We start from the raw sequence: 57671 nt of genomic DNA on the forward strand, positions 1-57671 counted from the left end.
CGTCAGTGAGCGCGATATACCGTGGCCCGACGCTTAAGGGCGCCTGGTGCGGGGTGAACACCGTGACCTCGTGCCCACGCGCGTGCAGCTCGTCGCTCAACCGGATCACCGCCGTCTCGGTGCCGCCGAGCGGCCGTTCGCTCAGGCTGGCTGCGTGAAACGGAACGCACTGGTTAGCGACGAACGTGATTCTCATGCACGATGGCTCAACGGGATCTGCGCGTCGGGCGGCATTGGGCCGTCACGGTCCAACTGAAACAGGTCGGTGGTCGGGCTCGGCACGATCTTGTTGAGATTGAAGCGGTCTTCGCCGCGCACCAGCACGCAGGCAAGCGGCTCGCCCGCAATCATCTCCGACTCGTCGTAACCGTAGTTGCGACATGCAATGTCGGGTCGGGCGTAACGGACGATGACATTGGTCCGCCATTCGGGCGTTTCATTGCGGCCGACGAAGTGCCACATGCCTTCCGCCATCAGGAAATACTGGCCGCGCCGCATGGTCATCGGCCGGACCTGATGCGGTGCATTGTGCGGCGCCACGCGGTCGGCATAGGCGACGACGCTTTCGGTGTTCATGCGGTCGATCAACCCGATCCGTTCTGCCGCGGTAAGACTGGCTCTGTGATGGTGCGATCCCGGGATGAGGCGGAGGCAGCCATTCTCCTCGCGGTTGTCCGCCAAGGCGATCGATACGTGGACGCCGCGGATGAACTTGTTGTCGGCGTCGATATGCCAGCGATGCCCCTCGTCATCGGGCCAACGCGGCGCGACATGGCCGACCCACAGCAGGATGTCGGGTCCGAGGATCGAGGAAAGCCGCGAGAGAAGACCCTCCTCGCTCGCGAGCGCACAGAGGCTTTCAGAGAAAAGATGCTGGTTGCGCAGACGATCCGAGAAGGGGTTGGCCCCTGCCTCGATTTCAGCGACCAGATGATCGACGACGCTCTTGGCAAATACCGGCGTGCAGTAAGGCTGCACAAACGATTCGGGCAGGTCGAACGGCCCCGCATAACCGTCCCGCTGGAACGCCAGGATTTCCTCACGATCAAGCATCGCCATCTGCCTTTGCCGTGTCTGCTAGAACATCGAAGTCGAACAAGATGTCGGATCCTTCCTGAAACACCGACCAACATAGCAAGGGATCGGTCGCATAGACGTTCATCTCGGGCCACCTGTCGATCATGAACCAATCGATCGACCGCTCGAAGCCGTCCCGCTCGACCATTTGGCACAGCTTTTCCGCGCCGCGCCGACTGATCACGTACGAATAGGTGCAGAACTGGCTTTGCTTCGGCATAACCAGTGCCTCGTTCAGCCGCCTCTCCAGATATAGTTCGGGCGCGGTGAACAGGTGCCCGTCATGCTTCTGCATGAGCTCGTCCATTTCGCGGATCGTTGCCGGACCGAGCAGCCCGCCCAGATAAATCAGATCGAAATCGACCGGAATGTGCTTCGCGATCCTTTCATTCCAAAGCGTTGTGAACCGGCTGGAGAACCACGCATCGTCCTCGAAAACAGCGGTGCGGTCATAGGGATAGTCTCGACCGGCCAGCAGCCGCCATAGCCCGAGATGGCTGAGGCTGCAGCCGAGGATGTTGCGACGAAACTGAAAGTCGTTGTGCGCGAACAGCGCGCGGATCTCGGCCGTCATCGACAATTCGCGACCGTCGACCGCGGGGCGGCGTTCAATCACGCCGTTCAGCGTCGCGGGAAGGCGCGCGCGGAACGCCGCCCAGCGGTCCGGCCGACGATCAAGATTGATGCAGAAGCCGTGATCGATGCCGGTCAAGCCCACAGGATCGGGCATCGTTATGATCCTTGCGCCAGAGCGTGCCGAACATGGTCGACGATACCGGGAACCAAGGGCGTGTCCATCAGGAGCCTGGGCGGCAGCAACACGCCGAAGCGCTTGCGGACGCGGTGCTGCACGCGCAGGGCAATCAGGCTGTTTCCGCCGAGATCAACGAACATATCCGTGGTCCGGATGTGATCCACGCCAAGACTGCTTTTCAGTAGCTCGACGACCTCAGCCTGTAGGTCGCTTGACTGAGAGGGCGGCATGGGCCCGGCGGCGTTCGACGACGCCGGCGGTTCACACCGAGCCCTGTGGCGCGCCCAAGTTTCAAACGCCAGAGTCAGCGATGTCGGATGCACAGCAACATGCGGCACCGTCGACCGCGTAATGATCATGTCGAGAACTCTGCAACCTTCCGCGCTATCGATGACCGTCTGATCGTCGAGGATCGCGGCTACTTCGTCCCCGCCCGCACGCGCGTCCGCATCGGCAGGCTTGAGCACCCGCCACCCTGGCCAGTTGATACAGAGCCAGCGCGGGGTAAGCGGGCTCCCCTCTGTCACCGCCGCATCGAGCGCCGCGTTACTGGCTGCATAAGCACCGAATCCGAAACCGCCCAGGATCGCTGAGTTTGAGGAAAAAACGACGCCAAAGTCGATCTTACGGTGCCTGAAGACCTGTTCGAGCACGCGGAAGCCAGAGAGCTTTGGCGCAAGCTGATTTGAAAGATCGCTCGCCGACAGCTCCTGCCACGGCCGGTTTCCCGATCCGTCCTGCGCCATGGCGAGGTGAAACACGCCGGCTATTCGCCCAAAGACCTCTTCGACTTGCTCGACCGCCTCAGCCATCTCGCGCTTCGAGCCGACATCCGCCGCCACGGTGAACACCGTTCCGCCGGCGCGCTCGATCTCGCTCAGTACAGCCAGCGTCCGACAGTGCGGGTGAACGCCTTGCGCAATAAGGTCCGGCCATTCCTGGCGCGGAGGCAGCCGCGTTCTGCTAACGAGCGCGACCCGCGCCTGATGGTTCGCCGAGAGGTGCCTTGCCAAAGCAAGACCGATCGCCCCGAGGCCGCCAACGATCAGGTACACTCCGTCAGTCTGAAGCGAGCGAACCGGCGTCTCGTCCAGCCTGACGGGCTCCCATGCGGTCCTGAGGCGGCGATTGCCCCGGTACGCAAATGTCATGTCCTGACTGGGCCAGACCAGCTCCGCGACGATCCAGTCGGCATAGCGACCGTCAGCGTCGCCGCCGTCGTCCAGAGGTACATCCAGCACATTGAGCCGCAGCTCCGGCTCTTCCTGCGAAATGACCTGGCACAAGGACGCCAGCGAGGCCGCACGCGAGCCGCCAGCGCCCTGGCCGAACGGAGCCGCGTAAAGACCCGTGGTCAGTGCCAGGAGAGCCTTTGGACGCTCCCCCTCGCGCGCGTGCCACGCCTGAAGCAAAAGCAGCACGCTGACCCAGCCGGCGCCCTGCTCCGCCAGGAACGGGTCGCCGCCTATCGTGCCGGCCTCGTCGAGGCTCCAGGCGTGGATAATGCCATCCGGCATGAGACCAGCGGAAGACAAGTCGTCAAACAGCCGACAATAGTCCTCAGCACTCTCGGTCCTGAGCTCGTATCGATCCTCGTCTCGGCGAAAGGCAGCGCCAGGCGCCACCACGACAACCTTGCCACCAAGGACCCGGATCCGGTCCACCACCTCTTCTAGACGGCCAGGCCCCGCAAGAACGAGAATTACCTTACCCTCGACATTCGCGCCGGGCGGTCCCGGCGCGGCGGTGGCTGCGCAACTCGGTATGTACAACCAGTCCTCGGGTGCACCGCGCTCGTCGGGTTTTGCCTGTGCCCCCATCGCCGTTGAGGGGGTCGGCATCGCGGCCGGAATCGGGCAGCGCTCCCGCTCGAAGCGATACGTGGGCAGGACGACGCGCAGTGGCGCGCTATCGACGTGAAGCTTGCGCCAGTCGAGATCGGCACCGGCGCACCACAAGCTGGCGAGTAGCTCCAGCAGCTCGGCGTGATCGAGCGGGCAGCCGTCAGCCGGCGCGCGTAGCGCAGCGTTGCCGGCCAGCATGCCTGCGGCCTTGACGCGCTGGGCTAGCCCCGCATCTGGCAGTACCTCGAGCACGTATTGCGCCGGTGCGCCGAGGAGATCGGCGCTGGGGCCGGTCGCCGGGACGAGCAGCTCGCGGCTCCACTGCGCGAGGTCGATGCGCGCATCGAGCCGGCCACGGCCGATCCCGAAACACGCAATGCCTAGACCCTCGTCGCCCTGCATCACATCGGCATCCGCCTGTCGAGCGGCGACGGCATCGGTCCGGCCCAATGCTCCGGCAAGGACGGCCACGGCGCGATCGAAAGGGACGATGCCAGCGACGCAGGCTGCTGCCAGCTCACCGACACCTTCACCGACACAGGCATCAGGCCGCAAACCCCAACTGAGCCAGAGCTTGCCGAGGCAATATTCCAACGCGAACAACGCTGCGGGAACGTGCTCGTCCGCCACGACACCATCGCACAACGTAGCCCGTACGTCGTAACCCAACCGCTGCTCCAACGCCTGTGCGCAGCGATCCAGATCATCTCGGAAACGCGGTAGCTCGGTGCAAAGCCGATGCGCCGCCCCGATCAGATTGCGGGTGCGCGACGGGAACAGAAGCACCATCTGGCCGCTCGCTTCGGTCGGCGCTTCGGCGGCCAAGTTGAGCAACCGGTGCGACAGGTGCTCGCGTTCGCCGGCAATCACCGCGCCGCGATACGCCATCGCCTTGCGACCGATCTGCAAGGTGAAAGCGATATCGGCGAGCGCCTCGTCGCTGCTGGCGACGGCAGCCGCGAGCGCGCGCGCATTTCGCTGAAACGCACCGGCGCTCGCTGCCGAGACCGGAAAGATCTGCAGTCCGCGCGAGATTCTAGGCTCGCGCGCGGGCGGCTCTTCCAACACGGCGTGCGCGTTAGTGCCGCCGATGCCCAAAGAACTGACCCCGGCACGGCGAGGTCGGCCCGGCGACTTTGGCCAAGGCGTTTCTCGCGCCGGTATGAAAAACGGCGACTCCGGAGATTGCAATACGTCGTTTGGCTGCGTGACGTGCAAGCTGGGGACGAAGGTGCCATGCTTGAGGCAGAGTGTCGCCTTAATCAGTCCGGTCACGCCGGAAGCGGTGTCGAGATGGCCGATGTTGCTCTTGATCGAGCCTAGCGCGCAGGATCGCGTGCGTCCGGACCCGCCGAACACGTCATGCAACGCCGTGAGCTCGATCATGTCGCCGAGCTTCGTGCCCGTGCCATGGCCTTCGATCAGTCCGATGTCCTCCGGATCGAGTCCCGCAACCGCGAGCGCCGTCGCGATCAACCGGATTTGCGAGTTCAGCCCCGGCGCGGTGAAGCCGACCTTGTCCGATCCGTCGTTATTGATCGCGGTCGCGCGAATGACGGCGTGGATCGGCGCTCCCTCGGCAATCGCGTCTTCCAATCGTTTGAGCGCCACCACCCCGGCGCCACTACCGAGGGCCATGCCGGTCGCCTGGGCGTCGTACGCGCGGCAATGACCATCGGCCGAAACGATTCCGTTCGGGATGTAAAGATGCCCCTGCCCGCTCTGTTCCTTGAGCGACACGCCGCCGGCAAGCGCGGTATCGCATTCGAAAGCGAGCAGGCTCTGCACCGCCATGTGGACCGCGACGAGCGACGTCGAGCAAGCCGTCTGCACGCACACGCTGGGGCCGGTAAGCCCCATTTTGTAAGATACTCGGGTGGTCAGGAAATCTTTGTCGGAGTCGATCACCGAGTTGAACAGGGCGGCCTCGCCGTCCTGGCTGCTCGCCAGCAGCCGCCAGAGATGGAAACTGGTGCCGGAGCCGGCAAACACGCCGATCGAGCCGTCATGATGGTCGGTGCAGTAGCCGGCGCTCTCCAACGCCTCCCATGCGCATTCAAGGAACATGCGCTGTTGCGGATCGATCAAGCTCGCCTGATGCGGATTGTAGCCGAAGAATCCGGCATCGAAGACCTCGGCAGCCGGCCCAACCATCTCTGCCTTCACGTAGTCGGGGTCGGCGATCAGGTCCTCGCTCACCCCGGCATCGCGCAACGCCTGGTCAGACAACGGGCGGTACGCCTCCCTTCCTTCGCGGAGCAGCGACCATAGTTCGTCGATGTCGCCGGCGGCGGGAAACCGGCCGGCCATCCCGATGATGGCGATCGCCTGAGCGTCGGAGGACTCGGACGTGCCCGTCATCGGACGCCCCGCACCCGCGTCGCGCGGCCCCGAAGACGCCGCGCTCCATCCGCTTTCGCCTCGGCGACCAGTGCGCTGGCGTCCCCCGGCTGGCGTTCCAGAACCGCGGCAAGTTCGCGGACGGTTGGGTGTCTGAAGAAGTCGGCGACGGCGATCGAGCGCCCGAGCCGCTTGGCGACCCGCGCCACCACCCGCAGCAGCAGCAACGAATCCGCGCCGACGTCGAACGGATTCTGGTCGATGCCCAGTCGCGTCAGCCCGAGCACGTCGGACCACGTCTCCACCAGCACGCGCTCTATCTCCGTACGCGCGCCTGCGGAGGCAGCCGATTCCGGAAACTCGGCCTCGGCTTCCTCCGAGAGAGCCGGAAGCGCCGCCCGATCTATCTTGCCATTGGGCGTCAACGGCATCGCCGGCAGAAGCATGATCCGTTGCGGTATCATGTAAGCGGGCAATCTCGCCCGCAGCGCCGCGCGCAGCGCGGTCAAGCTGAAGTCCATCGTGCCGGCGGCGGGGACGACGTAGCCCACCAGTCTCTTGTCGCCTCCGGTGGCGCCACAAGCGATCACGGCAGCCTCGCCGACCCCCGCCTGCGCCAGCAGTTCTGCTTCGACATCGGCAAGCTCGATGCGGAAGCCCCGGACCTTCACCTGCCGGTCGGCCCGGTCGACGAAATCGAGATTGCCGTCGCCGCGCCAGCGTCCGAGGTCGCCGGTTCGGTACATCCGGGCGTGCGGTTCGCCGGCGAAAGGATCGGCAAGGAAGCGCTCGCGGGTGAGTTCCGGCCGACCGAGATAGCCTCGGCCGACGCAGATGCCGCCAATGAAAATCTCGCCGACCGCGCCGATCGGCACCGGCTCTCCCCGAGGGTCGAGGACATAGCAACGCGTATTCGCGATGGGACGTCCGATCGGCACCGGCATACGCGCGTCTTCGCTCCAGCCATCCTCCAGCGTGTGAACGGTGACGAGGTCGCTGCACTCGGTGGGTCCGTAGCCGTTGGCCAGCGCCAAGTGTGGGTAACGACGGCCGAGCGGACGCAATCGTTCGAGGTTAAGGACTTCGCCGCCGACGAGCACATAGCGCAGACTCGACACGTCAATGCCGCCCTCGATCGCGGCGTCCGCGATGACGTAGAGGGCGCTGGGCGTGAGGTTCAGCACCGTCACACCGCTGCGTGCGATCTGATGGCAGATCTCGACAGGGTCGAAGGGCTCGGCCGCGAGCTCGACGCAGCCGCCGGCCGTGAGCGGAGCCACCAGACTGACCTGGGTGAGGTCGAAGGCGCTCGAGGTCACCACCAAGTTCCTGCCGCCGGTCCCCATCTGTGCGGCCTCGACATACCAGCGGGCAAGATTGGCGACGCCGGCCTGATTCACGCCCGCTCCTTTGGGTGTGCCGGTCGAGCCGGACGTGTAGATCACGTAGGCGAGGTGGTCCGGTCCGACAGCCGGGGCGATGCTGTCAGGGGGATCGGCGCGATCGTTGGGCCGCAGGCCGAGATCGTCGATTGATACGATCGGAATGCCGGCCTCGAGCGCGCCCTCCGGTGCCACCATCGCGCGCGGCCCGGCTTCCTTGAGGACGATCAAGGTTCGCTCACTGAACAAGGAGGGATCGAGCGGCAGATAGGCGCATCCGGCTTTGAGCACGCCGACGATCGCGACCACCAGATCGATGCCGCGCTTCAGATAGATCGCAACCAGATCGTCCGGCTGCAGCCCGAGCCGGATCAGCCGCTGCGCCAACAGATCGGACCGCCTGTCCAGTTCGGCATAGTCGATCGAACCCTGCCCGTCGGCTACGGCGGTCGCGGTGGGCGTACGCGCCGCCTGCTCGCGGATCAGATCCGCTACCGGCCGTGCGTATGCGGTTTCATCGCTCTCGGTCGCAGCCCAGTCCTGGAGCAGCAAGCGTCGCTCTTCGGGGGCCAATAGCGGAAGAGAAGCGATCGGCACCTCCGGCGCGTCTACGGCGGCCTCGACCAATCGAACGAAGTGGTCGCGCATGCGCTCGATCGTCGCCTTGTCGAAAAGGTCGGTGGAATACTCGAAAATTCCGGCGAAGCGGCCGTGATCGCTCTGCATGCTGAGTGCGAGATCGGATTGCGTGGTCACCCGCTCATCGCTGATCCGGGTGACCTCAAGACCGTGCATCGCGGTTGCGGCGGCCGGCGCGTCCGTGAGGGTAAAGCTGGTTTGAAAGAGCGGCTGTCCGGCAAGAATGCGATCCGGCCGCAACACTTTGACGACACGCTCGAACGGCACTTCTTGGTGAGCATAGGCCTGGGTGGCAGCCGTTTTGACGCGCTGAAGCAGCTCGCTCAGGCTCGGATCGCCGGACAGGTCGACGCGGATTACCAGGCTGTTCAGGAAAAAGCCGACCAGTGGCTCCACACGGACGTCGGAACGGCCGGATATCACGGTGCCGACGCAGAGATCATGCTGACCGCTGTAGCGGGCGAGCAGGACCAGGTAGCTGGCGAGCAGCACCATGAACGGCGTGACACTCTGTCTGCGCGCAAGCGTCGTTATCGCCGCAGAGAGACGCCCCGACAACCAGAAGGGCTCACGGTCGCCACGGTCGCTCATGATGGAGGGACGCGGGCGGTCGAACGGCAGACGCAGGTGTTCGGACCTTGACAACGTCCGCTCCCAGAATTCCAGCTGGGACGCAAACTGCGCCGCCGACGCGCTCTGGCGCTGCCATAGGGCATAGTCGGCGAACTGCAGCTGGAGCGCGGGCAAAGTGCAGCATTCGCCGCGCATCCGCGCGTTATAGAATTCGATTATTTCGTTCAGGATGATGTTCAGCGACCAGCCGTCCGCCACGATGTGGTGAACGATGATCAACAGGACGTGCGCCTGCTCGGACTCACGAATCAGCACCGCACGTAGCGGATCTTCGCGTGCGAGATCGAAGGGGCGCTGCTGCTCGACGAGGATGACCTGCCTGAGCGCCGCGCACCGTGCAGCCTCGCTCGCGCCGTCGACGGCAGCGCGCTCGAGGCGAAACGCGCCGGTATCCAGAATGCGCTGCATCGGCACGCCGTCGTCCGCATCGAAGCGTGTCCGCAGCACCTCATGACGCTGCTGGATGTCGACGAATGCGCCCGTCAGCGCATCGAGGTCGAGACTTCCGCGAAGCCGAAGCGCGTAGACGAGGTGATAGGCGGCGCTGGCGGGATCGAGCTGCTGCGTAAACCAGAGCCGCTCCTGGCCAAAGGACAGTGGCAGCGGGCCGTCCCGGCGGAGCGCCCGCGGCCCCGCCGAGGCCGTCGCCGGCCTGCCCCGCGCACGCGCGCGCAACTCCTCGATCGACAGTCCACTGAGCCTGGCTTGAAGCTCGGTCCTCACCCTCAAGCGGCCGATCGCCGGGCGCAGTCGCCCCAATCCCGTCCGCCAGCGGCCCCTTCGCGCACCTCCCGACGCCGAAGAACACTGACGGTCGCCAAGCCTGGACAACGAGAGATACTGGTCGCTGCGGGCCTGCGCCAATGAACCGAGAGAATTTTCGCTCGAACCGATGATTTGGCCCGCCCAGCTCGAGTCGGCCACCGATTGCCGATCAGCCTATCCCAGCAAGGAGCCAGCATGTTCTTCTCGATCTTCATGACCACGGGGAACAACAAAAAGGCATCTGCGATGCCCGACGAATACCATTGTGGTCCGATGCTACGCGGCATCTACCCAATGTCAACGACACGGCGCGCCACAGTATAGTATTTTTGCGACGAGGTGAGCAGGTCCCATGGGCATTTCGATGACGCGGCGTGGCCTCATCGTTTGCTTTGCGCTACTTTATCGCCGATCAGTGTGAACGGTTGTTTTCGCCCTCTATTGACAGGCCATGATGAAGCGCCATGATTCTCTGTCACGCGCAAGAAAGCTGCATATTTGTTACGGCGCATCGTCGACCGCGCCGCAACCATCCGCGAAGCCGCGCAAAGGCCAGTTGGCGCATGCTGCCAACGGCTGTCTGCGCCCGACCCGCGATGTACCAGCGCGTCGTCCATACGCAGCGATACCCGTGACCGGTATTGAATACCAGTTCTCGCTAAAAGACGCTGATGTTTAAGCCTTGAGTTGCTTCTGAAGGAGCTGAAGATGCTGGTACTTGGTTGGCACGGAAGTCTGAAGTCCACAGAGATTGGCGATGGCGCGCGTTTTGACGGGCATGACGCCGCGGCAGTGCTGATTAAGGATGGGCGGGTTGTCGCTGCCATAGAGGAAGAGCGATTGAATCGCCTGAAGCACTCAAATGCGTTTCCATCTCATGCGATACGGTACTGTCTTTCCGAAGTCGGTGCGCAGATTTCCGATCTCGACGCGATTATTACGGATCATGCGCGTGAAACCGTATCCGATTCCGTCAAGCGGGAGTTCTTTTACAATCCGAGCCAACGGAAGGTAACGGCAGAGCAATGGGTGGCGCGACTTTTCGAGAATGAGTTCAAGGTAGATGTATCGTCGAAGATCCGATTCTGCCCCCATCATCAGGCGCACCTTTACGCCGCCTGGTACACATCCGGATATCGTGACGCGCTCGGTATGTGTCTCGATGGAGGTGGCGACGACATGTCGGGACTGATCGCCAGGTGCAGCTCCGACGAAATCGAAATCCTTCGGCAGATACCGCAATCCAACTCGCTCGGCATTTTCTATATCGCTGCGATCAGCTACCTTGGATACCACCTCTTCGACGAATACAAGGTTATGGGCCTCGCGCCCTATGGCGATCCAACGAAGTACCGCGCCCTGTTCGATAAGATGTATAACTTAAACAGTGATGGCCATGTTGAAATCATGCCATTTTACGAACTTTACAATGTTTATGAAGAGGCTGGGCTTGCTGAGAATTCACGAAAGAAAGGGGACGAGTTCACGCAAGACCATAAAGACTATGCCGCTGCACTGCAGACGACCTTGGAACGTATGTGTTGGCATATGATCGACCATTTCGCCAATGTTACGGGATCACGCAATCTCTGTATGACAGGGGGCGTGGCACAAAACTGCACGATGAACGGAAAAATTCTGAAGTCGGGGCGATTCGAGAGCGTCCACGTACAACCGGCGGCGCATGATGCGGGTAATGCGTTGGGCGCCGCACTCTTTTACCTACACGACAATGGCCGCAAGATTAGTCCAGACGTGCTGCCGAATTTGTATGTCGGGCGGCAGATCGGCACGTCCGGCCTGGTGGAGAGACGGCTTGGTGATTGGCACGGGTTCGTGACGGCACGGAAGTCTGACAATGTCCACGGGGATGCCGCAAAAGCAATCGCTGATGGCGAGGTGATCGCTTGGGTTCAGGGCCGCTCCGAATTCGGCCCGCGCGCGCTCGGCAACCGATCGATCCTTGCCGATCCTCGCCCCAACGAAAACAAGGCTCGCATCAATGCCATGATCAAAAAGCGCGAAGGGTACAGGCCGTTCGCGCCGTCTGTCCTCGAGGAAAACCTGCACGACTATTTCGACCTTCCACAGTCGGTAGTTCGCACGCCCTTCATGGTCGTGACCGTGCCCGTCAGATCACCGTACAGGGAAATACTAGGCGCCGTCACACACGTTGATGGATCGGCCAGGGTTCAAAGCGTTTCTCACAACGACAACCCGGATTTTCACAACCTCATCAGTCAATTCTCAAGGCTTACCGGGTTACCGATCGTTTTGAACACCTCTTTCAATAATAACTTCGAACCAATCGTCGATAGCGTCGATGATGCCATTACCTGTTTTCTGACGACTGAGCTGGACAAGCTGTTCATTTCCGATTGGGTGATCGAAAAGGTCGCTCACCTACCGTTGCTCGAGCTATCGGCGCGCCTGTCGCCTGGGTGGAAACTTTCATGTGCGATGTCGATGGCGAATGAAAAATCTTTCTCGATCGAACCGACGGCGTCCGTCCTGTCGGGCAGCCACGCCATGACGGTATCTTCGGCACTCTTTCGCATCTTGGAAGACGACGATGATGGCCCGAACATCGGATCCCGGTGCGCGACGTTCGGGATCGACGACCCGCTGCAATTGGCACGAATTACAGCCGAAGTCTCCGACCTTTGGCATCGCAGAATGATCGTCCTTTCGCCGACCGCATGACTTGGGCCCGCGACGTCGGTGGCCGCCGGCCGCTTGCGATGCGTAGGTTAGCCACCTGGCTCTCGTTCCATCTGATGGACCCCATCGTCATCGCGCAGAAGCCACGACACGTCGTATCGCACCGCGAGGAGATCACCGCACGCCCGACGATGGTTACGAGGCCGCGGCTGTGGCTGGTGCCGCCATGTCGAAATAGCCACTTCGAACGCAGACCTCTGCGACCGGGCCAGCGTCAACGACGACACCCCCGTCGAGGACGATCACGTCATCAAACATTTCGACCAATTCCAGATTGTGCACCGAGACAATGACCACGGCGCCGGCCAATTCGACGAGCAGTGCCGCGATAATCGACCGCTCTTCGGCCGGATCGATGCTGCTCGTCGGTTCGTCCGCCAACACGAGCGAAGACCCCTTCGCCGAAAGAAGCCCGCGCGCCAATGCGATGCGCTGTCGCTGCCCGCCCGACCAGTTCGTGCCTGCCTCCTGAATATGCGAGGTCATCGTCACGTCGATGCCGCTCAGGAGGCTGCGGACGACGTCGCTTCGGGCGATGTCCTGCGCGAGCGACCCGGCCGGCGCCCCCATGGACAGGTTATGTTCAAGCGTGCCCTCGAGAAGCTCGGGGTGTTGCGGAATGAGCGTTGCGGCATGGCGCAGCGCGCCAAAGTCGATCGCATTCCCGTCGACCTCCAACCTGCCGCTGTCGGGATGAAGAAGACCGGACAGCAGCTTCAGGAGCGTGCTCTTGCCGCTGCCGTTCGCGCCGACCAGCGCATATCGGCGCCCGCGAGCGATGGAGAGGCTGACCGATCGCAGCGCCCTAGTCTGCTCGTCGATGCCGGCATAGGTCAAGGTCATGTCCTTGATCTCCAGCCGCGACCAATCGTCAGGGAGTTGGGCGTCGCACTCCGCCTCGCGCTGCGCAGCGTAGATTGGTGCCGCTGCCATGAAATCGGCCCGCTGACGCATGATCTGCGACACGTTAGCGACCAAGTCCAGCATCGCAGCAATACCCGTCATCACATAGGCCTGGACCATGTAGATGTTGCCAAGCGAGATCTCACGCATCGCATCGGGCCGGTCGCGGGTCTCCAGGTAGACGTAGAGGACGACGAGACCCAGGTTGAACGCGGTCGATACCACCTCGATCACTGATCCCTTCCACTCTGAGATCGCGACGTTTTTGCCGGCAACCGCAAATACCTCCTGCAGCCGCTTGTCGATAAAGGCGGTGAAGGCACCGCGACGGCGCGCCGCGTAAAGGGTCATCACGTTGCGATAACCGTCGACCAGCCCGGTGGTCAGGGTCCGCGTCGCCTCGGTCTCGCGAACCCAGAACGGCGTCTGATACCGGTCGCCGCTGAACGAGATGACGCCGACGATCACGAAGCTGATGATCGAGCCTAGCATGATCACGGGCGAGATCAGCGCCAGCGCGATAGTCGGTCCGATGATCTGGATAACGAACTCGACGCTCGCGTACTTGGCAGTGGTGAACTGGAAGAGCGCGCTCGAACTTTGCTGTACGCGCGAGGCGATATCGCCGGAATGTTGCCGATCGTGCCACGCGAGGGGGGCGGAGAACAAGCGCTCGTTCAGGTCGGCGATCATCGCGTTCTGGGCGCGGCGTGCGATGCGGAACTGGAGCATCTTCAGTGGGATCCGCACCACCCAGAGGATCGCCAAAAGTGCCAGCAGCCGCCATAATGCCGGAAGCAGCTCGTCGAACCGCGAGACTCCGTTCTGCTGGATTTCGTTCATCAACTGCCCGACAAGCAATGGGAACGCGATCTTGAACACGCTCGCCACGGCGGACAGCGTATGGGTGAACAGCAGCAGCGCGCGGTCCCTACGCGAATAGTGGAGCGCGCCAGCCAGGAGGTTGGGCGCCGACATCACGGCATCCCGCGCGTGCTGATAGTCTCGACATCCGATCGGATTGCTTCAAATGCCGACGATGCCGCCAAGCGCTCAGGAGAAGGCATCGCAGGCACAACGCGGACGGATGACCCAGCCGTGCAGGCCGCTCGCGCCAACGCGGGCGTCTCCTCGGCGCCCGCTGGGCAACGCGCGATCAGGCGAAATATGCGATGGTCCGGCATTCGATGCTTTCGCGGATAACGGAGGCGTCGACGAGGGGGTTCTGGACCGCGGTGTGCGGCGCACGCCACGCGGATCGCCGATCGGAATCGCACAGCTTGAACAGCAGCGCCTCACTAGGCAGCAGATCGGGAAACCAGTACCACCGATGCGCCCGATTGGCGTGAAACAGCGTTGCCTCGCACACGCCCGCTGCCGGCAGTTCTTCAGCATTTCCGAAGCGATCCGGTGGACGTTCGCAGAAGATCATGTAGTCGCTGACGGCATCGTCCTCAGCGACGGTCGATGCATCGCAGATCGCAAGCGGCACACTATGCGGCGGCGACGTCAGCGTGCGCCAAAAGCTGGTTATGAGAAACCGCGAGAAAGCGTGCCCGGTCATCCCGTGCATGGCGAGGACCGCCAGCGCGAGGCGCCCGGCCTCCGCATAGCTGAAGTCGACGTGCGCCTGACGGGCAACGCGCTGCGCTGCGCCGGGGTCGTTGCGGCTGGACCGCATAATGCAATTCAGGCCGAGCACCATGTCGGCGGACGTCCGCTCGCGCACCAGCTCGCAGACCTCGCGAAAATAGGGCGCGTTGGCCAGTTCCTCGCCGTTCCACAGGTTGTTGCTGTCCACCGCGGCGGCGAAGCCGGCTAGGTCGGCCACCGCCGTCGGACAGTCCAGCAGCTCGACACCGGCCGAGTCTAGCGCGAGCCCGGCTCCGCGGCCGTCGTGCATGACGACCTCCTCGGCTTCGTACACGCCCGTCATATAGTCGAAACCAGGGCCGAAATAGTGCCGGTTCTCGGCGCACGCCGGCGAGAGATACCTCACAGCCGCGGTTACCACGTCAATCCTCCTTTCGCGATACGCCCCGGATGGGCACGTTTGCCAAGCGAGCGCAGACCGCGTCCTCGCCGGCATCGATCCCTGGTCCGCTTGGCGTACACGCGCTTCAATTCCTGAGCACGAGCACGCCAACGCGATGCTCACTGCTTTGACGCGGCTGCGCATCGGCCGGCGTGTCGGGGTCTTCGAATGCGGAGTGGAAAACGCTCCGCCAGGGTGGAGGAGCCGGGTCGCCTTTGCGGTACTCGAACTGCTTGAACGCGAGAACCTCGTCGACCTCCATCTGCGGGTAATAATGCCACTTTTGGGCGGCGTTGTAGCGCAACAGCACTTGAAATGCCGGCAGGTCGGAAGGGGAAATACCCCAGATCAGCGTCGATACGAGATCGGCGGGTTCGACGCTGCGCGGGTCGCAGAGCGCAAGTGGCATGTGGCGCAGCGGCTCGCTCATGGTCGTCGGACGCCAGAAGTCGATCATCATGAACGCCTCGACATCATCGCGCTCGAAGCGGCGGCGCCACCGCTCGGCCATGTCCCTGCCGCCGTAAGCGAGCAAATTGTCCTCGAACTCCTGCGGGGTGAGGCCGTAGTCGCTGTGGACCGCATTGATATAGTCGGGCGCCGCGGTGCCGCGCCCGCGCTGCACGGGCCCCCACCATTGCTGAAGCTCGACGGATACCCCGGGTAGCAGCCGCTCCCGCACCAACGCCTCGATTTCGGGGAAGTAGCGCTCGGTCGCCTCCGGGCTGCGCGCGTCCGCCGCCGCAGCCCAGTCGCTCACCGTGGTCTTGTGTGGCAGGAGTGCAAACCCGTACGCCTCGAAAAACGCGGCCTCGGACACGCTCCGCGCTTGCAGCGGCCGGGCGTTGATGACCGAGACCTCAGCGGGATCATCCTCGATCATGCTGGAATGCGGTCCGACCCGCGGATCGATCTCGACAGGATCGGTGGAATCGAACGTCGCCGGGAAAAGCCCGTTTAGCCGAGCGGTCGTTCCCGGAAACGCGTCAGAATTGGACACAGTGGCGGAAGTTATATTGGCGGCGCTTGTCACGGCGAAATCTTTCGACCTTTGATTTGGTAACTAATTGAGGCAATTTGTTTACAGATAAACCACAGAAATCCGCGCTCGTCACGAGTACAGCGCGTGCACAGAGCCGTGCTATCACTGTCGAACCGCGTCACGACCAGCTCCGGTGTTCGATGGAGCGCGCTTCGGTCGAGGTCGAGGCTCCGCCCGGGCCGGTCGACCCGGTTTTTGGACCGCTGAGCGCAGCAGGAGGCGAGCGTCTACGCATCGGCAGGAAAGCTCTCAACGGCGCACACACGGGACTCGCGACCATCGACCGTTCTGCACGAACGCAGCGGCACGCGCGCGCGCTCGGCACCGGACGCGAACTGGCGATAGACCATTGCCGTCGACAGCAAGAACATGAAGGCTTGGCTTTCAGCCTGCCCGATCTCAGCCTGCGCGGACATGACCTTAGCCACCAAACGCTGGCAAAAGCCGACGTCCAGCACCTCGATCTTCTTCAATTCCGCGGCCGACATGATCAGTTCGAGATAGTCCGGCCGGCCGTTGACGAACGCGGCGGCATCTGGCGCGAGATAGGGCTGCTTCGGCCGTGCGACGGTTCGGGGAGGCAAACGATCCGCGAACGCCCTTTTCAGCAGATACTTCTCGTTGCGGCCATCATCGAAGCGCAGGTTTGTCGCATTTCCCCAGTTGACGATCTCCGGGTCGAGGAAAGGACAGCGATTTTCGACACCATTCGCCATCGCCATGCGATCGCCCTGCGTGGAAAGCAGATAGCCGCTCATGAGCGTCCTGATTTCGATCCACTGCGCTTTGTGTATGGCCGCCGATGCCGTAGCGCCAAATTGCGCTCCCTCGATCCGCTGCCGCAGTTGGCCGAGCCCATCGTCCGCGTCCGCCAGCAGGCGCGTAGCTAATTTGGTGCCCCGGTAACGGAGATCATGCGAGAACAGCTCGTCCGGCTCGCTCGAGCTCATCCGGTCGAAATAGGCGTAGAGCGCAGCCTGGTTGTTCTGGCTGAACTGATCGAGATAGGGATATAGCGACGCCAATCGGTCTTGCCGTTGTGAAACGTCGAGATCGCGCCACGCCGACCGCAGCAGGACTTCCTTGAAAAGGTCGTAGCCGAGGAAGAGCTCGTCCGCACCCTCGCCGGTGAGCACGACCTTGACGCCTTCGCTCCGCGCTGCACGCGAAAGAAGGAGCATGGGAACGAACGCGCTCCGAAAGACCGGGACCTCCGCGTGCCAGATCGCGTCGGGAAAGGCGGCGACGATGGCCTGGTCGTCGACGCGAACGCTGTGGTGATCGGTCGCAAAATGGCGGGACAGCAGCGCCTGGTCGCTGGATTCGTCGAACCGGGCATCGTCGAACGTCACGGAAAAGGTCTTGATGGGTGTCGGCGCAATCTCTGCGGCCAAGCTGGTGATGATCGCCGAGTCCAGACCGCCGCTGAGATAGGTACCGGTTCTGACGTCGCTGCGCAGACGCAGGCGCACGCTCTGCTCGAGCTTGGCCCGGGTCAGTTCGATCGCTTCGCCCTCCGTGAGGGGCGACGGCGGTGCCGCAAGCTGGGGCGACCCGTAGTGCGCGATGCGAGAGCCGCCCGCAGTCAGGGTCAGCACGGCGCCGGCTGGCACCTGATCGATGCCGTCGAAGCAGCTCTGGTCGTCAAGCGGCGCCCAAATGCGGAAGATCGACGCCAGCCGCTTCGCGTCGAACCGCATGTTGATCGCGTCGTGCTCGAGAAAGCATTTTATCTCTGACGCGAACGCCCATTCCTGCCCATTGACAGCATAATAAAGCGGGCGCTCGCCAAACGGATCGCGGGCCAGAACGAGTGTGCCAGCGATACGATCATAAAGGGCGACCGCGAACGGCCCGTTCAGACGGGGAAATGCCTCTTCTCCCCAAGCCAACCATGCATGGAGCAGAACCTCCGTATCAGAGCGCGTGCGAAACACGTGCCCGCGGCTGGCGAGCTGACTGCGCAGCTCGTCGTGGTTATAGATCTCGCCGTTGAAGGCAATCCAATGACGACCGCTCGCGTCGCCCATGGGCTGCGCGCCCCCGGCAATATCGACGATGCTGAGCCGCGCCGTGCCCATCGCGATCTCGTCGTCGAAATACAGCCCGAACTCGTCCGGACCACGGTGCTCGATCCGCGTCAGCATTCGCCCCACGGTATCTCGCGCGCGAAGCGCGCCGGCACCCGACCTGAAAAGACCGGCTATCCCGCACATGCGACGGGTCTCACGGGCGGCTGCGCATCTGGCCGGTAAGTTTCGAACTCCGCCCGCCTGTCGAGGAAGAAGCCAAGCTTTGTGAGGCTGCCGCCATGACCTAGCTCGATGAAGCGGCGGCACGACGCCAGGCACGTCTGCATGCCCGACTGCCAGAGCACCGGACTGGTGAGATGGCGAGCCAGTTGCGCGCGGCGCTCGGACGGGTCGTCCGCCAGCCAGCCCCCCGTGACATTGTCGACAATCGGTATTGCCGTGGGTGCAAGCTCGATCCCGAGCAGCGCATCGTGGAACCGGTCGGCCGCGGTCGACAGCAGTGGGCTGTGCCACGCGCCGCTGACGGGGACCGGCGCCAGCTTCTTCGGGGTCAGCGCCGCAAGGCATTCGACGGCGGCAGCAAGCGCGGTAAGCGTTCCGGCGATCGAGCAGTTGCCGGGACAGTTGACGTTGCTGACCCACACCAAGTGACCGTCTTCACGCAAGCGAGCCAGCTGGTCATTTACCACCCCGAGCGGCAAACCGAGCACGGCATACATGCCGCCCGGTTCACCCCGCATGCACTCATCCATGAAGTCCGCGCGTGTGCTCACCACCCGCACCAGCGTTTCGAAATCGAGCGCGCCGGCGGCGTGCAGCGCGGTCCATTGGCCGACGCTGTATCCCGCGACACAGGACGGCCGGACGTCGCTGGCCCTGTCCCAAGCAAGCCATGCAAGGCTGCTCGCGAGGATGGTAAGCAACGAACTTGCCTTGTTCGACCTGAGCGCAACATCGTCGCCTCGTTCGACCCGGTCGATCACGAGCGACCCTACCGTTTCACGAACGAGCGCGTAGCGGGCGTCGAACTCGGGCACCGCGCGGACCGCGTCGAGCATGGAAGGGTGCTGCGCGCCCTGGCCGGGGAACAGCAGCGCCAAGCCAGACGCGTCATGCCGGCCCGGTGCCATCAGGGCGCGCTCATGTCCAGCTCGAGCTTCTGCAACTCCGCGGACATGGCGACGACGTCCGGAATGTCGCGGACCTTTCGCAACCCCTCCTCGCGGGACATTAGCCCGGCGCGAATCTGGTCGGAAATCTCGAACGCATAGGGGTGGAACCGGTGCTGGCGGTAGTGCATCAGAACGCCGACGTCGTTCAGCTTGCAATTGCTCGAGTTCAGGCCCGTATCGGCGGTGCGCCTCCAGCCGAGCTCGCCGATCGCGGCGATAATGTCGTCTTCCGAAACCATGACGGTGAGCATCGGATTGATCAGCAGAAGCTCGGACGCGCTTCCTCCAGGGTGTGCGCCGGCATCAAAGTGGCGCAACGCGTCCTGGCCGAACGCGGCGATCTTCCGTTCCAGCGCGGGCGCCTGCAGCTCCCGGCGGCGATCCAGATTGACGACCAGCGCCGCCGCATCCTGCGGAACCTGACCGCCGACATAGCCGCCGGCGACGATCGGAATGCCGTTCCGGGCTGCCGTTTTCAGCATGTAGGTGTTGATCAGGCTGATGCAGGAGTTGCAGATCGCGCTGGCGCGGCGCGCCGCAGATTTAACGTGCAATCCCGGGTCCTGAACGCTCTTCACGTACATGTTTTTCATGAACGCGAAGGACGGCGTATGAATCAGCAGGTCGACGCCCAGACTGGACGCCACCGTTCTGCAATTCGCCATTGCCTGCTCGGACACGAAACCATTGTCGACGGTGACGGCAAGGCAGTTCAAGCCCATGTCGCGCGCGAGCATCAGCAAGGTGTAGCTTGAATCCTTGCCGCCGCTGAACGCCACGACGCAATCATATTCGCCACGGTTGCGTCGCTGCTCGATCTTTTCGCGCATGGCGACTGCCAGCGCCGTCCGCTTGCTCTTCAGCTCGCCGGGGTCGCTCGCCTCCCGACAGAAGTTGCAGAGGCCCTCGTGAAGCGTGACGCCGGGAACGGCGGCGGTCAGCACGCAGCTGCGGCAAAGCTCGACCTCGGCGATCACGACCGCACTCGCTTGGACTGCACGAGTTCGGAAAGGCCGCGCAGCGACGTCTCGATGCCGGTTAGCATCTCCTCGTCGTCGATGCTGATCTCAAACCTTCTCTCCATGAACCGGATCGTCTCGATGTAACCGAATGAGTCGATCAGGCCCAACCTGAAGAGATCGCTGTCACGGTCCACGCCATCTCCGAAGTCGACGAGGAGCGTGTCGACGAGGAACGAACAGATTTCCTGTTCAATGTTCCGATCATCAATAGAATACTCTCTCGACGACATGACGCAAACCTTCCAAATTATGACTTGGTTACAAACCGATCGGTTCTCGGATCTGCTTGACGAGATTGCTCAAGACTTGCCCTGGCCCAAGTTCAACGAAACGCTCGACCCCGCGATCCAGCAGGTACCGGATCGTCTGCGACCAGAGTACCGGATAAGTCATTTGCTTGACCAACGCGGCGCGGATCGCCCGCTCAGCGCCGGTCTGCGGATAGGGAAGCGCGGAGATGTTGGCGACGACAGGCACCCGGGGCGGAGCGAAGGCCACATCGTCCAAGAAGGTCCCGAATTGCCGGGCGGCATCGTCCATGTAGCGTGAGTGAAAGGCGGCGCTTACCGGCAGGTCGACGTAAGGATCGGCGCCGGCCTCCTCGAAAACCACGCGCGCGGCCGCGATGTCACTGGCCGGGCCGGAAACAATGGTTTGCTGGGGCGAATTGTAATTGGCGACGTCCAGCGCCGCGAGTCCGGCATTCCGAAGGACGCGACCTACCTCGAGCGGACCGACCCCAATCACTGCCGCCATCCCGCCGTTGCGAACAGCGCCCATCAGTTCGCCGCGCTTTTGCACGATGCGCAGTCCCGTCATGAAGTCGAACACACCGGCGGCAAGAAGCGCGTTGTATTCGCCAAGACTGTGCCCGGCGAGGAAGTCGGGGCGCACGCCCTCTTTTCGCGCGGCATAATAGTGGAGAGCATTGACAGCATAGAGGGCTGGCTGAGTGAACTGCGTCTGACGCATACGCCCGCCCGGATCCTCCAGGCACATTTGACGCAAGGAGTAGCCGAGCAGATCGTCGACCGCCTGCTCCAGCTCGCGATACTCTTCGACCGTATCGAAGAGATCGGCGCCCATGCCTTTGCGTTGCGAGCCTTGCCCCGGAAAGATCAATGCCAGCATACGCGCGCCCCGGCCGATACGAAGGAAGAGTGCAGCGGCGCGGAGCTGCGCACCGGTGCTGGTGTCAAGTCTGCGCGGGCGAGCAGCGGCGTTCGTGTCGTGAAAGCGATGCGCGGATCGCCTCCCCGTGCCTCGCAGCACAGTGCGATCAGATAATCCGACGCGATTTCAAACTGCCAGAACCGCCAGCGGCCGGCGTCTTCATCCACAGCCGGGTCGACAGACAGTCCGATCTCCAGAGGGTTGCCGAGCTCGAACGCGAAGGTGTCGAGGCCGAGCGACAGGCCCATGCCCCTAGCCTTGATATAGGCCTCTTTCAGGGTCCAGTATTCGAAGAAGCGCCGGCCTTGGGCGCTCGCTGGCATTGATCGCAGCGCGGCGCTTTCCGACGGTGCGAAGAAGCGGTCGGCAAGGTCAAGGGGGACGTCCCGGGCGCCCACGCGCTCCACGTCAACGCCGACATCTCGCGTCGAGGTCACGGCAAGTACGATCAGGTCGGCAGTATGGGACAGGTTGAACCGAATATCCAGCGATCGGGCTTGGGCATTGGCGATCTCTGGGCGCCCCCAGGCGTTTTGCGTGAAGCGAAGCTCGGCTGGCGCGAGGCCGGTCGCTTCCGCGAGAACCGTCCGCGCCAGCGCGCGGGTGACAATGAAGCGTCGGCGGTCGCGCTCGAAGACGAATTGCGCCGCGCGACTGATCTCGACCGGCTCCAGCAACGTCGGGTAGCCTTGCGATCCGGCTTCCTCCCAGCACGCCTCGACGGACGCGACGAAAACGTCGATTTGGTCGGTTGCCGGTGCATCGACGTGGCGGCGCCGCTGCTCAGTCTTCATGAACGCACCTGCGACACGCGCGCACGAAGATTTCGGTGTGGGGAATGCCCGTCGCCTTCCCCCGACAAGTGACCGCGTCGACGTCGCGGGCGATTCCAGACGTTTTCGACATCGTCACGGACGCCTTCGGCGCTTCTGAGGCGCGCATGACTGCCTGACAAGCGGCCGGCCAAATTCGGTCTGATGGCCCGTCATCTCAGCTAAGACGCCGGTTGGAGGTCGCTGCTGCTTTCATCGAGCATGGCGACGATTTCTTCAGCGAGTTCGGCGACGCTCTGAACCTCGAACAGCAAGGGAAGCGGGACTTCAAGGTCTAGCAGCTGGCGAATGCGCGCGATCACTTGCACCGCCTTGAGCGAGTCGCCGCCGAGCTCGAAAAAGCTGTCGTGGATGCCGATGCGGTCAACCTTAAGCAGCTCCGCATAGATCGCGACGAGCGCCTCCTCGAGCGGCGTGCGTGGGTCGACATAGGGGGCGGCAGACGGATCCGCCGCAAGCGGCAGCGCACCCAGATCCCGCTTCCCGGTCGGTCCGAGCGGCAATGCATCCAGCGTGACATAGGCTGACGGGACCATGTAATCGGGAAGCACGCTCCTGACGAATTCCCTGAGCTCGCCGGCAGACGGAACGTCGGTGTCAGCGAAGACCAGATAGGCAATCAGCTGGCGATCGGCGTCTCGAGGCGCATCGGAAGCAATCACGGCAACGCTCGCGACCGCCGGATGACGCGCGAGCTGCGCCTCGATTTCCTCCAGCTCGATCCTGAACCCGCGCAGCTTGATCTGGCGGTCGATCCGGCCGCGATAGTCCAGGTCGCCAGCGGCAGTCCGAAGGACGATGTCGCCCGTACGGTAGAGCATGGCTCCGGGCCGGCCCGAGAAGCGATCTGGAATGAAGCGCTGCTCGGTGAGGTCCGGCCGGTTGAGATAGCCGCAGCCTACGCCGCCCCCTCCGATGAGCAACTCCCCCGCCTCGCCGTCAATGGCGAGTTCGCCGTCGTCACGGACGACGTATGTCGCGACGTGCTCAAGCGGGCGACCGATGACCGGCGCGCTGCCGCTCGCGGTCAGATCGGCCAAGGTCGCGACGATCGTGGCCTCGGTCGGGCCATACTGGTTCAGCAGGCGGGGGCCTCCGGTGTTCTGGGCGTGCCAAGCTTGCAGCCAATCACCCAACATTGCCTCGCCGCCGACCACGAGGAGGCGCAGACCCTCTGGCGCAGGCGCGCCATCCGCCACGAAGAAATGGTGCCATAGGCTGGTGGGGATGTGGACGATCGTGACGCCATGCTCGGTGCAAAGCTGGCGCAAGCTTTCAGGGGACTCGATCCACCGATCGTCGCGGATCACGAGCGACGCCCCCGAGGTCAGCGCCAGGAATATCTCAAGCACAGACACGTCGAACGACACCGACGTGAACTGCAGCACCCGGTCGGCCTCCGTAATGCCGTAGGCCGCCCGAACCGCGGCGAGCAGCCGGGCAAGGCTGCGATGCTCGATCATCACGCCTTTGGGCTGACCCGTCGATCCGGACGTATAGATAACATAGGCGAGCAAGTCCGCCGGCAATTCGCCGGTCAGATTGTCGGCGGACTGCTCCGCCCAGTCGGCATCGGCCTCTTCAAGGTCGATCAGCCGCGCGGCGGTGATCGCGCCGGCTAGGGCATCGCGACCCTCCCGCGAGACGAGCACCGCCGCAGGGTCGCTATCGGCCATCAACTCCGCCAGCCGTTGCCGCGGATGGCATGGGTCGAGCGGCACATAGGTTGCTCCCGCCTTGAGAATGCCGAGAACCCCGGCGATGAACGCGAAGCTGGGGCGGCTGCACAATGCCACACGTGACCCCGCCATGACCCCGCACGCGCGCAAGTGGCGGGCAAGCTGGTTGGCGCGCGCGTTTAGCTCGTGATAGGTCAAGCTTTGGCCCGCCCAGCGCACCGCGACGGCGGCCGGATCGGCACTGGCCCGCGCTTCGAAAAGGCGATGCGCCCAGCGTGGCTCCGCCGGCACTGCCGATTTCGAACCCGCCACGTCTGGAACGTCCGCAGACTCGGCGGCTATCGGCAGCAGATCGGCCGTGAGCACTTGCGGATCGTCGACCATTTTTTGGAGGATGCGGACATACGCGTCGATCATGCGATCGATCGCCGCGTCGGCGAACGTCGCACCGTCATATTTGACGACGACGTCAAAGGTGGAACCGTCTTCGCGGAGCTCCAGCAGAAGGTCGCAATCGGCCTGCTGAAACAAGTTGGGTACAACGGAGATGTTGCGCCGCGACACGCCGGCGAAGGACGCCGCATTCCAGTCCATCAAAGCATGGCCGACATAGCTGAATGCAACCTGGCAACCGTGCGTTGCGGCACGGCCACCTCCGCGCCCGATCTCGCGCAGGAGCTTGGAAAAAGGGTATAGGCCGTGATCCACTGCCGTGGCGAGCACGTGCTGCTCCGCCTGCAACAGTTCCGACGCCGTGCGCGCGGATGACGGCGTCGCGCGCAACAGAAGCATGTTGACGAAATAGCCGACCGACGCGGAGACCTGACTGATCGGGCGGGTTGACGTCGCCGTTCCGATGACGATGTCGGTTTCGCCCGACATTCCGCTCAGCAACACGCGATAGGCCGCGAGAAAGACGACCGACGGAGTGATGCGCTCAGTTCGGACCAGGGCGCGAACGGCGCTCGAAAGTCGGGCATCCATCGTGCGCAATCGCGCTTCCGCTCGCGGGCGGGGGGAGAGCCCGGGCGCACGCGCTCCTGGAAAATCCAGTCGCGGCCACGGCTGCGCCAGCACGGACTCCCAGTGGCGAAGATCCCGATCCGCCGAGGCGCTTGTCAGCCATTCGCGCTGCCAGTCGACGAAATCGGAAAACCCGGTGTCCGGCACCAGCGGCGGCAGCGAACCGCCGCCGACCAAAAGGTCGTACGACCCCCACAAGGCGGCCATGATCAGCGGCAGCGAATGGCCATCGACGACAATGTGGTGCGCGACGAACAGCAGGTAATGATCAGCCTCCCCCGCCGTCAGCAGGTGAATGCGCAACGGCGCTTCACGATCGAGCGCGAAGGGCCGCCGCGTGAGCGCCTCAAGCTCGGCCGCTATACCGTTCCGGCCCAAGCCGGAAACATCGTGCCGCTCGAGCGGTTTCGCGGGGCGCGCGCCGATCCGAAGATGTGTGTCGCCATTCTCGTCAACGCATCTCGAACGCAGCACCGGATACTGCTCGAATACTCGCCCACAAGACCGCTCGAACGCGTCGATATCCAACTGCTCGCCGATACGAAAGCACCAAGGTACGTTATATACCGACGAATTCGGAGAGATCCTGGCCTGCGCGAGCAATCCCCGCTGACCTTCCGACAAAGCAAATGCCTTATCGTCCAAAAGCTTGGATAATCGAATATTATGCAGAATTCCAGCCGCGCTCAGCCGACCCTGCTGGTAAGCTGCGATATCTTCTGCGATATTCATCGACGACAAGTCACGTGCGTGATCATGAATGCACCCAACAAGCGAACAGCACGAGCCCCACCGTTGTCGATCGATACTGTGGTGTCAATGATTCTCGCGGCCAGATAATGTTGAAAAGCGACGAATGTCACATTTACGCGTTACACCGCATTATCATGCAACGTTCGATCACTGAATCTGCTCAGTTACCTCGATGCCCGGTTCAAACGTCTGCATTGTCGAACCGTCGCTCCTGCGCAGCGCGTCATCGGAATCCTCCAAGATTTGGAATAATGCTCCTTCCCAGTTTGGGAACAGCTGCGACCGGGTCGCTTCGCCGGTCGCGTCAGACTTGGCCAGTTCCGTCGCCTGATCCATCATGTCGATGATGGTCTGCGCACTGAGCCTGCCGCGATCCAGCACGACCCCGCCACCCAATTGTTCAATGCGCCGGGCGTTCTCGAACTGGTCGAAGAACAACGGACTCAAAATCTGCATGGTTCCGGCGCGCAGGGCCTGCGCGCAGGTGCCAATCCCGCCATGGTGAAACAGCCCGGCGCAGGCGCCGAGCACGCGGTGCAGCGGCAGGTAGTCGAGGTGCATGATCGACGGAGGTAAGGCGGCGGGGATTTGTTCGCGATGGGGCGTGAGGAACAGCGCGCGGCGGCCGGTTGCTTCGCACGCATCCACCGCCATCGCGAAGAACGCGTCCGCCTGGTTCATGAAACTGCCGGGCGTGAACACGAACGGTGGTGAGCCGCCGGAAAGAAACGGCCGCAGTTTCGATAACGATACCGGCAACAACGCATCGTCGAGAAACGGGAAGCCGATCGCCTGGACATCTGCCGGCCACGGCCGCTCGGGCGGGTGGAACCAGCCAGGAAAAAGGGCCAGTCGCGCGCGTTCACGTTGGGGGCCCGCCGACGGGATGCCCTTGCTGCGACGGAACCGATCGAGCGCAGAGCGAAACTCTGCGTCCGCCTCGGCGACCAGGGCATGGGGTGAAAGATACACCGAGTAGAACGGCGCACGGGTCGCCTCGCAGGCCACGCCTGCCCCGCCGGCCGACCAGGCCGCGACGACGACGGCATTGTGCGCGCGGATCAGCCTTTCGACCGCGGCGAAGGTCGGCTCCATCGCGGGCAGGAAGAACTCGTCGCGAACCCGGGCCCAGATCTCGGTCGGACTGCTGGTGGCCACGTGCCGGAACACGTTTCGTGACTGCTGCCCATCCCAAATGCCGCAGAAGCCGAGCCCGAGCATTCGGCACGCGCTTTCATATTCGTCATGTGTTGCGACGATCACCGCGTGCCCACGCTTCCGCAGCGCCTTGCCGACGGCGAGAAACGGCAGCAGATCGCCGATCGACCCGAGCGTGACGAGGACGATGGGGCGGCGCTCGCTCATGCGGCTAGCGCGATTTCGACGAGCATGGCCTCGGCCGCGACCAGATCGAGCTCGCCACGCTCATACTGCGTCAGTATCTCGGTTGCGCGACGTTCGGCATCGGACAGTCCGGGGGCTTCCGTTGCATCACCGCTGCTCGCGCCGGCGTCGATCCGATCGGCGACGGCTTTTGCCAAAGCCGCAATCGTCGGCAACTCGATCAATTCGCTATTGGCGATCGAAACGCCGAATGCCGTTTCCAGCCTGCCCAAAAGGCGCATGCCGATGAGCGAGTCCATGCCATAAGCTCGAAGCTCCTCGTCATGGCGGAGCCTCGCCTTGGGCACTCGCACGTCTTCAAGGAAGAACGCCGAGATGACCTCGAGAGCCTGCCGATATGCCGACGCGGCCGCGCCCTCGTCGCGAGGCAACACGACCGAAGGGTGCTCTGGCGCGCGGCGGCTCGCATTCGGCGCAACGGCGTCGGTCGCCCAATAGCGTTCACGGGCGAACGGATATGTCGGCAGCGACACTCGACGCCCTGTGCCCGCTGGAAACAGTGCCGAGAACTCCAGGTGGTACCCCTGCACGAACAACTCGGCGACGGTCCGCAGCCTTGCCGTGTATTCGGTGCCGATCGCTCCGTCCGCACAATCCTGGATGCACCGATTGCCGAATGCAGTCAGCAGAGACGCCTGTTCAGGTCGTTTCGGTACCGAGGCGGAGCGGTAGATGTCTGCCGCTTCACCGAATTGCGCGTACTGCCTCCCCGCCTCGGCCAAATGAGCGGTGTCGCGTACGATCAATGCAAGCCGGTGCGGCAAATGCTTGCGCCCGGTCAGCAGCGTGAAGCTGACATCGGCACAGTTCAGTGAGGGGTTCTCGCTGCATCGGCGCACGAGCGCGCTGAGCATCTCGGTGAGCTGAGGTTCGCTGTGCGCCGAGAGCACGACGAGATAGGACGGGGCCACATGGTGCGCAGCCGGCCGCTGCGGCGCTTCCTCCACGATCAAATGTGCATTGGTTCCGCTGATCCCGAACGAGCTGATCGCAGCGCGGCGCGGCCCGTCGGCGGGTTGTGCCCATTCGAGGGGCCGGGTGTTCACAAAGAACGGGCTGCTGTCGAGGTCGAGCAGAGGGTTCGGGGCAGAGAAGTTCGGAGCTGGCGGAATCTCGTGATGATCCAGCGCCAGGATGACCTTGGCAATGCTCGCCATTCCTGCGGCGGCGGTCGTATGCCCGACATTCGCCTTTACCGACCCCAGCGCGCAGAAGCCGGTTCGGTCGGTGTATCTGCGGAAGGCGCGCGTCAGCGCCTCGTGCTCGATCGGATCGCCCAGCCTCGTCCCGGTGCCATGCGCCTCGACAAGCTGGAGCTGGTCGGGCGTGATCGCGGCGAGTTCGAACGCTGCGAGGTGCAACGCCTCCTGCGATCCGACGCTTGGAGCGGTGATGCCGTTGGTGGTGCCGTCCTGATTGAGGCACGAGCTTCTGATCAATGCATGAATGTGGTCGCCGTCGGCCACGGCGTCCGAAAACCGCTTCAGGACAATGGCACCGACCCCTTCACCTGGGATGAAGCCATCAGCGCGTGCGTCGAAGGGCCGGCAATGGCCGGAGGTCGACACCATTTTGGTCGTCGCGGTCGCCTGGTAGAATTCGGGTGTGCACCGGACGGCCACGCCGCCGGCGATCGCCATGTCGACCTCGCCGAGCCGAAGCGCCTGACAGGCGAGGTGCACGGCGACGAGCGAGCTTGAACAGGCCGTGTCGATCGTGATCGCCGGGCCTTTGAGGTTCAGGTAATAGGCAATGCGGGCGGACAGGATCGCGGCCGCATTACCCCACATTGCCTGGGCCGGCACCTCGCCCCGGCAAAAGCCGCGGTAGTCCTCGCCATTCTGCCCGGCATAGACGCCGCAGCGCCGACCTTCGATCGCCGGCCCGGCATAGCCGGCATCTTCCAACGCGGTCCAGCTTTCCTCAAGAAACAGGCGCTGCTGGGGATCCATGAAGGTCGCTTCGATCGCCGAGATATTGAAGAAGCTCGGATCGAAACAGTCGATGTCGGTCAAGAAGCTGCCATGCCAGCAATGGTCGGGCGCGCCGGCGGGGACGCCGTAACTCTCGGCCAGGTCCCAGCGCGTGACGGGCTCGATGCGCTCCTCGCCGTTCGACAGGCTGGCCCAGAGTTCACTCAAGCTGTTGGCGCTGCCATATCGGCCGCTCGCGCCGATGATCGCGATCGGCTCGGCTGCGCGCTGATGCGGCTGTTTGGAGACGGACGCAGGCGAGGCGACCGTCGCCTGCGCGTCGAACGGCTTGTGGGGAACGAGGGCGGGCGGCGGCGGAGGGGCTTCGAGCTCCGCTGCCCAAGGATGCGCAGAAGCCGCCGGCGCTTCCGGCACTTGAGCAACGGACGGCAAGACATCGCCCCGCGCTGCGCTGCGGCGGTCCGCGAGTTCGCGCATGATGGCTTCGATGAGGAGGTTGACCGAGCTCTGCTCGAACAGGCTGGTACTGGTAAGTTCCAGGTCCAGCCGATCGTTCAGCGCGTCGACGGTCGCGATCGCGAGGATCGAGTCGAGACCATAGTCGGCAAATGAGACATCCGGGTCGATGTCCCTGCTGTCCAAGTCGAGCGTGCGACCGAGCTCGGCCAGCACCACCAGGCGTACCTCTTCGCGCATTTCGAGGTTCGCAGCCGGCCGTGGCTCGGCGCTCAGGACGGGCTCCGCTACCGGGACCCTAAGCGATGCCATGCTGCGATCCGTCCCCGCCTCTTTCTCCGCCACCACGATCTGTTGGCCGAGGTGCCGTACTTGCTCGGTGGGGAACAGCATCGTTCCGAACCCTGTCTCGCGCATCGCCGTCGCCCAGTTCTGCTGGGAAACCACGGGCGATCCCTCGACACGCAGGTCCGGATCCTCGCTCAACCACCATCCTTTCAGGAGACCGAAAGTGAGGTGCGAGAACAGACTGTTCGCGGACATCTCGTTCAGCAAAAGGAGCCCGCCAGGCTTCAGGCAAGCCTGCACGTTACGAAGCGTGTGCCGGATCGATCGGGTGGCGTGAAGGACATTGGCCGCAATCACTACGTCAAAATGCCCGGTCGGCATGTCCTGGGCTTCAGGGGACTGTTCGGCATCGAATATCGCGGTGCGGAAATAAGGCGCGCCTGGGCCGTAGGCCCGCTCGCCATGCAGCAAGAAGGCTTTGGAAAGATCGGTGTAGCGATATTCAGCGATCGACCGGGCATAAGGCTCAAGCCGCGGGAGCAAGATGGCGGTGGTGCCGCCGGTACCGGCCCCGATCTCGAGAATGCGAATGCCGGCGTTACCATCCTGGCCGGCCCGGTTCCGCACGAGCGCGATGAGCGCGTCGGCCAACACCTCGTTGAAATAATCGGCGACCGCATTGTCCTTGTAGATCGGCTCGACCAAGCGCAGCGAGGAGCCTGGGAACATGATCTCCGTTGCGGCGGATTTGCCGGTCAGGATGTCGGGCAGCCGCGACAGCGTGTGTTCGACGAGAGCGATGAAGGGTTCGAGCTGCGGCACATCGCGCCACACCCGCTTGCGCTCCGCCCACTCGGCCCAGACATCATCTGCTCGCACTGAGGAATGCGGCGGTCGATACCCGGCCTGATCGCGCACGATCAGGCCCTGACGGTCGAGCGCGCGCAGACTCTCCTCGAACCACGGCTGATACAGATCGATCAGCCCATGCGCGCGCGGCCAATTCGCCGGGTCTATGCGGTCCCGATCGAACAGCCCCATCCGGCCCAATTCCGCACCCAGCAGCCGCGCCAGCATGCGCTCGAAGTCGGCACTCGGAAAGCGTGCCATCTCCGCGAGCACCGCGGACGTCCGCGCGGGCGACGCCGTTGCCGGCAGCGCCTCGATCGGGGAGCCTTGGCGATAATCATGCGTCATTTCGGTCTCCTCGATCACGGTGATCCCCCGAAGCTGAGCCCCGTCACGGAGCTTGACATATGCTGCCTGCCGGAGGGGCGACGTCAGAAAGGCTTCCAGGAACGCCATGCCGTCCTGGGGCTCGATCGAGCTCATGCCGGCTTGCTTCAGCCAATTCTGGAAGGCGGGCAGCCGTGCGGCAACGCCGACCCCGCCCCAATAGCCCCAATTCACTATCCTGACGGGGCAGTTCAGCAGGTCCGCAAGACTGTCGGCAAAGGCGTCCTTGAACGCGCAACCGGCGGCATAATTCGCTTGCCGCGCGGTCCGTTGAAAGGATTGGATCGACGAGAAGAACAGCACCTGACCGATTTTGCCGGGGCGGGCCACCTGGGCGAGGCTGCGGCAAATTTGGGCCTTGGTGCCGAACACATCGGCAAATCTCTCCTCCGACAGATGGGCGATGTCGCTGCCCGCCATCACCAGCGCCGCATGCACCACCGCATCGATAAAGGGGTGGGCATGCAGAACAGTATCCAAAGCGCGCCGGAGGCCGGCACAATCCCGGGCGTCCGCTTCGACATAGCGCACGGGCGGTCCGGACCCCGCAAGGCGGGCGATGCCCTGCGCGATCTCGTCATCGAGCGGGCGCCGACCGACCCACACGACATGCGCCCGGTAGCGGCGGACGAGATGTTCGGTCAGCACGCCGCCGAGCGCTCCGGCGCCGCCGATCAGGACATAGACGCCGCCTTCGCGAAACGCAGCGGCACCTGTGCCCGCGAGTTGCCGTTCGACGAACGCGCGTCGCAGCCAGACACCGTCCCTGTTCACGAACAGATCGCCGTCAGGGGTCGCGGGACGCCGCAATATCTCTGCGAGCGTGGCCGACTGCCACGACGGGAGGTCCACCGCTGCGACTCGCCAATCGGAGCATTCCTTCGCCAGGCAGCCGACAACACCGTGAACGGCGGCCTGATCGGGCATGGCACGCTCGCCTGGGCGAACAGCTGCGCCTCCCAGCGTCACGACGACGAGCTCGAGACCGGGGCGAGCGAGGCCGCTCCGCTGCAGCCCCTTGGCGACGCGGAAGATGTGCGTGGCGGCAGCGGTCGCGTCGGCTTCGACGCTGGACGGGTCGAAGACGGGACAGCACACGATACGTCCGGCGCCCGCCGCGTCCTCCAGCAGCTCGGCGATTTCCTCGATCGGCGCTGCAGGCGACAGGATGTGAATCCGCGCGTCGGGCAGATCAGCGCGAGCCCAGGCGGCCGCCTGTTCCGAACCCGCGAGCACCAGCGTGGCCTTGGCCGTCACATGCGCCTCATGCGAGACCTCGATCCAGCAGGGCTCCAGCGTGAGCGCTCGCACCGGTTGGTCTGCTGCGGGGGGCGCAGGGTCCACAGCTTCGGCAATTGCCCGGTCGCCTGGCCGCATCAGCGGCGCGGCACTGGCGGGAGCATCCCGCAAAGCAAGGCGGCGAAATGAGGCGATCGCCGCGCCGTCGGCGGCGAAAAAATCGATGTCGAGCCCGTCAATGTCGGCATTCGCTGCGTCGCTTTGTCGCACCCACGCCCAGCGCGGCGGCTGGTCCCACTGCACGATTTGCAGCTCGGCAAGTGCGAACGGGACGGGAGTGGCTGGCGCGGCACCATCCACGCGGGCCCCGAACGCGGCCCAGGCCCGCAACGCGGCGTCGAAGAACGCCGGGCTCAGCCCGACCTCCGGGGCATCGCCCGGTACCAGCCGCTCCGCACCGAAACGGGCAAGTACAGCGCGCTCGCCAAGGGCCACGCCGTCGACGATGCGCGTCGGTGCGCTCGGCTCGGCAGCGGCGGGTCGCAGGCCGTCGCGCATATCCTGATCGGCAACGACGTGCCCACATTGCCGCAGCGCGTCCTCGATTCGCACGACGTCGGATGCGGGACGCCGGAGCCTTGCCCGCCCGCGCAAGCAGATGTGGTCGTCACCCTCGTCCTGACGGGCATCAAACGTCCACCCGCCCTCACCGCTCCCCTGCACTTTCAAAGTCAGGGAGCGGGCGCCGGCGTCGATCGCAATGGGGCTCAGCCAGACCACATCGCTGAGGTCCACGTCGTGCCCCAGCTCCTCCGCCTGCCGGAACGCGGCGACGACAAGGCCCAAGCTGGCGACGGCGGGGAGAGTCCGCCGACCACGCACGGCATGATCCCCCAGGTGCGGGGCATCAGCGTCGATCGTGAGCGCAATCTGCACTGCGGGCTCGACCCAGCAGCGCTCGCGGCGGAATGGATATCCTGGCAGCGGCACGCGGCCGACCTGCAGCCCCTCGAACAAGGCTTCGAAGTCGATCGGACAGCCCGCGATGTGCAGCCGAGCGAGCTCGACGAGCGCGTGGCGGAGATCCACCGGTTTGATACCGGCGGCGCGGCATGTCTCGATCGCGGCCGCGGCACGATTGACGCCGTCTGCCGCCGCCTGCATGTCCTTCTCGCTAAGGCTCGCGGCGAACCCGTCCGGCATCGGCGATCCGTCAAGCCAGACCTGCAGCGCCGCGCGCAGTTCGGCCGCCGTTTCGACGACGAAAGCGAGCCGATGGCCGAAATGATGCCGGCCGATGGCCAGCGTATAGCTGATATCCGCAATCTCCGACGCGGTGCCGGCGACATGGTCGCGCAAGCGGATTGCCGCCTCGCGCAGTTCACCGGCGCCCTTGGCCGATAGCGCGATCAGCCAGGGCCGCGGCGATGTCGCACGGGGCGGCACCGGCGGCGCCTCGCCGATCAGCATGTGGCAATTGGTTCCGCTGAAGCCAAAGGAACTTACGGCGGCAAGCCTCACGCGGTCGTGCAAGCGAGGCCAGGGTTGCGCATACCGGGGCACGAAGAACGGACTGTTCTCGATGTCGATTCGATCGTTCTGCTGATCGAAATGCACGGACGGCGGAATTTGTTCGTTGCGGAGCGCCAGCAGCACCTTGATCGCGCCCGCGACTCCGGCGGCAGCCAGCGTATGTCCGAGGTTCGACTTGATCGAGCCGAGTGCGCAGAAGCCGGTCTCGCCGGTGCTCTCGCCGAACACCGATGCCAATGCCCCGAATTCGATGGGGTCGCCCAGCGTGGTGCCGGTGCCGTGCGCCTCGACCAGCTGAACGTCGCGCGGAGCAACCCCCGCTTCGCGAAACACCATGCGCTGCAGCCGCTCCTGCGAGAGGCCGCTAGGCGCCGTGATGCCGTTAGTTGCGCCGTCCTGGTTGGTGGCGCTCGCCCGTACGACGCCGTAGATCGTGTCGCGTGCGGCAATCGCGTCGGCGAGCCGCCTCAGCACCAGCACGCCGCACCCTTCGGCTGGAACGAAGCCGTCCGCGCGAGCGTCGAAGCTGTGGCATCGGCCGGTGGGAGACAACATGCCCGCCTTGGCCGCGGCGACCTGGAACGACGGCGTGCAATAGACCTGAGCGCCGCCCGCCAGGGCGATGTCGATTTCGCCCTGCCTCAAGGCCTGGCAGGCAAGGTGGATGGCCGTCAGCGAGCTTGAGCAGGCAGTGTCGATCGTGATCGCCGGCCCCTGCAGATCGAGGTGATAGGCGATCCTGGCTGACAGGATCGATGCTGCATTCCCCCACAGGGCCTGGGCCGGCAGATCGCCGCTGAAGAGTTGGTGATAGTCGGAGCCATTGTGCCCGACATAGACGCCGCACCGGGCGCCACGGATGGCCTTGCTCGCATAGCCGGCGTCCTCCAGCGCGTGCCAGGCCTCCTCAAGGAAGATGCGCTGCTGCGGATCCATATGCCGCGCCTCGGCCTTCCCGATGCCGAAAAAGCGCGGATCGAACATCTCGGCGTCGTCGAGGAAGCCGCAGGTCTGGCCTGGCGGCCAAGCCTCCCCCCGGCGGGGAATGACAGTGGCGGCGACAAGATCGGTGCCCTCGACAAGGTGTTGCCAGAGGGCGCGTACGTCCGTCGATCGCGCAAACCGCGCACCCATCCCGACGACCGCGATCGCGTCATCGAGTGCCGCCCCGGCCCGGGCAACGGCAGTTCGCGCCGCGGTCATCGGCGACGGCCGCGGTGCGGTCGTTCCGGCGGCCGGCTCAGCCGCAGATGGCGCCGTGCATGGCGGTTGATCGTACGTCGCCAGAATATGTGCGGTGAGCGAAGCGATCGAGGGATGGTCATAAATCGTTTTGACGTCGAGATCGAGCCGCAGGGCCAAGTTGACCAGCCGGATGAACTGGACGCCGGTGATCGAGTCGACACCGTAAGTGGCGAGAGGCTCCTGGTTTGACACGGGTTGCGTCGTTAGACCGAGCGCCTCGCGAAGTTTGGCCACGAGGACGGTGCCCACCTCGCTTGCCTGGAAGGCGCTGCGTGCCGCCTGGACATCGGCACCAGGCGCGACGGCAGGCGGGACGGTGACCGGCAGCACGACCGGCGGCGCTCCGGAATGGGCAGACTCCCTGGCGAGCGCCGCTCCGCTCGCGCGATAATAGCCGAACTGGTCGTGTGGCCCGGCCAACAACATATCGATGGCGAGCGCATCGTCGCCGGCGGTCAACAGCCCCAACCCGGCCCGCTCCATGTTGGCCGCGATCATCGACGAGATCGGCTTGCCGTCGATCACGTCCCAGCTTCCCCAATTGATGATCTTGACCGTTCCTCGCCAAAGCCGGCGAAGACGATGTGCGAAGGCGTCCGCGAACAGGCAGCCTGCAGCGTAGTTGCTTTGTCCGGCTAGCTTCCCGAAGCTCTGCATCGACGAAAAGAACAGGACGAAGTCGAGCTCGCCGGAGCCGAAGACCTGCGCCAGCCTGACCGCCGTCACCGACTTCGCTTCGAGCGCCGCCATGAACTGCGTTTCGCTCATGTTCGCGAGCGCAGCGTCACTGAGCACGATGGTCGCGTGCACAAGGCCGTTCACCTCGCCGAATGCGGCACGAATTTGCTGGTAGGCGCGTTCGAGCGCTTGCCTGTTCGTCGCGTCGGCCTGAATGTAGATCGGCGCGGGCCCGAACGCGGCGAGCCGATCGATCGCATCCTGGATGGTGCGATCGATCGGTCTGCGGCCGATCCAGACGACCTGAGCTTGCTGGTCGCGCACCAATCGCTCGCTGAAGGCGGTGCCGATGTGTCCGGCGCCACCCACCACGACGTAAACGCCGCCGGAAGGTAACGGCGGCGCGCCAAAGGTCTCCGGCCGGCCGACCAGGGTCGCTTGACGAAGCCAGCGGCCCTGGCGCACGGCCATGCAGCCGCCTTCCGGATCGATGGGCGCATTCAGGATCTCGGCGAGCGACGGCCGGTCCCCGTCGCCCAGATCGACCACGCGGATCCGCCAGCCGGGTTGCTCTTTCGCCAGCGCGCCGAACAGACCGTGCAGCGCCGCATGCACCGGGTCTGCCAGATCAGCCGGCACAGCCGCGACGGCACCGCGCGTCACGACCGTGATCTCGAATGGCCGCTGACCATAACCCCGCTGCAACAGGGCTTTCACAGTGCGAAAACACGGGCGGATCAGCTCCTGCAGGTCCGCCAACAGCTCGTCATCCAAGCTGTCATCCGTCCGCGCCGGCAGCCACAGCAGCAGGTGATCGAGCGGGCCACACCCGGCTAGCGCGTCTGCAAGCGCATCGACGGTCGCACCGGGTTGCGGTTGCAGCCAGTGTCGGACCAGACCGGCGTCCTCCGGCGCATCTAGGCCGAAGGCGACCGCGGCGGACGCATTCGCGATCATCGGCGATGCCGCGGCCGCCGGCCGGGGCTGCGCGCGCCAGACCGGGAACACGACCCGCACGCCGTCGACCGCCTCGCCGAGCGGGGCCGCCGCAGCCTTGGGCCAATAATATTCCTCGGCGAAGGGATACCCGGGAAGGGAGATGCGACGCGGCTTGGCAAAGGGATAGATCCGATCCCAGTCGACCGGCATCCCCCCTACCCACAGGTCGAGCAGTCCGACGGTATCACCGGCCCCCACCAGGCGGTCGACGAGCGCCTCAGGCGTGGTCCTGCCTGCCTGTGAGCCCGGCGTTGCGCCTATGGCGGAGCCGTCGCCCTGAAGCGCGCCGGCGACATCCCCGTCCCGCGCGAAGGCGGCGAGTTTGGTAGCGAGTTCGGCCACGGACATCACCAGCAGTCCCAGCCGATACCGCATCGCTTCGCGGCCGACCTGCAGCGTATAAGCGATGTCCAAAAGGTCGTCGCCGGCCGACGGCCTCGCATGCAGCCATCCTGCGAGGCGACCGGCAAGCGCCCTCAGACGTTCGCTGCTGCGCGCCGACAAGACGATGGGGATCGGCGTACCGCGAGGTCCCGCGGCACGGGTACGTTCGTCCCGATGTGCTTCGATGATGACGTGCCCATTGGCCCCGCCCGCGCCGAAGGAAGAGACGCCTGCAAGCATTGCGGGACCGGCGTGATCCCCCCTCCTCTCGCCATCGCCCCAGTCGGACAATTCGCGTTGCAGGCGGAACGGCGTACCGTCGAGACGGATGTCGCGGTTCGGCGTTGCGCAATGGAGGGATGGCGCGATCTTGCCGTGCTTCATCTGCAGCACGACCTTGCTGATTCCGGCGATTCCCGCCGCCGCTTCGAGGTGGCCGATATTCGACTTGACCGAGCCGATCGCGCAGATCGCCGGCTCAGCGTCGTCGCCGGCAAATGCCTGGGCGAGGCCTGCGATCTCGACCGGATCGCCGAGCGGCGTTCCGGTTCCATGCGCCTCGACATAACCGATGTCCTGCGCCCGCACGCCCGCCTTGTCGATCGCGGCACGGACCAACGCCCCCTGGGCGCGCGGGTTGGGAACGGTGTAGCCATGCACATGCCCGCCGTGGTTTACGGCGGTTGCCCGAATGACGGCGTGGATGTTGTCACCATCGGCACGCGCGCGCGCCAGCCGCTTGAGCAATATGGCGCCGACGCCCTCGCCCGGAATGAATCCATCGGCGTCCGCGCCGAAGCTCCGGCACGCACCCGTTGGCGACAGCATGCCGGCCGCGCACAAGGTCGCATACGCGCTGGGGTGGAGATAAAGGTTGACCCCGCCGGCAAAGGCGAGCGCGCACTCGTTCCGGATCAGGCTTTCACAGGCATAATGGATGGCCGTCAGCGAGGACGAGCACATAGTGTCCAGTGCAAGGCTCGGACCGTGCAGGTCGAGTACATAGGACACGCGGTTCGCGATCGAACCGAACGACGTGCGCGGGTGAACCTGTTCACCCTGTCGCCACATGGCGGGCCCGTGCAGTTCGTAACCGGTCTTGCAGACGCCCACGAAGACGCCGACCCTGCCGCCGTGCCGCTTGCGAAGGGCGTCACGCGTATAGCCGGCATCTTCCATCGTGTGCCAACACGTTTGAAGGAACAGCCGCTCCTGCGGGTCCATGCTCAGCGCCTCCGTCGGAGAGATGCCGAAGAACAGCGGATCGAAGTGCGCGAACCCGTCGAGAAAGCCGCCGACACGGCAATAGCTCTTGCCGGTCTGACGCGCTGTCTCCGGGGTTGCGCACGTCTCTGCGGCAAGTGACCATCGATCCGGCGGCACCTCGCGCAGAGACTCGCGTCCGGCGGCGAGATTGGCCCAGAAACGGTCGAGATCGGGCGCGTCCGGATATGTGCCGGCCATGCCGATAATCGCGATCTCTTCGCCGGTGTCTTGCGTTGGCGCGGTGATGACGGCCGGCCCCGGCGACACGGTCAGTCCCTGCGCGCGCTTCGGCGCACACAGTTCCGGATAGGACGTCTTCAGGTGATCCCGAATGTCGCGGAGCGTCGGATGTTCGAAGAACAGCGTCTTCGGAAGGTCGGGGAAGCGGGCGACGAGACGGCGGTGGATGCGCGTGATCATCAGCGAGTCCAGGCCGAAGCTGTCGTAGGTGGCGCCGGGATCGATCAGGTGGGAGGGAAGCAGCGTCACATCCCTCACCACCGAGATCAGCCAGTCGAGCAACTCGGCCGGCTCACCCTCACCGCTGGCTAGGTCAACTTCGTACGGCGTCGCTTGACCCCGGTGTGCGCCTACCTCCTCCCCGGCCGGCGACGCAGCCGTCGGCGCGAGCGTTACGATCATGGTCGCGCATTCAGAGGCGGCGGCTCGGTAAAACGCCTCCAGCCCGAGCTGCGTCTGCAGCGGCTCCACGCCAAGCTCTGCGAGTTGGGCGCGCAGCCGGGGGTCGGCCCCCATTCCGCCTTCAGCCCAGAGCGGCCAGCCGATGGACAAGGTTCTGCCGCGTCGCGCTCCGCGAGCGACCAGACCCGCACGGAACTCCACGTAACGGTCGAGGAAGGCGTTGGCGGTCGCGTAGTCGCTCTGTCCCGCGTTGCCGAACGTCGCGGCCACCGAGGAAAATGCGACGAACAGATCGAGCGGCAGCCCTTGCGTGGCATGATCAAGATACTCGATCCCGAGCGTCTTGGGCGCCAGCACCTCCCTGATGACGTCAGGGGGCTTGCGCATAAGGAAATCGTCGCGGGAGATGCCGGCGGCGTGGATCACGCCGGTGAGCTTGCCGTGTTCGCTCGTGATCGAGCGCACGAGCGCATCGACGTCGCGCTTGCTGGTCACGTCGGCGATCCGGTATTCGACCTGGATCGACGGCGAGCGCAGTTGCGCCAACGCCGCCTCCAGCTCGGGTCGAACACTCGATCGGCCGGTCAAAACAATCGTGGCGTGCGCGCAGTGGCGGGCGATTTCGCGCGCGAAGATCAAGCCGAGCCCGCCGGCCCCGCCGGTGATCAGATACACGCCACCTGTTTTCCAAGGCGGCGTGACGGGAAGGTTTGCAGAAGGGTGCTCGCGCAACGTCGCGACGCTCCTCAGCCCGCCGCGATCATACGCGACTTCGTCGTCCGAGGGGTTTCGGCGGCTTTCGAGCAGTCGCTCGGTCCAGAGTTCAGGGCTGGCCTCATCACGATCGACGGTGACGCCCTGCCCGAAGAACTTCGGATCCTCTGCGGCCACGGATCGGAACGCTGCCGACAGAGCCTGTGTCCAGGCTAGACCGTCGCCTACGTCGCCGGCGAGCACTTGCACGAGCAGCTTGCCGCGGTCCTTGTTGCGCAGCGTCACGGCGATCCTGTCGACTAACCGCGCGAATGCCGCCGCGAGCAGCACCGCGCCGCTCGACCCGGCGTCGCCCGGCTCCGCCAGCACGTCGACATCCGCGTGCGGCAGCAGCGCCGCGAGCCGGGGCTGATGCTCGGCAAGCCCGGGATCCAGGAAGACCCAGTGCCGCTGGACCTCGAAATCGGGCGCGTCCGGCCTGGCGGGTTCGAGCCGCCGCTCTCGCACCAATAGCCGGAGCTCGCCGTCACCCGTCACCGGCAGTGCGGCGGCCGATGCGATCGCACGATCCGGAACGTTTTCGGGGCCAGCGTCGACCCAGTAGGATTGGCGCTCGAACGGATAGCCAGGGAGCGGGACGCGACGATACTCGCTGTCGGTGAACAGGCGGACAACATCGACAATGCCGCCTTCGACGAAGTGCGCCGCGAGGACCGAAAGGTCATCGATGGCGTTCTTGCCGGCGCGGGGCGGCGGGACTTTTGCTTGTCCAATCCACAGCCCGGCGGTGACGCCTTCCGAGAGCCATGCCGTCAGCAGGTCGCGCAATTCTCCCACCTCGGCGACGATGACCGCAAGCCGGTGGTCGAAATGTCTCCGACCGACCAACAGCGTGTAGCTGACATCGCCGGGATGGGCGTCACCCTGCTCCTCGCACCACGCGGCCAGCTGAGCGGCCTGTCGGCGCAGCGCTTCCGGTGTGCGAGCCGAAAGCACGATGAGGTGACGGCCCCGGCTCGGTCGGACCCGCCGCGTCTCTGGGGCTTGCTCGATCACGGCGTGGGCATTGGTCCCGCTGAAACCATAAGAGCTGATGGCTGCGCGGCGCGGCTGTCCATGCGGCGCGGACCAGGAGGTCAGGCGCGTGTTGACGAAGAAGGGCGGGCGCTCGAGCTCGATCTCGCCGTTCAGACGCGAAAAGTGCAGCGACGGCGGAATCTGCCCATGCCGCAACGCGAGCAGGATCTTCAGGATGCCCGTCACCCCCGCCGCCATCACCGTATGCCCGAGATTGGTCTTCACCGAGCCGATGGCGCAGCTGCTTTGACGGGCGGAGCTGCCCCCGAACGCATCGGCAAGCGCGCGAAACTCGATGGGGTCGCCGAGCCTCGTGCCGGTGCCATGCGCTTCGACATACTGGATCGACGCCGGCTCGATGGCGAAACGGTTATAAACGGCGCGCTGAAGGCGGGTCTGAGCACGACCGCTGGGCGCTGTGAGCCCTGACGTCCTGCCATCCTGATTGATGCCGATGCCGCGAATGATGCCGTGGATGTGGTCACGCGCCGCGACCGCGTCTGACAGGCGCTTCAGGATCAGCACGCCCACGCCTTCGCCAGGCACGAAGCCATCGGCGCTGTCGTCGAAGGCACGGCATTGGCCGGTCGGCGAAATCATCTCGGCGGCGATGCTGGACGCGTAGAATGAGGGGCCGGGCTGCAGGAACACGCCACCGGCCAGAGCCATCTCCACCTCGCCGAGCCAAAGGCTCTGGCACGCAAGATGCACGGCGACCAGCGAGCTGGAGCAGGCGGTATCCACGGCGACCGCCGGCCCTTGCAAATTCAGGTGATAGGCAATCCGCGCCGGGATCACGGATCCGACGTTGCCCCAAAACGCTTGCGGCGGCGCGTCGTGACCAAAGCGTGCGTCATAATCGACCGACGCCGCGCCGACGAAGACGCCACAGGGTCGTTCTTCAACCCCTGCTCCTGCATAGCCCGCATCTTCCAGCGCGTGCCATGCTTCCTCCAAAAAGACCCGCTGCTGGGGGTCCATGTACAGCGCTTCCAAGTCGGTGATCTGGAAAAAGCTCGCGTCGAACTGGTCGATTCCGTCGAGGAATGCGCCGCGCCAGCACGGCGCGTCGTTCCCGTCCCCGGCCGGCAGCTGCCAGCGCGATACCGGCTCGGTCAGATCGACGCCTGCCGCCAGATGCGCCCAAAGCGCATTGAGATTTTCGGAGCGGGGATAGCGGCCGCTCATGCCGATGATGGCGATCGGTTCGGGAGCCAGCGGTGCGATATCTCCGGACTGCGCTCGCGCGCCGGATGCTTCCGCCGGAAGCCCGGCCGCTTCGGCCGCAACCGGAACTTGGACGACGACCTTGCCGAAATTCCGGCGTTCCTCGATCGTCCGATAAGCGCGCGCCACCTCGTCGAAGCTGAATACCGCGCCAACTACTGGACGGATCACCCCTGCGTCGACGTGCGCTGAAAGCTCGGCGAAGAGCGCCGCCATCCTCTCGGGGGCGGCGCGCACCATCTTGCGCAGATCGAGGCTGTGGAAACTTTGATTGTCACCCAATACCGAAAGGTCGACCGCGCGCGCCTGTTTGAGCGCGGTCATGGCGACTTCGATGTACCGGCCGCCAGGGGCAAGGCAGCCGAGCCCCTTCTGAAGCGCATCGCCGCCGAGTGTATTGACGATGACGTCGACGCCGCGTCCGTGCGTAAGGCGGTCGACCTCGGCCGCGAAGTCAGACCGCACATAATCGATGCAGTGCGGCACACCGGACCGGGCCAGATGGTTCAGCTTTTCGGCGGTACCGGCGGTGGCGAAAATTTCTGCGCCGACATGCTGCGCCAGTTGGACGCCGACCTGGCCGGCGCCGCCCGCCGCAGTCTGGATCAGAATGCGCTCTCCGGGCTGCAGCCGGGCACGGCGAAAGACTTCGATCATCGTGATGGCCGCGATCGGCAAGGAGCAGGCCTCTTCGAAGCTCAAGCGATCCGGCTTGCGCCACAGCTGATGCTCCCCGACCGTCACAACCGTGGCATGACCGCCGAACTCTGGGCCGGTCATCGCGACCACCGCGTCCCCGGGGCGGACCGACGTGACGTCCGCGCCGCAGTCCAGCACCGTTCCGGCCACTTCCATACCCGGGGTGAAGGGATAGGGCGGCATCGTCGGATAGAGGCCTTTGACACACAGCAAATCGCCGAAGTTCAGCGAAAACGCGCGAACCGCGATGCGGACGTCGCGGCCCCCGAGCGCGGGGAGAGGCGACTCTATGACGCGCATGTCGTCGATGGTTCCGGGACGATCGATCACCAGCCGGCGAACCGTGTGCCACGAGCTCTCGGCCGCGCTCGATGACCGGGCATGCGCTGCAGGCGGCGGAGCGATCCGGTCCCCGTCGTCACGCGCGACCCGCGACGCGTCGGGCGTCGGCCGCGTGGTTGCTGACGCCGGGATGCGCTCGAGCAGGTGACGGGCCAGCTCCGCCACGCAGGTGTGATCGAACATGACGGTCGCCGGTATCGCGACTGAGAAATGCCGGCCGATCCGATTGACGATGCGGCCCGCGCTGACCGATTCGACCCCGTAACGTTCGAAATTGAGCTCGTCTCGCAGGTCCTGCGGATCCAGATCCAAGACGGCAACCATGCTCTCGCGGACGACAGCGGTGATTTTCTCGAGCCGATGCTCCTCCTCGGCATGCGGCCCGTCGTTCAGCTGAAGACCATTGCCTTCCGCCATGCTGGAGTCGCGGCGCGGATCAGCTTCATCCTCGCTGACCAGGAACGTCCCGTGCACGTTTGACCGCAAAGCGCGCGCGTTCGATACCGGCCGCACGTCGGCCGCATCGTCTTGCGAACGCGTCGGCGAGAACGTCGTGGCGCCGGCGCGCGTGACGAGAAAGGCGAGCTGCGTCGCCTCGCCAGCGAGCAGCTGGTCGAGAGCCGCCATGCCGCGGGCCGGATCGATCGAGCCGACACCCTCACGCGCCATCCGGGCGCGCACGGATGCGGACGCTGCAGCACCCAGATGCCCCCAATAGCCCCAGTTCATCGTCCTGACCGGGAAAGAAACCCGGCCGGCAATCTCGACCGCGAACGCGTCGAGGAACGTCGAAGCGGCGGCATAGTTGCTTTGACCGGCAGGTCTGCCAAAGCTCTGCATCGACGACATGAACAGCAAAAAGTCGAGCGGCTCATCGGCAAAGACGTCCGCGAGCGCGGCGCCACCGTCGATCTTGGCACGCAACCCCCGCCGAAGTGTCTCCTCGTCCATGTTGGCGACAGCGCGGTCCGATAGCTGCACCGCAGCGTGGACGACGCCGTGGACGCAGGGGTGCAACTGAGCGATCTGCCGACGTGCCTGCATGAGCGACAACCGGTCCCCGATGTCCGCCCGGAGGTAGATTGGTCGCCGCCCGAGGCGCGCCAGCCTGTCGAGCTTTTTGTTCAATGCGGCATCGGGTTCACGACGACCGAGCCAAACGACCTGCGCGTCGGCGGCGCGAAGAAGATGCGCGGTCAGAACCTCGCCGATTCCGCCTGCCCCTCCCGCAATCACGTAAACGCCGCCGCGTCGGTACGGAAAACGCGCTTGAGCGAGCGGAGCTTGGGGAAGCAGGCGCAGCCGGTAGGCGCGCGCGCCCCGAATCGCTATCGTCTCGCCGGTCGCTTCGGTGGGCGTCGTCCAGATCGCCTCGGGCAGTCCCATCTCGTCGGCCGCAAGATCGAAGAGCTGAATCGCCCAAAGATCCTGTTCCTTGGCGAGCGACCCGAAATAGCCGTGCAAGCCCGCATGCGCTGCATCGACGCGCTCGCCGGGCGAGATCCGCTGGGTTCCTCGTGTCACCACAGTCCAGGCCAGCGGCCGCGCGCCATAGCCCGCCTGGAGAAGCGCGCGCATCAAGTGATGGCCTGCGATCAGCCCGCTTTCCTGCGCGGCGACGTGGCCGCGGCCCGGCTCGTCTCGCGAGCCCGGCAGCACCCACACGATCCGAGTAAAGGGGTCGCGATCGCCGGTGATAGCGATAATCTCCGTCGCCGCCCTGGCATCGGCGACCGCGATCAGGTTCGAAAATCGGCGAGACAGGCGGTCCGCAACGTCATCGCCGGAACCTATGACGAGGGTTCTGCCGTCGGCGTCCGCCGAAACGGCGACATCGTCCCGATCGACGACCGTCCAGGCAGGCGAAAGAAGCAGCGCTTGCGAACGCTCCGGGGCGGCGGTGCGTGCCACCTCCCGAACCGCGATGCCTTCCAACCAGGCGCAGATCCGCCCGGCAGCATCGTGAATGCCCACGTCGATCCTCCCGTCCGCACGCGCAGTCGCGATCATGCAGCCGTCGGTGGGCAGCGGCCTTGCGACGACAAGCGCGTCGAGCGCGAACGGGATGTCCAGCACTGAAAGGGCGCCGTTCGCGTCAATCCCATGCCGCTGCAACGCGATGCCGAGACAGGATTGGAAGGCGAGGTCGAGTACGACCGGGTTGAGGCCGAAGCTGCCCAGGGTTCCCATCAAATCGGCATCGACGGAGAACCAGCCGAGCGCGACCTTGCGGCCGCCGGTTTCTCCGCAATGCAGGCTGTCGATGCCACGAAATGAGTCGCCATAATCGATGCCGCTGCGGCGGAATATCTCGTAGCATTCGGCCCCCGTCAGCACCTGGCGAACGCCGGCGAGCACTGTCTCGATCGAAGGCCCCGCCTCCCGCGGTGGAGCCGCCGTCGCATCGAGGCTTCCGGTCACGAAGATCGGCCTGTCGCCGACCTCCTGCTCCGCGGCCGCGCTGATACGGAAGGTCAGCCGGCCGTCCTCGCTCATCAGCTCCGTCGTGAGGAGCGTACGATCGGCGGCCGCGACGATCGGCCGGCGCCAGTTCAAGTCGCGCAATGCGAAGCAACCGCCGTCGCGAACCTTGAAGTCAAGCGTATCGACCGCCGCGGCGGCCCTCGCCATCTCGAGGCAGGCGGCGGCAGGAAGAACCTTGCGATCGTCGACGACATGGTCCGCGAACACAAATTCCTCGCCGGTCAACACGCTTGTAAAGCGGCGTCCGGCCGGATCATTTGCCCGGACGTGCAGCAACGGGTGCGCTGGCGTGTCGTCACCCGCAGGCTGGCCGGCTTCCAATTTACCCGGCAAAGATAGGTCGCCAAGCTCAAGCCAGTGGCGCTTACGCTCGAAGGGATAAGTTGGCAGTGGAATGCGACGCGGCGGCCGGCTGCCGTAAAGCTCGCGCCAGGGGATGACGGCACCCCCCACCCAACACCGGGCCAGCTCGACGAGAGCGGCCGGCTGTCCGGCTTGACCGAGCGCACTCGCGATCCGGCCTTGATCGGCCGCCCCCCACTGTCCCGCCGCTGGATCGGCGGTCCCATGCTCGACGGCTACCGCCGACGATCGCCCGTTCACATGATCGTCGAGTGCGGCTTTCAGCTGCGCGATCGAGTCCACGACCAGCGCCAGCCGGAATTCCATCTCTTCGCGGCCGGTCTGCAACGTGTACGCGACCCGCACCAGCTCCGGATCGGACAGATGTTCGCAGGCATTGCGAAGTCGTATCGCGATTGATCTCAGCCCGTCGGCGGTGCGGGCGGACAGCGCAATCAGCACCGCCCCCGGCGACTCACTCCGAGGGACATGAGGCTCAACATGTTCGGCGACGATGATATGCGCATTGGCACCCCCCGCGCCGAACGAAGACACGCCCGCCAGGCGCGCCGGTGCATGCCCTTCCGCAGCTTGCACCGACGGGCGAGGCCAGTCCTGCAGCTGTTGCGGCACGAAGAAGCGCGTGTCGTTGAAATCGATGTTGGCGTTGATTTCGTGCGAATGCAGCGACGGCGCGATGCGCCCATGCTTTAGCTGTAGGACGACCTTGGTCAGCCCGGCGATGCCGGCTGCGCTCTCGCAGTGACCAATGTTGCTCTTGACCGACCCGAGCGCGCACGGGTTGCCGCGATGCGCGCCGAGGGCCTGAGTGAGGCCCTCGACCTCGATCGGATCGCCGAGCGCGGTGCCGGTGCCATGCGCTTCGACATAGCCTATCGCCGCGGGTTCGATCCCTGCGTCCGCAAGCAGCCCCTTCACAAGTTCGGCCTGCGCCCGCGCCAGCGGCACGGTGTAGCCGGCGCCCTTGCCACCGTGGTTGACGCCACTCGCCTTGATCACCGCGTGGACGTGATCACCGTCGGCCAGCGCGTGCGCGAGCGGCTTCAACAGCACGGCGCCGACCCCTTCGCCGGGGACATAGCCGTCGCCGTCCCGCCCGAAGCTCCGGCAGCGCCCGCTGCCGGAGACGAACTGCCCCTGCGACAAGGTCACATATTTGCTCGGGTGAATGGACACGTTGACACCGCCGGCAAGCGCCACCTCGCACTCGCCTGCGCGCAGGCTGTCGCAGGCCATGTGGATTGCCGTCATCGAACTCGAACACATCGTGTTGACGGCGATGCTCGGGCCTCGAAAGTCGCAGAAATACGAGACGCGGTTCGCCACGGACGCGGGATTCGAGGACGGCGAGTCCACGCCCGCCGCCGCCGCTTGCATGTTGAACAGCTGGTACTCGTCGTACATGACGCCGGCGAACACCCCGACGCTACGGGAGCGTCCGCGCACCTGCCGCGAACTCACGGTCGCGCGCGTGTAACCGGCATCCTCGATGGCTTCATACGCGCATTGCAGGAAGAGCCGCTCCTGCGGGCCCATGGTGCGCGCCTCCAGCGGCGATATGTTGAAGAACAGCGCGTCGAACTCATCGACGCCGTCAATGAAGCCACCCCATTTGCAGTAGAAGGTGCCGGGCGTTCCCTTTCGCTCGTCATACAGGGACAAGAAGTACCGGCGATCGACGGGGATCTCAGTGACGCTGTCACGGCCCGCGGCCAAGTTGCGCCAGAATGCGTCGAGATCGCGTGCGCCCGGATAGCGGCCGGCGATCCCGATGATCGCGATGTCCGACGGTGACTGAGCCGGCTCTGGAAGGCGCGCGGTGACCTCGGCAGGGCCGGGCCGGGCGAAGGCGGATGGTCCGCCGGTCGAATGAGGCGCGGTTGCTGCGTCGGCAAGCCGCGCAGCGGCCTCCGGCGCCACTTCCGCGATGAAACGGGACAGCTCGGCAATCGTGTTGTGCTGGAAGAACAGCGTTTTCGGCAACTTGCCCAATGATGCTTCCAACGCGTCGATCATCTCGAGCGCGAGCACGGAATCGATCCCGAAATTCTCGATCGGCTCGTGTGGACCTGCGCATGCGACCGGCAGCTTCAGGGTCTTGGCGACGATCGCGCCGACATGGTCCGCCACCGACTGTTCGACCGAGATGCCGCCGCTTCCGGTTAGCGGCTTGCCCAGCGTTTCAGAGGGACGGGATCGCCAATCTTCGAACCGCGCCAGGTCGCCGCTGAACACGGCGACGGCTGGCCGGTCGGAGGCGTACGCGGCGTAGAAGGCCTCCATCGCATCCGCCGTGTCGATCGGGGACAGAGCGACCAACTCCCGCGTGCGGGCGATGACGGCGTCGCTGACCTGCATGCCGCCGTGCCGCCACAACGGCCACGCCAGCGCCAGCGTGCGGCCGAACCTGTCACCCTGCGCAACCGAAGCGGAACGTCCTCGGCAAAAGCCGTCGAGGAACGCGTTTGCCGCCGCATAATCGCACTGTCCGGCATTACCGATAACCCCGGCCAACGACGAGAAGACCAGGAACATATCGAGCCGAAGTGCGGCGGTGGCGCGATCAAGGTTGACGACGCCGCGCGCCTTGGGACCGAGCACCGCCCGCACGGCTTCGTCGGACTTGTTTCTGAACCACCCGTCCGACAGCAGGCCGGCGGCGTGAATCACCCCGTCCAGTCGACCGTGAGCTTCGATGATTTCATCGACCAGCCGCTGCACCGCCGCTCCGTCGGCGACATCGCACACGCGATACTCCGGTGGCGATGCACCGGAGCCAAGGGCATCGCCAGCGGCGTCCGTCCCGGCGTGCCGGGATGCGAGGATGATCGTCGCGTCGGGCGAGTGACGGCGGATCTCGGTGGCGAACACGCGCCCGAGCGATCCCGCCCCGCCCGTGATCAGATACACCCCTCCCGCGCGCCACGGCGTCTGCGCAAACGGTTCGGAGCGAACCAGTGCCCTCAGCGCGACGACTTCGCGGCGCTCGCCCTGATACCGCACCCGCCGATCACCGTAGCGCGCCGCTTCTTCCGTGATCAGCCGGCGGAAGCTGGCGTCGTCAATCTGGGGCTCGAGCGCGATCACTTGCGGCTGCAGCATCGGCTCTTCCTGTTCGGCCGAGTCGAGCAGCGCCGCAAGCGCGAGCGCCGGATGCCCATCATGTTGCGCGGGGACGACCAGTTGCAGTCGAAGCGGTGCTGTCAGTCCCGGGTCGGTCAGCGTCTTTAGCTCCGTCAGCAGCTGGACCACCAGCGCCTCGATCGCGTCGGCAGGCTGGCCCGCGACACTTCCGATCACACGGCAGCGGAGGGCTGCATCGGAGCCCGCGAGCCGCTCGATCTGCCGCGCGAACTCCGCGGTTCCGATCACGACCCGGCGCGCGGGTGCCGGCCCCGCCGCTATCACGCTCGCGCCGGCGCGCGGTTCCCAGACCTCCTCGAGCAAATGCACGGGGCTGGGGCGCGGCTCGACGGCCCCCACCTTGACGACGGGCTCGGATACCGGCTCGGGCGCGGGCACCGTCACCCAATGGCGATCGCGGCTGAACGGATAAAGCGGCAACGACACGATCCTGCGCTGCCCGCGCGGCTTCCCGTCGTGCAGTGCCGCCCATGGGACCGGCCAACCCTGAGTCCAGAGGCTGCACAGCTTCTCGAGCTTGCCCTTGCTCACCCACCGCGCCACCGTCTCGGCGAGGTCCTCATCTCCCTGAAGCAGAGCCAGACGTTCGTCGTGCGGGGTGTTTTGCCCCGCGAAGACCCGGCCCTCTCCGCCGCCACCTTCCAGCCAGGCAGCCAGAAGCTGGCCGAGTTCTCCCGACGACGCGGCGAGGATCGCGAGCCGGTGTTCGAACGACTCGCGACCGACGTGCAGCGTGTAGGCGATGTCCGCGAGGTCGCTTTGCGTCAGATCCCCGTCAACGATCGCGTCGACATACGCCCGGGCCAGGCGCCTCAGCGAAGCCTCGCTTCGCGCCGAAAGCGGCACGGCCATGATGGCGGGCGGGTCGCCGTCAGCGGCCACTGCTTGGACAGCGGCTGCCCGATATTCCTCGACGATTAGATGCGCATTGGCGCCACCCGCGCCGAACGACGACAGGCCGGCCATTCGCGATGCGCTTTGCCGGACGCCGTCGTTGTCCGGGGCGGGCCATGCGGCCAATGTCCGCTGCAGGCGAAACGGTGTCGCCTCGAAATCGATATGCTCGTTCGGCGGATCGGCATGCAGGGACGGCACCAGGATTCCGTGCTTCAGCTGCAGCAGGACCTTCGTCAGGCCGGCAATTCCCGCCGCGCCTTCGCAATGACCGATATTCGACTTGACCGAACCGATCGCGCAGAATCCGGTATCCTCGGTATGTTGCCGGAACGCACGAGTGAGCCCGGCGATCTCGATCGGATCGCCGAGCGCCGTTCCCGTGCCGTGCGCCTCGATGTAGCCGATCGATCGAGCCGAGATGCCCGCTCGCGCCAGCGCCTTGTCGATCACGGCGGATTGGGCGGACGGGTTGGGAACGGCGAAGCCGCTTGTCCGGCCGCCATGGTTGACGGCCGTCGCGCGGATCACGCCATGGATGCGGTCGCCGTCGCGTTCCGCATGTGCGCGTCGCTTCAGCAACACGGCACCGACGCCCTCCGAGGGCACATAGCCGTCGCCACCGCTGCCGAAGCTGGCGCAACGCCCGACACTGGATGCAAACAGCCCGCGCGCGAGCCCGAGATATTTGTTTGGGTGGATTGACAGGTTGACGCCGCCGGCGATCGCGGCCGCGCAGTCGCCCGACAGGATACTCTGGCACGCGAGATGGATCGCAGTGAAGGACGAGGAACACATCGTGTCCACCGCCAGGCTGGGACCGTTCAAGTCGAAATGGTGCGAGACGCGATTGGCGATCGATGACGGGTGATTGAGGAAGGCGACCGGTTCACCGCGGGCCTGGGCCTCCGCGGCGAACAGCGGATAGTCGGTGTACATGACGCCGACGAACACGCCCGTGTTGCGAGCCAGCCGGGCACGGCTGTAGCCGGCATCCTCAATCGTGTGCCAGGCACATTGCAGGAACAGGCGCTCCTGCGGGTCCATCGTCTCCGCCTCACGCGGCGAGATGTTGAAGAACGCTGCATCGAAGGCGGCGACGTCGTCGAGAAAGCCGCCCCATTTGCTGTAGGTCTTGCCCGGCTGGCGCTTTTCAGCATCGAAGTAGATGTCGTGACGCCAGCGTTCCGCTGGCACTTCCGTCACGCAATCCGCGCCCGCTTTCAAATTGTCCCAGAACTGTTCCAGGTCCCTCGCGCCGGGATACCGTCCGGCCAGCCCGACGATAGCGATCTCATCCGTCGCAGGCGCACCCACATCGCTGGCGACGTGTGGCATCGGGGCGGCTGAGAGGGCCCGCGCCGCAACCGGCTTCGGTGCCTCTTTCTGGATCGACGAAGGCGGCTCGGGAGGTTCGGGGCGGGAAAAGCGATCCGGATAATGCTCGCCAAGATAGTTGGCGAGCTCGGCGACCGAGCGGCATTCGAAGAGCAGCGTCTTCGGCAAGGCGCCCAAGCTGCGCTCGAACTCGGTTACGGTCTGCAAGGCCAGGATCGAGTCTACGCCAAGCTCCTCGAACGGCATGTCCGGAAGGATCCGGTCAAACGGGACCTTGAGCGTGGCGGAAAGCGTCTGCCGGACGAATCGCAGCAATTCGGGGTCGGACTTATCACTCCGCGCGGCAGCAACGGCGAGGTCGCCGTTCACATCGCCGATCACGCGGGCGGCATGGTGCCGGTCGCCGGCGAACACGGCGACCTGACCCTCGAAGGCCATTGCCGCGTAGAACGCGTCGAGGCCCGCGCGCGATGAGACCGGATTCAGCCCACGTGCTGCCATTGCGTCGTGAAGCCCGGGTGCGACCTGCATGCCGCCATCGGCCCACCACGGCCAGTTGATCGACAGGCTTCGTCCCTGGCGCTCGAAACGCGCAACACGGGCGGCGCGATGCTCTGCGAACCCGTCAAGAAAGGCGTTCGCAGCCGCGTAGTCCACCTGCCCGACGCTGCCAGCGACTGCCGCGATCGAGGAGAAAGCGACAAAGAAGTCCAACGGCAGATCGGACGTCGCGGCATCGAGATTGACGGTTCCGATCGTCTTGGGCGCGAGCGTGGCGGAGAAGGACGCGGCGGCCTTTCGGAACAGCAGCGCGTCACCGAGAATACCGGCGGCGTGCAGGACCCCGTCCAGCCTGCCGAACGCTGCGATGATCTCGGCAACGCAGGCGTTGACCGCGCCCATGTCGCAGATATCGAGCTGCCGGTACACGATGTTCCCGCTCGCGCCGCCACTGCCGTCGAGCGCGGAATGCGGCCGCCGCCCCACGAGAACGACGGTCGCGTCGCGCGCGCAGGCGAGGATTTCCCGAGCGAAGATCCGCCCAAGCCCACCGGCTCCTCCGGTGACCAGGTACACGCCGCCGTTGCGCCAGACTTGCGGCGTGAGCGCGGGGGGGCTTGCCTCGACGATCCGAGCGACTTGGCGAATGCCGTTGCGCCAAGTATTCTCGGCGTCGCGGGAGCGCGCTGCGGTCTCCATCAGCAGCCCGCGAAGGCGCTTAGCGTCGATCTGCTCGTCGACACCGATGATCTGCGGCTGAATGTTTGGGTGTTCGAGCCCGGCGGTGCGGGCGAGACCCGACAAGGCGCGATATGCGGGGTAGTGCGGGTCCGCGGCATCAAGATCGGGAACGACGATCTGGACGAGCGAGGTCCCGTGCCTCGTCCGGCCGATCGCGTCCTGAATCAGGGCAAGGGCCGCGTGGCCGAGTGCTTCCGCACGCGTTGCAGGCGACGCGGCGCCATCACTGGCGACGACGCGCACGTCGGCGTCCGGCAAGCCGCAGCGCAGTTCATCGGCGAGCACCGCGAACCGGCTGTCGAGCAGAACCAGGCTCGGGGAACGCTGGCCGACGTCCTCATTTACGTTGACCGTGTCGGCTTCGGCGACGATCCAGCGCCGCAACGCGAGGGTACAGCTTCCCTCGCTCGCCAGCACGGGCCGCGGCATGCTCGCGCGAAACGAGACACCGCTGAGCGCCATGCACACCGTTCCGCTCTGGTCGCAGATGTCTATCTCCCAATGGTCGCCGGCGGCGTTGGCGCAGCGGCCATAAACCACGGCGCCGCGCGGAATGGGCGCCCAGCGCTGGACACGATCAATCGAAAACAGGAGCCGGGGTCGGTCCAGCCGTCCGCGCAAATCAGCGATCAGCGGGGCAAAGGTCGCTTGCAGCGCGCTGTCCAGCAGCCCGGTCTGATCATCGGTCGAGGCCTCGTCCGCAGCACCGGGGGGTGGCCCGAGTTCCGCCAAGACCCACGTCCGGGCGTCAGGGGCGTTGCCAATTGCGACGTGGATCAAGCGCTGAAACGTCGGCCCATAGTCGACGCCCATGTCGGCGAAGCCCCCATAAAGCGTGGCAGCCACGAGCGTTCGGCTTGCCGCGCGGCGCAGAGCGGCGAGGTCGCGCCATGATGGTGGGGACGGATCCGCGCGGACCAGGCGGCCGCTCGCGTAAGCCGGCCCTGCGCCGCCCTCACCTCCGTCGCAGACGCTGAACGTCAGCACACCGGCACCGTCGTCTTCGAAGCGGACGATCAGCGTGGTCGGCTCATCGACCACGGCCGATCGAGGCCAGGCAATACCTTCCAGCAGAATGCCTTCGCCCACGCCCGGCATATTGGCCGCGATGGCGGCGGTCCGAACCAGCTCGAGGTAATAGACACCTGGAAGAACCTTGCGGCCGTCGATCCGGTGGTCTGCCAGGAACGACTCTTCGCCGGACAGCCGGTACTTAAGGCTACCGCTCGCCTGAACCGGGGTCTTCTCGGGCGCGGAGATCTCGTCCGCGATCCAGTATCGGTCGCGCGCGAAGGGATAGGTGGGTAGCCCGACCCGACGGTACGCGCCGGCCGCGAACAAGGCGGCATAATCGAGCGCATCGCCGCGAACGAACATGTCCGCAACCGCCCAGAGGTCAGCTATGCTCGCCGTGCCCGTCGCGTCGGCGCAGCTGCGGATCAGGCGATCGCCCTGCTGGCGGTCTGCGGCCTGCTCCTCGGCCAGCCTGGACTTCGCCGTTCCCGTCCGTAGCGCCGAGGCGCCGCTGCCCGAGGTCCAATGCGCCAGCAGCTCGACGATATCGGTTCGGTCGCGGACAACGCCGGCGAGCCGGTGCGCAAAGTGGCGGCGACCGACCAGCAGGGTATAGCAAATGTCCGCGCAGATCTCCGGCTCGGCTTTGCGACAATGCGCTAGCAGCCGCTTGGCCTGTTGCTGCAGTTCGGAACGTGAACGCGCCGACAGCACGAACAGGTAAGCCGGGCGGTCGGGCAGGACGCGCGAGCGCGGCGGCGCTTCTTCGATCACCACATGGGCGTTCGTGCCGCTCAGCCCGAAAGAGCTGACCGACGCTATGCGGGGCCGACCGTCGCCCGGCTCCCAGTCCGTCAGGGCGGTCGGAATATGGAAGGGGCTCTCGGCGAGTGCAATCGCGGTATTGCCTGTGCGGTAATTGGCAAGCGGCGGGATCTGTCGGTGCTTAATCGCCAGCAGCACCTTGATCACGCCGATAATGCCGGCCGCGGCGGCAGTGTGGCCGATATTGGCCTTCGCCGCCCCAAGCGCGCAAAAGCCGGTCTCCGCGGTCGCCGCCCGAAAGGCGTTCGTCAGCGCCTGGAATTCGATGGGATCGCCGAGCTTGGTCCCGGTCCCATGCGCCTCGACCAACGAGATATCGCGAGCGTCGATGGCGAACGTATCGTGAATACGCCGCTGCAGCTCCTCCTGAGCTGATGCGCTTGGCGCCGTGATGCCGTTGCTCGCCCCGTCCTGATTGATGCCGCTGCCGCGGATTACGCCATATACGCGGTCGCCGGCAGCCAGCGCGTCGCCAAGCCGCTTGAGGACCACCACCCCGGCGCCTTCGCCCGGCACGAAGCCGTTCGCGCGATCGTCGAATGCGTAGCAGAGGCCGTCCGGCGAAAGCATGCTGGCGCGGTTGGCCGAAACGAAAAAGTCTGGCGTGCTCTGGACGAACACGCCGCCGGCGAGCGCGGTGTCGACCTCCCCGTGGCGCAGTGCTTCGCAGGCGAGATGGAGCGCCACCAGCGAGCTGGAACAAGCGGTATCGATTGTGATCGCCGGACCGCGCAGGTTCAGCAGATACGAAATTCGCGCGGCCAGCATCGATCCGGCATTGCCCCACATGGTCTGCGGCGGCGCGAGTTTCGGAAAGAGATGTTCGTAATCGCCACCGATATAGCCAACGTAGACGCCGCATCGATCGCCTTCGATATCGCTTCCCGCGTGACCTGCGTCCTCCAGCGCCTGCCACGCTTCTTCGAGGAAAATGCGTTGCTGCGGATCCATGCAGACCGCCTCGGCACCGGCGATGCCAAAAAACGTCGGGTCGAAATCCGCAATCCGGTCCAGGAAGCCGCCGGTCCGGCAATAGCTGCCGTGCGGCGGCAGCTCTGCTGCAAAGCGGTCTTCGAGCGGCCAGCGCGCGGCACCTTGTGTCATTACCGCCCCGCGCGCGAGCAGGTCCCACAATTCGCTCACATCGGCAGCGCCCGGGCAGCGCGCGCTGATGCCGATGATGGCGATCGGGTCGAGGCCTGTCGCCCCCACGACGCTTGCCGCCGACGTCGGCTTCCCCTCTTCCCGCACCGCGGCGTCGGATAGCGCTTCCGCCGGCGCCGCATCGGGTATCCGCTCAGCCGATGTTACAACCGTCACGAGACGGTCGCGATAATGGCCGACGACGTGCGAGATGAGCGCGCGCATTGTCGCGTGATCGAACAAGGAAATGACGGGCAGATCGATGCCGAGCCGCTCGTTGAGCGTTTTAACGACCCTCACGCCCACGATGGAGTCGAGGCCGTAATCGGCGAACGGCTTTTCCAGTTCGAGGCTGTCGACATCGAGCTTCAGCGCCGCGGCGATCGCGTCAAAGAGCACGTCGCGCACCTGCTGGGCCAGTTTTGCGTCGGTTGCGCGCTCGTCAAGCGGCGCCAGCGGCGCGGATTGCGCCACCGACGGCACAAACTCGGGCTCGGGCTCCGCGCGGTCGGCTGTCGTCCCGCGTACGACACCGTCGCTGACGGCGAAGATGATGTCTTGGCCGAGATCAGAGGCCGCCGCGGTGGCGAACCGTACGGGTGCGAACCCTTCCTCCCCCAGGATCCGCGCCCAGCTCGCGCCGGTCAGCGCTGGCGTTCCGGGAATGCGCTGTGCCGGGTCACGGAACCGCCACCAGCCCTCGAACAGGCCGAAGGCGATGTGCAGGAACAAATCGAAGCGATTGACTTCGTTCAACAGCAACAGGCCCTGACGGCGCAGTGTCGCCTTGGCGTGCCGCAGTGTCTCGCGCAGATCGCGCGTGGCGTGCAGAACGTTGTTGGCGATCACCACGTCGTAAGCGCCGGGTTCAATTCCCTGGCTGGCCGGCTGCTTCTCGACATTGAACATGGCGAACTGCATGAACGGCGCCGAACCGTATTGCTCGCGCCCGTGCAGCAGGAAAGATTGCGAGATGTCGGTATAGCAGTATGTTTCGACCGCGTGACCGACCGGCATCAGCTTGGGCAGGACGTGCCCCGTCGTCCCGCCGGTTCCCGCCCCGATCTCCAGAACGCGTAGCCGCGCCGCCGGATCGCGCTCCAGACGCTCGAAAAAGTAACGCTCAAGGACAGCGGCGAGCTGCCTATTGTAGTAATCGGCGATCTCGTTGTTCTTGTAGTAATTCTCCATGAGACCCATGGTCGAGTCGGAGAAGAGCACTTCGGTCAGCTGTTTGCGGCCGACAATCAGGTCACCCAAGTGAGGCAGGACCGCGTCGAGCACCGCGATCTGGGGTGCGAAGAGCCCTTCCGACCGCCAGTACGCCCGAGTGGCGGGCCAGTCCTGCCGCCCCGTGGTGCCTTCCTTCGTCGGCACGCCGTCCGCGGCGAGTACGTCCAGACTGTGCCGTAACCAGTGGGCGTTCGCCGGCGCCAGTCGGTTGCGCGCGATCCAGGCCTCACGCCCGCGCTCGCCCTCGCCGGCGACCGCCTCGAGCACACCGAGTTGACCCAGCGCGCGCGCCAAAAGGGCGGCGAGGTCTTGATCAAAGCGGGACCGCTCACGCGCTTCCCGCATCAGCATCGCACTGGGCGGCGAGCTGTCTGTGATCGTCAGGCGGGGCGTCGGCAGGGTTGGCGCATAGACGAGGCGTTCGTCTTCTTCGTCCGCCATGCTCTCGCGTTGGCCGACCAGAAGCTGGTTCAAGGGCCCGTCGAGCAACGCGGCGACCACGTCGATGAGCTCGCTCGGGGCGCGCACCTCGTCTACTTGCGCAACCGGGCTTCGGCCGCCCCCGGCAGGCGCCCAGTGAACGACTTTCGTGGGACAATCCCAGGCTTGGGCTACCTCGCTTCGCAGCGCGGCGAGCGCAAGCGCGTCCGCCTCGACAGCCTCGCCCACGAGCCCGTCCTGCACCGCGACAATCACCAGGAAATCCAGCCCGTCTTCGGCAAACAGGTCATGCAGCCCGCGACATGCCTCCATCGTGCCGGGCGTGGCCGGCACCCAAGTGTCGGCATCGCCCAGCTCACCTTGC

At 65.1% G+C, this 57671-nt stretch carries 19 protein-coding genes (2 of these 19 running past the window's edge); 2 read left to right on the top strand and 17 right to left on the bottom strand.

Annotated features, from left to right (window positions below; translation table 11 throughout):
• The 5 genes in view from GO308_RS14230 to GO308_RS14250 are tightly spaced (at most 2 nt apart) and all read right to left on the bottom strand, a layout consistent with a single transcriptional unit that may run on beyond the window.
• Nucleotides 1–196 carry the start of a glycosyltransferase family 4 protein gene (locus tag GO308_RS14230; protein ID WP_240885910.1) on the bottom strand. Its footprint begins 977 nt before the window's first position, so the window shows 196 of its 1173 coding nt (coding positions 1–196); its start codon is at nucleotides 194–196; its stop codon lies beyond the left edge, outside the window.
• On the bottom strand, nucleotides 193–1059 hold the full coding sequence (locus GO308_RS14235) for a phytanoyl-CoA dioxygenase family protein (RefSeq protein ID WP_240885911.1): 867 nt from the start codon (nucleotides 1057–1059) through the stop codon (nucleotides 193–195). Before GO308_RS14235 ends, GO308_RS14230 begins: the two co-directional genes overlap by 4 nt.
• The gene (locus tag GO308_RS14240; RefSeq protein WP_240885912.1) at nucleotides 1046–1807 is read right to left on the bottom strand and encodes a glycosyltransferase family 25 protein; all 762 of its coding nucleotides are present in this window, start codon (nucleotides 1805–1807) and stop codon (nucleotides 1046–1048) included. The genes GO308_RS14235 and GO308_RS14240 overlap by 14 nt, the downstream gene beginning before the upstream one ends.
• Nucleotides 1808–1809: 2 nt before the next feature.
• Nucleotides 1810–6036, bottom strand: coding sequence for a type I polyketide synthase (locus tag GO308_RS14245; protein WP_240885914.1), 4227 nt, complete (start codon nucleotides 6034–6036; stop codon nucleotides 1810–1812).
• On the bottom strand, nucleotides 6033–9392 hold the full coding sequence (locus tag GO308_RS14250) for an amino acid adenylation domain-containing protein (protein ID WP_240885915.1): 3360 nt from the start codon (nucleotides 9390–9392) through the stop codon (nucleotides 6033–6035). Before GO308_RS14250 ends, GO308_RS14245 begins: the two co-directional genes overlap by 4 nt.
• A gap of 493 nt (nucleotides 9393–9885) precedes the next feature.
• On the opposite strand from GO308_RS14250, the gene GO308_RS14255 reads away from it, so the two are divergent.
• Together GO308_RS14255 and GO308_RS14260 are read left to right on the top strand one after the other, a co-directional pair.
• Nucleotides 9886–10113 carry a hypothetical protein gene (locus tag GO308_RS14255; RefSeq protein WP_240885916.1) on the top strand — a complete coding sequence of 76 codons (228 nt, stop codon included), beginning with the start codon at nucleotides 9886–9888 and terminating at the stop codon, nucleotides 10111–10113.
• A 29-nt stretch (nucleotides 10114–10142) separates the two neighbouring features.
• Complete coding sequence (locus GO308_RS14260) at nucleotides 10143–12137, top strand: carbamoyltransferase C-terminal domain-containing protein (RefSeq protein WP_240885917.1); 1995 nt, start codon at nucleotides 10143–10145, stop codon at nucleotides 12135–12137.
• A 153-nt stretch (nucleotides 12138–12290) separates the two neighbouring features.
• Here GO308_RS14260 and GO308_RS14265 read toward each other — a convergent pair whose 3' ends face one another.
• The 12 genes from GO308_RS14265 to GO308_RS14320 form a co-directional block, all read right to left on the bottom strand.
• Nucleotides 12291–14036 carry an ABC transporter ATP-binding protein gene (locus GO308_RS14265; RefSeq protein WP_240885918.1) on the bottom strand — a complete coding sequence of 582 codons (1746 nt, stop codon included), beginning with the start codon at nucleotides 14034–14036 and terminating at the stop codon, nucleotides 12291–12293.
• A 178-nt stretch (nucleotides 14037–14214) separates the two neighbouring features.
• Entirely contained in the window at nucleotides 14215–15072 is an 858-nt protein-coding gene (locus GO308_RS14270; RefSeq protein ID WP_240885919.1) for a CmcJ/NvfI family oxidoreductase, read from the bottom strand.
• A gap of 106 nt (nucleotides 15073–15178) precedes the next feature.
• A complete protein-coding gene (locus GO308_RS14275) occupies nucleotides 15179–16126 on the bottom strand; it encodes a CmcJ/NvfI family oxidoreductase (protein ID WP_240885920.1) in 948 nt (315 codons plus the stop codon).
• Between the two features lie 236 nt (nucleotides 16127–16362).
• Nucleotides 16363–18351 carry an asparagine synthase (glutamine-hydrolyzing) gene (gene asnB / locus GO308_RS14280; RefSeq protein WP_240885921.1) on the bottom strand — a complete coding sequence of 663 codons (1989 nt, stop codon included), beginning with the start codon at nucleotides 18349–18351 and terminating at the stop codon, nucleotides 16363–16365.
• Complete coding sequence (locus GO308_RS14285; RefSeq protein ID WP_240885922.1) at nucleotides 18339–19268, bottom strand: ACP S-malonyltransferase; 930 nt, start codon at nucleotides 19266–19268, stop codon at nucleotides 18339–18341. The genes asnB and GO308_RS14285 overlap by 13 nt, the downstream gene beginning before the upstream one ends.
• A 29-nt stretch (nucleotides 19269–19297) precedes the next feature.
• A complete protein-coding gene (locus tag GO308_RS14290; RefSeq protein ID WP_240885923.1) occupies nucleotides 19298–20317 on the bottom strand; it encodes a 7-cyano-7-deazaguanine synthase in 1020 nt (339 codons plus the stop codon).
• The gene (locus GO308_RS14295) at nucleotides 20314–20592 is read right to left on the bottom strand and encodes a phosphopantetheine-binding protein (protein ID WP_066477841.1); all 279 of its coding nucleotides are present in this window, start codon (nucleotides 20590–20592) and stop codon (nucleotides 20314–20316) included. The genes GO308_RS14290 and GO308_RS14295 overlap by 4 nt, the downstream gene beginning before the upstream one ends.
• A gap of 28 nt (nucleotides 20593–20620) precedes the next feature.
• Nucleotides 20621–21493, bottom strand: coding sequence for an ACP S-malonyltransferase (gene fabD / locus GO308_RS14300; RefSeq protein WP_240885924.1), 873 nt, complete (start codon nucleotides 21491–21493; stop codon nucleotides 20621–20623).
• Nucleotides 21481–22329: a 4'-phosphopantetheinyl transferase superfamily protein gene (locus tag GO308_RS14305; RefSeq protein WP_240885925.1), complete on the bottom strand. Its 849-nt coding sequence runs from the start codon at nucleotides 22327–22329 to the stop codon at nucleotides 21481–21483. Before GO308_RS14305 ends, fabD begins: the two co-directional genes overlap by 13 nt.
• A 200-nt stretch (nucleotides 22330–22529) precedes the next feature.
• The gene (locus tag GO308_RS14310; RefSeq protein ID WP_240885926.1) at nucleotides 22530–25802 is read right to left on the bottom strand and encodes an amino acid adenylation domain-containing protein; all 3273 of its coding nucleotides are present in this window, start codon (nucleotides 25800–25802) and stop codon (nucleotides 22530–22532) included.
• A 168-nt stretch (nucleotides 25803–25970) separates the two neighbouring features.
• Complete coding sequence (locus GO308_RS14315; protein WP_240885927.1) at nucleotides 25971–27188, bottom strand: glycosyltransferase; 1218 nt, start codon at nucleotides 27186–27188, stop codon at nucleotides 25971–25973.
• Nucleotides 27185–57671, bottom strand: the 3' portion of a protein-coding gene (locus GO308_RS14320; RefSeq protein WP_240885928.1) for an SDR family NAD(P)-dependent oxidoreductase. Its footprint extends 2768 nt past the window's final position; only the last 30487 of its 33255 coding nucleotides appear in the window; its start codon lies beyond the right edge, outside the window; the stop codon is at nucleotides 27185–27187. The genes GO308_RS14315 and GO308_RS14320 overlap by 4 nt, the downstream gene beginning before the upstream one ends.

It is taken from the genome of Sphingomonas sp. SFZ2018-12 (assembly GCF_022496715.1).
GTDB lineage: Bacteria > Pseudomonadota > Alphaproteobacteria > Sphingomonadales > Sphingomonadaceae > Sphingomonas.

Bases quoted from the DNA above. Each gene is read 5' to 3' on its own strand.
- GO308_RS14235 (WP_240885911.1), bottom strand. From the start codon at position 1,059: ATGGCGATGCTTGATCGTGAGGAAATCCTGGCGTTCCAGCGGGACGGT.
- GO308_RS14240 (WP_240885912.1), bottom strand. From the start codon at position 1,807: ATGCCCGATCCTGTGGGCTTGACCGGCATCGATCACGGCTTCTGCATC.
- GO308_RS14245 (WP_240885914.1), bottom strand. From the start codon at position 6,036: ATGACGGGCACGTCCGAGTCCTCCGACGCTCAGGCGATCGCCATCATC.
- GO308_RS14255 (WP_240885916.1), top strand. From the start codon at position 9,886: ATGATGAAGCGCCATGATTCTCTGTCACGCGCAAGAAAGCTGCATATT.
- GO308_RS14260 (WP_240885917.1), top strand. From the start codon at position 10,143: ATGCTGGTACTTGGTTGGCACGGAAGTCTGAAGTCCACAGAGATTGGC.
- GO308_RS14265 (WP_240885918.1), bottom strand. From the start codon at position 14,036: ATGTCGGCGCCCAACCTCCTGGCTGGCGCGCTCCACTATTCGCGTAGG.
- asnB (WP_240885921.1), bottom strand. From the start codon at position 18,351: ATGTGCGGGATAGCCGGTCTTTTCAGGTCGGGTGCCGGCGCGCTTCGC.
- GO308_RS14295 (WP_066477841.1), bottom strand. From the start codon at position 20,592: ATGTCGTCGAGAGAGTATTCTATTGATGATCGGAACATTGAACAGGAA.
- fabD (WP_240885924.1), bottom strand. From the start codon at position 21,493: ATGCTGGCATTGATCTTTCCGGGGCAAGGCTCGCAACGCAAAGGCATG.
- GO308_RS14305 (WP_240885925.1), bottom strand. From the start codon at position 22,329: ATGAAGACTGAGCAGCGGCGCCGCCACGTCGATGCACCGGCAACCGAC.
- GO308_RS14310 (WP_240885926.1), bottom strand. From the start codon at position 25,802: ATGAATATCGCAGAAGATATCGCAGCTTACCAGCAGGGTCGGCTGAGC.
- GO308_RS14315 (WP_240885927.1), bottom strand. From the start codon at position 27,188: ATGAGCGAGCGCCGCCCCATCGTCCTCGTCACGCTCGGGTCGATCGGC.